48 protein-coding genes, 2 tRNA genes and 2 rRNA genes (2 of these 52 cut by a window edge) are annotated in these 57,671 nt (G+C 33.0%); 22 read left to right on the top strand and 30 right to left on the bottom strand.

The features are described from left to right. Together ACZ2G2_RS08860 and ACZ2G2_RS08855 are read right to left on the bottom strand one after the other, a co-directional pair. Window positions 1-1,443: the 5' portion of a T9SS type A sorting domain-containing protein gene (locus ACZ2G2_RS08860; protein WP_470391855.1), read on the bottom strand. Its footprint begins 717 nt before the window's first position; only the first 1,443 of its 2,160 coding nucleotides appear in the window; its start codon is at window positions 1,441-1,443; its stop codon lies beyond the left edge, outside the window. Between the two features lie 168 nt (window positions 1,444-1,611). Then, window positions 1,612-2,193 carry an NUDIX hydrolase gene (locus ACZ2G2_RS08855; protein WP_101203769.1) on the bottom strand — a complete coding sequence of 194 codons (582 nt, stop codon included), beginning with the start codon at window positions 2,191-2,193 and terminating at the stop codon, window positions 1,612-1,614. A gap of 120 nt (window positions 2,194-2,313) precedes the next feature. Here ACZ2G2_RS08855 and pyrE point away from each other — a divergent pair, with 120 nt between their 5' ends. Continuing rightward, window positions 2,314-2,958: an orotate phosphoribosyltransferase gene (gene pyrE / locus ACZ2G2_RS08850; RefSeq protein ID WP_470391854.1), complete on the top strand. Its 645-nt coding sequence runs from the start codon at window positions 2,314-2,316 to the stop codon at window positions 2,956-2,958. Window positions 2,959-3,024: 66 nt separating this feature from the next. Continuing rightward, window positions 3,025-3,432: an orotate phosphoribosyltransferase gene (locus ACZ2G2_RS08845; protein ID WP_090841520.1), complete on the top strand. Its 408-nt coding sequence runs from the start codon at window positions 3,025-3,027 to the stop codon at window positions 3,430-3,432. On the opposite strand, the gene ACZ2G2_RS08840 is transcribed toward ACZ2G2_RS08845, so the two are convergent. After that, window positions 3,416-4,141 carry a biotin--[acetyl-CoA-carboxylase] ligase gene (locus ACZ2G2_RS08840; protein WP_470391853.1) on the bottom strand — a complete coding sequence of 242 codons (726 nt, stop codon included), beginning with the start codon at window positions 4,139-4,141 and terminating at the stop codon, window positions 3,416-3,418. The genes ACZ2G2_RS08845 and ACZ2G2_RS08840 overlap by 17 nt on opposite strands. A gap of 95 nt (window positions 4,142-4,236) precedes the next feature. Here ACZ2G2_RS08840 and rsfS point away from each other — a divergent pair, with 95 nt between their 5' ends. The 6 genes from rsfS to ACZ2G2_RS08810 all read left to right on the top strand — a co-directional run bounded on the left by rsfS (window position 4,237) and on the right by ACZ2G2_RS08810 (window position 9,041). Beyond that, the gene (gene rsfS, locus ACZ2G2_RS08835; protein ID WP_090841523.1) at window positions 4,237-4,608 is read left to right on the top strand and encodes a ribosome silencing factor; all 372 of its coding nucleotides are present in this window, start codon (window positions 4,237-4,239) and stop codon (window positions 4,606-4,608) included. 9 nt (window positions 4,609-4,617) lie between these two features. After that, a complete protein-coding gene (gene ftsH, locus ACZ2G2_RS08830) occupies window positions 4,618-6,582 on the top strand; it encodes an ATP-dependent zinc metalloprotease FtsH (RefSeq protein WP_090841525.1) in 1,965 nt (654 codons plus the stop codon). Window positions 6,583-6,692: 110 nt separating this feature from the next. After that, entirely contained in the window at window positions 6,693-7,301 is a 609-nt protein-coding gene (locus ACZ2G2_RS08825) for an LUD domain-containing protein (RefSeq protein ID WP_090841527.1), read from the top strand. Between the two features lie 4 nt (window positions 7,302-7,305). After that, a complete protein-coding gene (locus ACZ2G2_RS08820; protein ID WP_090841528.1) occupies window positions 7,306-8,130 on the top strand; it encodes a phosphatidate cytidylyltransferase in 825 nt (274 codons plus the stop codon). After that, window positions 8,120-8,770 carry a phosphatidylserine decarboxylase family protein gene (locus ACZ2G2_RS08815; protein WP_090841531.1) on the top strand — a complete coding sequence of 217 codons (651 nt, stop codon included), beginning with the start codon at window positions 8,120-8,122 and terminating at the stop codon, window positions 8,768-8,770. The genes ACZ2G2_RS08820 and ACZ2G2_RS08815 overlap by 11 nt, the downstream gene beginning before the upstream one ends. 4 nt (window positions 8,771-8,774) lie before the next feature. Further along, window positions 8,775-9,041, top strand: coding sequence for an acyl-CoA-binding protein (locus ACZ2G2_RS08810; RefSeq protein ID WP_090841533.1), 267 nt, complete (start codon window positions 8,775-8,777; stop codon window positions 9,039-9,041). Window positions 9,042-9,260: 219 nt separating this feature from the next. On the opposite strand, the gene pafA is transcribed toward ACZ2G2_RS08810, so the two are convergent. Further along, window positions 9,261-10,916 carry an alkaline phosphatase PafA gene (gene pafA, locus ACZ2G2_RS08805; protein WP_470391852.1) on the bottom strand — a complete coding sequence of 552 codons (1,656 nt, stop codon included), beginning with the start codon at window positions 10,914-10,916 and terminating at the stop codon, window positions 9,261-9,263. 110 nt (window positions 10,917-11,026) lie between these two features. Between pafA and ACZ2G2_RS08800 the strand changes: the two genes are divergently transcribed. After that, a complete protein-coding gene (locus tag ACZ2G2_RS08800; protein ID WP_090841537.1) occupies window positions 11,027-11,767 on the top strand; it encodes an MlaE family ABC transporter permease in 741 nt (246 codons plus the stop codon). Next, window positions 11,764-12,531: an ABC transporter ATP-binding protein gene (locus ACZ2G2_RS08795; RefSeq protein WP_281847950.1), complete on the top strand. Its 768-nt coding sequence runs from the start codon at window positions 11,764-11,766 to the stop codon at window positions 12,529-12,531. The genes ACZ2G2_RS08800 and ACZ2G2_RS08795 overlap by 4 nt, the downstream gene beginning before the upstream one ends. A 131-nt stretch (window positions 12,532-12,662) precedes the next feature. Here the strand turns inward: ACZ2G2_RS08795 and ACZ2G2_RS08790 are convergent, their stop codons facing one another. Genes ACZ2G2_RS08790 through ACZ2G2_RS08780 form a run of 3 tightly spaced genes read right to left on the bottom strand, consistent with a single transcriptional unit; the run spans window position 12,663 to window position 15,860 of the window. After that, window positions 12,663-14,141: a DUF389 domain-containing protein gene (locus ACZ2G2_RS08790; protein ID WP_470391851.1), complete on the bottom strand. Its 1,479-nt coding sequence runs from the start codon at window positions 14,139-14,141 to the stop codon at window positions 12,663-12,665. Between the two features lie 9 nt (window positions 14,142-14,150). Beyond that, window positions 14,151-15,233 carry a mannose-1-phosphate guanylyltransferase gene (locus ACZ2G2_RS08785; RefSeq protein WP_470391850.1) on the bottom strand — a complete coding sequence of 361 codons (1,083 nt, stop codon included), beginning with the start codon at window positions 15,231-15,233 and terminating at the stop codon, window positions 14,151-14,153. A 27-nt stretch (window positions 15,234-15,260) separates the two neighbouring features. Further along, window positions 15,261-15,860 carry a SprT-like domain-containing protein gene (locus ACZ2G2_RS08780; protein ID WP_470391849.1) on the bottom strand — a complete coding sequence of 200 codons (600 nt, stop codon included), beginning with the start codon at window positions 15,858-15,860 and terminating at the stop codon, window positions 15,261-15,263. A gap of 182 nt (window positions 15,861-16,042) precedes the next feature. Here ACZ2G2_RS08780 and ACZ2G2_RS08775 point away from each other — a divergent pair, with 182 nt between their 5' ends. The 5 genes from ACZ2G2_RS08775 (at window position 16,043) to ACZ2G2_RS08755 (ending at window position 20,235) form a co-directional block, all read left to right on the top strand. Next, window positions 16,043-16,555 carry a CIA30 family protein gene (locus ACZ2G2_RS08775; RefSeq protein ID WP_470391848.1) on the top strand — a complete coding sequence of 171 codons (513 nt, stop codon included), beginning with the start codon at window positions 16,043-16,045 and terminating at the stop codon, window positions 16,553-16,555. Window positions 16,556-16,679: 124 nt separating this feature from the next. Beyond that, window positions 16,680-17,609 carry a hypothetical protein gene (locus ACZ2G2_RS08770; RefSeq protein WP_470391847.1) on the top strand — a complete coding sequence of 310 codons (930 nt, stop codon included), beginning with the start codon at window positions 16,680-16,682 and terminating at the stop codon, window positions 17,607-17,609. Between the two features lie 109 nt (window positions 17,610-17,718). After that, window positions 17,719-18,381 carry a 3,4-dihydroxy-2-butanone-4-phosphate synthase gene (ribB, locus tag ACZ2G2_RS08765; protein WP_470391846.1) on the top strand — a complete coding sequence of 221 codons (663 nt, stop codon included), beginning with the start codon at window positions 17,719-17,721 and terminating at the stop codon, window positions 18,379-18,381. Further along, window positions 18,382-18,957, top strand: a complete 576-nt coding sequence (locus tag ACZ2G2_RS08760) for a Crp/Fnr family transcriptional regulator (protein WP_470391845.1) — start codon at window positions 18,382-18,384, stop codon at window positions 18,955-18,957. 1,053 nt (window positions 18,958-20,010) lie between these two features. Further along, on the top strand, window positions 20,011-20,235 hold the full coding sequence (locus ACZ2G2_RS08755; protein WP_470391844.1) for a hypothetical protein: 225 nt from the start codon (window positions 20,011-20,013) through the stop codon (window positions 20,233-20,235). A gap of 76 nt (window positions 20,236-20,311) precedes the next feature. Here the strand turns inward: ACZ2G2_RS08755 and argS are convergent, their stop codons facing one another. Further along, the gene (argS, locus tag ACZ2G2_RS08750; RefSeq protein WP_470391843.1) at window positions 20,312-22,096 is read right to left on the bottom strand and encodes an arginine--tRNA ligase; all 1,785 of its coding nucleotides are present in this window, start codon (window positions 22,094-22,096) and stop codon (window positions 20,312-20,314) included. A 353-nt stretch (window positions 22,097-22,449) separates the two neighbouring features. On the opposite strand from argS, the gene ACZ2G2_RS08745 reads away from it, so the two are divergent. Continuing rightward, window positions 22,450-24,513, top strand: a complete 2,064-nt coding sequence (locus ACZ2G2_RS08745) for a tetratricopeptide repeat-containing sensor histidine kinase (RefSeq protein ID WP_470391842.1) — start codon at window positions 22,450-22,452, stop codon at window positions 24,511-24,513. Window position 24,514: 1 nt separating this feature from the next. Here the strand turns inward: ACZ2G2_RS08745 and ctlX are convergent, their stop codons facing one another. After that, complete coding sequence (ctlX, locus tag ACZ2G2_RS08740) at window positions 24,515-25,447, bottom strand: citrulline utilization hydrolase CtlX (RefSeq protein WP_090841554.1); 933 nt, start codon at window positions 25,445-25,447, stop codon at window positions 24,515-24,517. 86 nt (window positions 25,448-25,533) lie between these two features. Between ctlX and ACZ2G2_RS08735 the strand changes: the two genes are divergently transcribed. Then, a complete protein-coding gene (locus ACZ2G2_RS08735) occupies window positions 25,534-26,031 on the top strand; it encodes a hypothetical protein (RefSeq protein WP_470391841.1) in 498 nt (165 codons plus the stop codon). Between the two features lie 257 nt (window positions 26,032-26,288). Beyond that, window positions 26,289-26,726 carry a hypothetical protein gene (locus ACZ2G2_RS08730; protein ID WP_272023869.1) on the top strand — a complete coding sequence of 146 codons (438 nt, stop codon included), beginning with the start codon at window positions 26,289-26,291 and terminating at the stop codon, window positions 26,724-26,726. A gap of 60 nt (window positions 26,727-26,786) precedes the next feature. Here ACZ2G2_RS08730 and ACZ2G2_RS08725 read toward each other — a convergent pair whose 3' ends face one another. The 7 genes from ACZ2G2_RS08725 to porU all read right to left on the bottom strand — a co-directional run bounded on the left by ACZ2G2_RS08725 (window position 26,787) and on the right by porU (window position 36,936). Beyond that, window positions 26,787-27,473 (bottom strand): SDR family NAD(P)-dependent oxidoreductase, encoded by a 687-nt coding sequence (locus tag ACZ2G2_RS08725; RefSeq protein ID WP_282068820.1) that lies wholly within the window; start codon window positions 27,471-27,473, stop codon window positions 26,787-26,789. Continuing rightward, the gene (locus tag ACZ2G2_RS08720) at window positions 27,463-28,422 is read right to left on the bottom strand and encodes a M28 family peptidase (RefSeq protein WP_281847959.1); all 960 of its coding nucleotides are present in this window, start codon (window positions 28,420-28,422) and stop codon (window positions 27,463-27,465) included. Before ACZ2G2_RS08720 ends, ACZ2G2_RS08725 begins: the two co-directional genes overlap by 11 nt. Window positions 28,423-28,516: 94 nt before the next feature. Further along, window positions 28,517-30,142 (bottom strand): pyruvate dehydrogenase complex dihydrolipoamide acetyltransferase, encoded by a 1,626-nt coding sequence (locus ACZ2G2_RS08715; protein ID WP_282068823.1) that lies wholly within the window; start codon window positions 30,140-30,142, stop codon window positions 28,517-28,519. Between the two features lie 3 nt (window positions 30,143-30,145). Next, window positions 30,146-31,147, bottom strand: coding sequence for a pyruvate dehydrogenase (acetyl-transferring) E1 component subunit alpha (gene pdhA / locus ACZ2G2_RS08710; protein WP_090841566.1), 1,002 nt, complete (start codon window positions 31,145-31,147; stop codon window positions 30,146-30,148). Between the two features lie 100 nt (window positions 31,148-31,247). Then, window positions 31,248-31,730 carry a cytidine deaminase gene (cdd, locus tag ACZ2G2_RS08705; protein ID WP_090841568.1) on the bottom strand — a complete coding sequence of 161 codons (483 nt, stop codon included), beginning with the start codon at window positions 31,728-31,730 and terminating at the stop codon, window positions 31,248-31,250. A gap of 82 nt (window positions 31,731-31,812) precedes the next feature. Beyond that, window positions 31,813-33,012, bottom strand: coding sequence for a type IX secretion system outer membrane channel protein PorV (gene porV, locus ACZ2G2_RS08700; RefSeq protein WP_090841570.1), 1,200 nt, complete (start codon window positions 33,010-33,012; stop codon window positions 31,813-31,815). A gap of 33 nt (window positions 33,013-33,045) precedes the next feature. Beyond that, the gene (gene porU / locus ACZ2G2_RS08695) at window positions 33,046-36,936 is read right to left on the bottom strand and encodes a type IX secretion system sortase PorU (protein ID WP_470391840.1); all 3,891 of its coding nucleotides are present in this window, start codon (window positions 36,934-36,936) and stop codon (window positions 33,046-33,048) included. Between the two features lie 275 nt (window positions 36,937-37,211). Here porU and gldJ point away from each other — a divergent pair, with 275 nt between their 5' ends. Then, window positions 37,212-38,888: a gliding motility lipoprotein GldJ gene (gldJ, locus tag ACZ2G2_RS08690; RefSeq protein ID WP_470391839.1), complete on the top strand. Its 1,677-nt coding sequence runs from the start codon at window positions 37,212-37,214 to the stop codon at window positions 38,886-38,888. Window positions 38,889-38,957: 69 nt separating this feature from the next. Then, window positions 38,958-40,235, top strand: coding sequence for a UDP-N-acetylmuramoyl-tripeptide--D-alanyl-D-alanine ligase (locus ACZ2G2_RS08685; RefSeq protein ID WP_470391838.1), 1,278 nt, complete (start codon window positions 38,958-38,960; stop codon window positions 40,233-40,235). Window positions 40,236-40,272: 37 nt separating this feature from the next. Here the strand turns inward: ACZ2G2_RS08685 and ACZ2G2_RS08680 are convergent. Together ACZ2G2_RS08680 and ACZ2G2_RS08675 are read right to left on the bottom strand one after the other, a co-directional pair. Continuing rightward, window positions 40,273-40,347 (bottom strand) — tRNA-Val (locus ACZ2G2_RS08680). Between the two features lie 108 nt (window positions 40,348-40,455). Continuing rightward, window positions 40,456-40,530: transfer RNA gene (locus ACZ2G2_RS08675), tRNA-Val, on the bottom strand. Between the two features lie 168 nt (window positions 40,531-40,698). Here ACZ2G2_RS08675 and ACZ2G2_RS08670 point away from each other — a divergent pair. Next, the gene (locus ACZ2G2_RS08670) at window positions 40,699-42,399 is read left to right on the top strand and encodes a hypothetical protein (protein WP_470391837.1); all 1,701 of its coding nucleotides are present in this window, start codon (window positions 40,699-40,701) and stop codon (window positions 42,397-42,399) included. A gap of 3 nt (window positions 42,400-42,402) precedes the next feature. Here the strand turns inward: ACZ2G2_RS08670 and ACZ2G2_RS08665 are convergent, their stop codons facing one another. From ACZ2G2_RS08665 to ACZ2G2_RS08625, 9 genes are all read right to left on the bottom strand, one after another. After that, complete coding sequence (locus ACZ2G2_RS08665) at window positions 42,403-44,889, bottom strand: Hsp70 family protein (RefSeq protein WP_470391836.1); 2,487 nt, start codon at window positions 44,887-44,889, stop codon at window positions 42,403-42,405. A 6-nt stretch (window positions 44,890-44,895) separates the two neighbouring features. Further along, on the bottom strand, window positions 44,896-45,189 hold the full coding sequence (locus ACZ2G2_RS08660) for a hypothetical protein (protein WP_470391835.1): 294 nt from the start codon (window positions 45,187-45,189) through the stop codon (window positions 44,896-44,898). A 45-nt stretch (window positions 45,190-45,234) separates the two neighbouring features. Continuing rightward, window positions 45,235-46,452 (bottom strand): bifunctional folylpolyglutamate synthase/dihydrofolate synthase, encoded by a 1,218-nt coding sequence (locus ACZ2G2_RS08655; protein WP_470391834.1) that lies wholly within the window; start codon window positions 46,450-46,452, stop codon window positions 45,235-45,237. Further along, complete coding sequence (locus tag ACZ2G2_RS08650) at window positions 46,452-47,333, bottom strand: energy transducer TonB (protein ID WP_470391833.1); 882 nt, start codon at window positions 47,331-47,333, stop codon at window positions 46,452-46,454. Before ACZ2G2_RS08650 ends, ACZ2G2_RS08655 begins: the two co-directional genes overlap by 1 nt. A gap of 1 nt (window position 47,334) precedes the next feature. Further along, window positions 47,335-47,727 carry an ExbD/TolR family protein gene (locus ACZ2G2_RS08645; RefSeq protein WP_090841587.1) on the bottom strand — a complete coding sequence of 131 codons (393 nt, stop codon included), beginning with the start codon at window positions 47,725-47,727 and terminating at the stop codon, window positions 47,335-47,337. Between the two features lies 1 nt (window position 47,728). Next, the gene (locus ACZ2G2_RS08640) at window positions 47,729-48,430 is read right to left on the bottom strand and encodes a MotA/TolQ/ExbB proton channel family protein (protein ID WP_090841589.1); all 702 of its coding nucleotides are present in this window, start codon (window positions 48,428-48,430) and stop codon (window positions 47,729-47,731) included. 51 nt (window positions 48,431-48,481) lie between these two features. Further along, complete coding sequence (nhaD, locus tag ACZ2G2_RS08635; RefSeq protein WP_090841591.1) at window positions 48,482-49,876, bottom strand: sodium:proton antiporter NhaD; 1,395 nt, start codon at window positions 49,874-49,876, stop codon at window positions 48,482-48,484. Window position 49,877: 1 nt separating this feature from the next. Continuing rightward, on the bottom strand, window positions 49,878-51,104 hold the full coding sequence (locus ACZ2G2_RS08630) for a Glu/Leu/Phe/Val dehydrogenase dimerization domain-containing protein (protein ID WP_470391832.1): 1,227 nt from the start codon (window positions 51,102-51,104) through the stop codon (window positions 49,878-49,880). 221 nt (window positions 51,105-51,325) lie between these two features. Beyond that, window positions 51,326-52,393, bottom strand: a complete 1,068-nt coding sequence (locus tag ACZ2G2_RS08625; protein ID WP_470391831.1) for an anhydro-N-acetylmuramic acid kinase — start codon at window positions 52,391-52,393, stop codon at window positions 51,326-51,328. A 93-nt stretch (window positions 52,394-52,486) separates the two neighbouring features. On the opposite strand from ACZ2G2_RS08625, the gene ACZ2G2_RS08620 reads away from it, so the two are divergent. Then, window positions 52,487-53,629: an acyl-CoA dehydrogenase gene (locus ACZ2G2_RS08620; protein ID WP_090841597.1), complete on the top strand. Its 1,143-nt coding sequence runs from the start codon at window positions 52,487-52,489 to the stop codon at window positions 53,627-53,629. 56 nt (window positions 53,630-53,685) lie between these two features. On the opposite strand, the gene ACZ2G2_RS08615 is transcribed toward ACZ2G2_RS08620, so the two are convergent. From ACZ2G2_RS08615 to ACZ2G2_RS08605, 3 genes are all read right to left on the bottom strand, one after another. Then, window positions 53,686-56,121: a helix-turn-helix domain-containing protein gene (locus ACZ2G2_RS08615; protein WP_470391830.1), complete on the bottom strand. Its 2,436-nt coding sequence runs from the start codon at window positions 56,119-56,121 to the stop codon at window positions 53,686-53,688. A gap of 514 nt (window positions 56,122-56,635) precedes the next feature. Then, window positions 56,636-56,742: ribosomal RNA gene (gene rrf / locus ACZ2G2_RS08610) — 5S ribosomal RNA — on the bottom strand. A gap of 101 nt (window positions 56,743-56,843) precedes the next feature. Further along, window positions 56,844-57,671: ribosomal RNA gene (locus ACZ2G2_RS08605) — 23S ribosomal RNA — on the bottom strand; it runs 1,993 nt beyond the window's last position.

Here is a 57,671-nt window from a genome sequence, read left to right as displayed (position 1 = left end):
ATCGCATAATGTTCCTCCATTGTAATCAGCAGAAAATAATTCAGCTTGAATCTGGAAGTTTCCTAACCCTAAACTCCAAGCAACTCCTCCTGCAGGGTAAGTATAAGGTACTACGTTTTCAATAATAACAAGTGTTTCGTTAGTATCTAAGTTAGTAGCAGTTAATCTTACGCTTTCAGATCCTCCGTCAACAATTGCATCAACATAAAAATCTTCAGGTAAATCAGCAATATTATAAACACCACCTTGTGCTATAGTAACATTATCTGTTGTATTAGAAAAAGCAAATTCGCTAATAGTTCCACAAGGCTCTTCACAATTAATTGTAAATGTAACACAAGAGCTATCACACTCTGCACCACCAGCATTGTTAGCAGCATAAATACTAGAACATACTTTAAAAGTACCACAGCCATGTGCCCATGAAGCAGTTGTTGCTCCTGGATAAGTATATGGTGTTGCATTTTCAGTTTTAGTATAAACGTCTCCTGTATCTAAGTTTGTTAAAGTAAAATAAGCACTTTCAACATTTCCTGACGTTAATAAGTTGATGTTAAAATCTGCAGGTAAGTTATCAAGATCATAACTAGCACCATCTACTATAGATACAGCAGCATCAGAAAAGTTAGAAAATTCAAATCCATCTACTTCTCCACAAATCGTGTTGTTTATTGTAAAATAAATTACATTTTCGTCACAAGCAGCACCCTGGCAGTAATTAGTAGCAAAGATTTTACTTGTAATTTTAAAATTACCAGTTCCATAACTCCAAGCAGCGTTTCCTCCTGGTGCAGTATATGGTAAATAGTTTTCACCAACATTAAAAACTTGACCTGTAGTTAAGTTTTCAACTTTAAGACTAGCACTTTCAGACTGACCGTTTACTATTAAATCAGCATAAAAATTATTAGGTAAAGTATCTAACTCGTAAACCCCGTGGTCTACAACCGTTACAGTATCCGTTCCATTAGATAATTCTAATCCAGAAATATCTCCACATGGATTAGAACATGTAATAGTAAAACGGATTGTTTCGCTATCACAGTAAGAACTACAACTGCTATACTTATAAATTTTTGATTTTACTTCAAAGTTACCACAACCTAAGTTCCATGCTCCGTTTCCTCCTGGAAATGTATATGGCGCATAGTTTTCGTTAATGTTGTAACATTGTCCAGTGTCTAGGTTTCTAACATAGTATCTAGCACTGTTAGAATATCCATTTACTTGTAAATCAATATAAAAATCACTTGGAAGATCTCCAATGTAATATGATTGATTATTAGAAATGGCTGTCGAAGAGCTTCCATTAGAAAACTCAAAACCAGCAATTGAACCACAATACGTGTCTTCAAAAGCAAAAGTTTGAACCGAAAAAGCTAAGGCTACCAAAATAAATAGCGCCCTAAAATTTAAAGTTTGATTGTGTAATTTTTTATACATACTTGAGGGTTTTAGATTATTTACATTTACAACTGCAAATCTAACCAACAAAGTTTTCCTACAAGAAAATAATAGCCAAACCGTTTAATATTGTCTTTAAAAAGTTAAAGCGTTTGATTATACGGATTAAAAGCACTAAGAAGAATTTTAACTAAAATAATTTGGTGATTAAAATAGTAGCTTAATATTGGCGTAAGAATTGTTCAAAGCTTTACCCCAATCCTTCTCTCCTAGCCACTTTACCTCGGTAATACCCTCATTAAGTTGCGGATATAAATTACCAGAAAACGAAGACTGCATTTCATACCAATATGTAATTTTAAGTTTCGTCTTACCATTTCTTTTAAATATATGATAAGTAATTGGCAGTGGTTTTACTATTTTAAGACCAGAAACTCCTGTTTCCTCAGCAACTTCTCTAATCGCTGTTTCTTCAATAGTTTCGTTTTTTTCTGTTTTACCTTTTGGCAAATCCCATTTATCATTACGGTAGATAAATAATATGTCCCCGTCATCATTAAAAACTTTACCACCACCTGCTATAACATTAGGCAGTTTTTTCTTGAATGTTTTTAAAAGCTTATCCTCATTATGACCTATTAAACGTACAGAAGCAACAGATTTTTTAGCCAAAGTCTTAAGGACTAAATCTATATCTGCATCTTTAAGCAAAAAGTTTTTAAAATCAGTTTCCTTTTCAACTTTTGTAGTTAAATAGATAGGTTTGTCGTTTACAAAAATGCGTTGCATAAATATGGGAGACTAGTATTATTTAGGTAAAAATATTAAATTTAATGACAATGACACTTTCTCTCAATTTATTTTAAAATTAATTTTAAGTAAAATTAAATAAAACTGTATTTTTGCCATATGATTTTCAACAAACAAACAGCCAGACAAACCGCAAAAGTTTTATTACAAATTAATGCGATCAAACTTCAACCTAGCGCACCATTTACTTGGGCATCTGGTTGGAAATCTCCCATTTACTGTGATAATCGCGTCGTATTATCTTATCCTCCAGTACGTAATTATATTAGAGAGGAAATGAGTAAATTTATAGAAGAACATTATGGTAAACCCGATGTTATTGCGGGTGTAGCAACTGGTGCCATAGGTATCGGGATGTTAGTTGCAGAATATTTAGGCTTACCGTTTATTTATGTCCGTCCTGAAGCAAAAGATCATGGAAGAAAAAACCAAATAGAAGGTCATATAGAAAGTGGTCAAAATGTAGTGGTCGTTGAGGATTTAATAAGTACAGGAAAAAGTAGCCTTAATGCAGTAAAAGCATTAAAGGAGGCTAATGTTAATGTAAAAGGAATGGTTGCTATTTTCTCTTACGGATTTGACGTTGCAAAAGAAAACTTTGAAACTGAAAACATCACACTACACACATTAAGTAATTACGAAAACCTATTAACGGAAGCTGCTTCTAGTAATTATATTTCTGATAAAGAAATTGAAACTTTAAGTCTTTGGAATGCCAATCCAAGTGTTTGGAACGCTAATTGATACTATACAATAGTTGCACTATTATTTAGTACAATACAATTTTAATAAAATAAAGACCATTATATAATGAAATTACAAAGCCCAAAAGCAACCTTAGATAAATCTACAGAAGACACGTTTAATTTTTTAAGCGATGTAAAAAACTTTGAAACCTTAATGCCAGAAAACATAAGCAAGTTTGAAGTATTAGGAGAAGACAAATTTTTGTTTGCATTAAAAGGAATGCCAGAAATAGTCTTAAAAAAGAAAGAAATGACACCTAATAGCAGAATAGTACTTGGCGCTGCGGGAGGTAAATTAGACTTTTCTTTAATTGCAGATATTACTGAAATTGAAGCTAACAAAAGTGAAGTACAACTAACTTTTGAAGGCGAATTTAATGCAATGATGGCTATGATGATTAAAGGTCCTATCAATAAATTTATCGAAACTTTAGCTACTAATATGCCTAAAGCAATTAATACAATAGCTTAATAGTTTTTAAATCAAAGGTTTCTAGAATTTGGTCCTCGACCATTACTTTTAATAAACCTTCTTTAGAAACCCCTTTTATAATACCAGAAAACAAACCTTCAGCTTTTTCAAATGTTGAAGGTTTTTCTTTTCTAAATAAATACTCTTCGTAAGTTTCTTGAATTGCAAACGTATCATTTTCAATAAAAGCCATTTCTGTTTTTAATTGATTAAGTATCAACTGTAGTATTTCATCTAAATCATAATATACACCAGTAATACTTTTTAAGGAGCTCGCTTGAGGTAAATTATCATATTTTATTTGGTTGACATTTAAACCAACACCAACTATTGAAGACTCAATACGGTTTTGTTTTATGACATTTTCAATTAACACACCACAAATTTTCTTATTTGCTGACAAAATGTCGTTTGGCCACTTTATACTTAATTTAGGAATATTTAAGCGCTCTAATACTTTTACAATAGCTAAAGACACCACCATACTAATCTTAAATTGATCTTCAAAACGCACAGCACCAAACTGCTTATACACACTAAAGGTAAGGTTTTGGAACGGTTGTGATTGCCACGACGTCCCCATTTGACCACGCCCTTTAGTTTGGTCGTTAGTAACAACTGTAGTAAAATCTTTGACCGGAGTTTCTAAACTTAGATTGCGAAGAAACCTATTTGTAGAATCGGTGGCATTAAGTTTGATTATACGCATATTTAATATTTATCTTCGTATTATAAAATCTTATGATTTTTTTAGAGTATAAAGAACTTAAAAATAATAACTTTGCACAAATTTAAATATAATTAATGTCGAAAGAACAACCAAACATAGATGCCCTAATTTCAACAATAGTTGAAGGTATTGAGGATGTAAAAGGAAAAGAAATAAATATTCTTGATTTAAGAGAAATTGAAAATACTGTTTGTGACTACTTTGTAATTTGCGAAGGGACTTCAAACACACAAGTAAACGCTATTGTTAGCGCAATCCAGAAAAAAGTAAGTAAAGCACTTAAAGACAAACCTTGGCATATTGAAGGTGAAGACAATGCTGAGTGGGTACTTATGGATTATGTTAACGTTGTGGTACATGTTTTCCAGAAACAAATTAGAGAATATTACGATATAGAGAGTCTTTGGGGAGATGCCAAAGTAACTGTTATCGAAACAAACTATTAAAATCAATACATGGCTGATAAAAATAAAAAAGTAGCACCAAAAAAACCTAAATTTAATCCGTATTGGATTTATGGAGGTATTATTATTTTCTTCATAGCACTTCAGGTATTTGGTAGTAGCGCAGACACTACAAGCAAAACATCTCCTGCTCAATTTTTCGAATATTTAAGATCTGGTGATGTAGAAAAAGTAGATATCATAAACGAAACTACTGCAAAAGTTTACCTAAGAAAAGAAGCCGAAGCCAAAGAAGAACATAAAAAGTCTAAGCCAACGTCTATTTTTCCAACAACAGCTAAACTTCCAAATTATTCATTTCAATTTGGTGACTTAGCTTTATTTCAAGAATCTATAAAAGAGATCAACTCGGAAATAGGAAAAGACAAAGCTGCCGAATTAACTTTTAGCATAGACAGTAACCCTTGGGGAGAATTACTATTTAGCCTTTTACCATTTATATTATTAATTGGTGTTTGGGTATTTATAATGCGTCGCATGTCCTCTGGAGGAGGTGGTGGAGCTGGTGGACAGATATTTAATATCGGAAAATCAAAAGCGAAACTTTTTGACGAAAATTCTGAAGTTAAAACAACCTTTAAAGATGTTGCTGGTTTAGAAGGAGCAAAAGAAGAAGTACAAGAGATTGTAGATTTCTTAAAAAATCCTGAAAAGTATACTAACTTAGGTGGAAAAATTCCAAAGGGAGCCTTACTAGTAGGACCTCCAGGAACAGGTAAAACGTTATTAGCAAAAGCAGTAGCTGGAGAAGCTAAAGTTCCTTTCTTTTCTCTATCAGGATCTGACTTTGTAGAAATGTTTGTTGGTGTTGGAGCTTCTCGTGTTAGAGACTTATTTAAGCAAGCTAAAGAGAAATCACCTGCTATTATTTTTATTGATGAAATTGATGCCATAGGACGTGCCAGAGGTAAAAATGCAATGTCAGGTAGTAATGACGAGCGTGAAAACACGTTAAACCAATTACTAACAGAAATGGATGGTTTTGGAACCAATACAAACGTTATTGTATTAGCTGCAACCAACAGAGCAGATATATTAGATAATGCATTAATGCGTGCTGGACGTTTTGATAGACAAATACATGTTGATCTTCCAAACTTAACAGAACGTAAAGCAATATTTGAAGTACACCTTAAGCCACTTAAAAAGGTAGCAGGACTAGATGTTGAATTTTTATCAAAACAAACACCTGGTTTTTCTGGTGCAGATATCGCAAACTTATGTAATGAAGCTGCTTTAATTGCTGCAAGACATGATAAGAAAGCTGTTGAAAAGCAAGACTTTTTAGATGCTGTTGATCGTATTGTTGGTGGTTTAGAAAAGCGTAGTAACTTATTCTCTGTTGAAGAGAAAAAGACAATCGCTTATCACGAAGCTGGGCACGCTACAGTAAGCTGGTTTTTAGAACATGCTGATCCATTAGTAAAAGTTACTATTGTACCAAGAGGTCGTAGTTTAGGAGCTGCATGGTACTTACCACAAGAAGCATTTATAACTAGAACAAGTAAGTTTTTAGATGAGATCTGTGTAACAATGGGTGGACGTGCTGCAGAAAAAATAATCTTTAATGAAATCTCTACCGGAGCATTAAGTGATCTTGAAAATGTAACTAAAAAAGCAAAAGCTATGGTTATGATTTATGGTCTTAATGAAAAAGTAGGAAACATTACTTACTATGATCCAGCTGGAGAAAGTGGTTTTGTTAAACCTTACAGTGAAAAAACATCTGAATTAATAGATAATGAAATCAAAAACATAGTTGAAACTGAGTTCCAACGTGCTTTAGACTTATTAGAATCTAAAAAAGATGTATTAAAACTTTTGGCGGAAAGACTAATTGAAAGAGAAGTTATTTTTAAAGATGATTTAGAAGAAATTTTAGGTAAACGTCCGTTTGCTGAAATAGATAGAAAACCATCTGAGAAAATTCAAATAGAAACAAAGGAAGAAGAATAATATCATTTTATCATAATATATTTAAAAATCTTAGATTATCGCATCAGATAGTCTAAGATTTTTTATATTTGATTATCCCATAAAGGAATTTTGATTATAGCAACGCGCGAATGAGTCTGTTTAGGAAACTTTTTAGTTCTAAATCTCAGAAGAAAAAGGAAGAGTTAAAGTCTGAAGAAAGAGGCAGATATATGCCTACCCAAGACATTCCTATTGACGAAAGTTTTACAATTAACTTCAAAAAAAACGGTGGAAAATTCCTGTATTGTGATTCTCTAGACGAAGTGTTTGAAAACTTAAACAACATTATTCTAGAAAATAACTGGGAAGACGACGCTGCATTTTTCTACGATACCAATTTAAAGGACAGATTTAAATCTTCGCAACTTAAAACAGATAGCAGCCTATCAAATTGCACCTATTTTATTACCACTTGCGAAAACTTAATAGCCAACGATGGCTCATTATTAGTTTGCTCTAACCAATTAGCAGAGAAAAAGCTTAACGAATTTCCTAACAACGTAATTGTATTTGCGACAACAAGTCAAATTGTTTCAAACATAGGAGAAGGTCTACGTGAAATTAAAAATAAAAACACCACGAAGATACCCACCAACATTACGACTATCAAGCATTTTAAAATGCAAGAGGAAAAAGACTTTTTATCTTACGGAAGCAGTGCAAAAAACCTATATTTGTTGCTTTTAGAAGACCTTTAGTTTTATGAACGAAACCCTTACCAGAGCACTTTCAGGATTCTTATACGTAAGTTTGCTAGTAGCCTCACTGTTAAACCAACACGCTTTTATTGTGTTGTTTTTTGTGTTTGGCTTTATTTGCTTAATGGAGTTTTGTAAACTTATTCAACTAAAAAGCATTTTTCCTTATATCATATTTACAGTACTCTATTTTATATTTGGATATTGGCAACTTGTAATGAGTTCTGACAAAGGACTAGACGAGACCACACAAATTCTGCAAGTCATAACACTATTTGTGCAATTGCTTTTAATTAAGGATTTATTTTCAGAAAAGACAATACCCTTATTTAGTTCTAAAAGATTTATAATCACTACGTTTTACCTATCAAGCGGATTCGTGTTTTTAGTACTAATAGCAAACCATAATGGCCAGTTTACACCGGTTTATATATTAGGATCGTTTATATTAGTATGGGTCAATGATACCTTTGCGTATTTAGTAGGTAAGAATTTTGGTAAGCAAAAGCTATTCCCAAGTATTTCACCTAAAAAAACAGTAGAAGGCTTTTTGGGTGGTTTATTTTTTGCCTGTATTGCCAGCTATTTTATTTATATCTTTACAGACCACACATTAACCTTTACGCATTGGTTAATTTTAAGTGTTATAATAAGCGTTTTTGGCACACTTGGAGACTTAATAGAATCTAAGTTTAAGCGTCAAGCAAAAGTTAAAGACAGTGGTGTTATTATGCCTGGACATGGTGGTCTAATGGATCGCTTTGACAGCATGATATTTGCAGCTCCTTTTATTTATTTATTTCTAAGAATTTTAAATTATGTTTCATAAAGAAGGTTTTAAAATAATTGCAATTACTTTTTTACTGGTGGCTCTTTTTGCAGTGGTGGTAGATAAGTTTGTGTCGCTACAATGGTTACAATACCTGTTGTTTTTCACATTGTTTGTATTCTTATTTTTGATACTACAATTTTTTAGAAACCCAAAAAGAACCACACTTTTAAATGACAACACAGTTGTATCTCCTGTAGATGGTAAAGTTGTTGTGATAGAAGAAGTATTTGAACCTGAATTTTTTAAAGAGAAACGCTTACAAGTAAGTGTTTTTATGTCCCCAATAAATGTACACGTTACACGTTATCCTATTGGCGGACAAGTGGCCTACAGTAAATATCATCCTGGAAAATACCTAGTAGCTTGGCACCCTAAAGCTAGTACAGAAAACGAACGCACAACAGTTGTAGTAGACAACCCTACTTACGGTAAGGTTTTATACAGGCAAATTGCAGGAGCATTAGCTAAACGTATTGTAAATTATGCTAAACAAGGGGACGCTGCAACGCAAGGTGAAGACTCAGGATTTATCAAATTTGGTTCGAGAGTAGATTTATTTTTACCTTTGGACACTAAGATTAAGGTAAACTTAAACCAAAAAGTTAAAGGTGGTGAAAGTATTATTGCCGAAATGTAAGCATATGACTACCGAAGAGTTAAATACTATTTTTGAAGATGCTGTAGAGCGTATTAACGCGCATACAGAACCTTTTCCCGCAGATTTCCTACTACGTTTGTATGCTTATTATAAAAAGGCAACAAACAATTACGAAAGCCCAAGCAGTAAAAAGCGCATAATAAATGCGTTTAAAGCGAATGCCTTATTTCAAATTAAAGACATTACAACAGACCAAGCCAAAGAAACTTATATTGAGCTGGTTGACAATTACTTCCTTTATAGAAAATAAAAGAAAACACCACTCCCCCTTTTACTTAGAACAACATTAAACAACAGATCACTTTGCTTTATAGTAAAGTCATAAATACGCACCTTTTTACTAGGCGCTAGGTATTACCTCTTTTTACTTAATGTTACATTAAACAACAATGCCATACTTTTAATAAAGTATGGCATTGTTGTTTATAATCTTATTTTACTAAAACAGACTTATATAGTCTTCTAAAGACTAGTTTTCTAAAACAAATTCTAAAGGTTTACCAGACGCTCCATTTGGGAAACTAATCCCTAATAAAGCAGACATTGTAGGTGCTATATCAGGAATAGTAGTATGTTGTAAAGTACTTCCTGTATTGATTCCTTTTCCAAAAAATAATAATGGTACGTGAGTGTCATAATTTAAAGCAGATCCATGAGTAGACCCTGTTTTGCTGTAACTAATAACTGCTGGATCTAAAACGTATAATACATCTCCTGAGCGTTTTTGATTAAACCCATTTTGAAGTAAATGCTCTACTCCTCTCGAAAACTCAGCATTTGTCATACTACTAGCAGTATATGCTTTATACACTTGCGGGTAACCAATAATTACATCCACTAAAGCTTGTTGTACTTCTATTAGGTTTAAACCATAACCTTTGATAACCTCACGATCTAAAAAGACTTGATTATTACTTATGTTTTTAATAAACGATTCTGCTTTATAATTGGAAATGATTGTCTCGTTTAACGTCTTTTTAAAAGCATCATTATTAAAGTATCCTGATGGCACTTTTACAGACTCTAAATAAGATGGCACCTCAACAGCACCATGATCAGAAGATAAAAACAATGTATAATTACCTTTACCAACTTTAGCATCCAAAGCATTTAGTAAACGTTCGATCTCCTTATCTAATCTAATATAAGTGTCTTCCACTTCTTTACTATTAACACCAAAATTATGACCAACATAATCCGTACTAGAAAAACTAACCGTTAACACATCTGTAATATTATCCTGTCCCAACATCTCGCCATCTAAGGCTGCAATTGCAAAGTCTGCAACAATACTATTTCCGTAAGGTGTTGCTTTAATAATATCATAACCTCTATTGGTTTTACTCAATGCTTTTAAATCATAAGGAAACGTTGCAGTTTCTTTTCCTTTAAAACCACCTTCAAAAATATTTAAATCACTCCCACTTTCTGTGTAAGTATTGATGTCATATAATGTATTCCATTCCTTTAAATAACTTTCAGCAGCACCTGTATCATTAAAAGCTTTAACCCAACTAGGTAAAGTTTCTAGGTAATAAGTACTAGTAATAAAACGCCCTTCATCTGCACCATGAAACCAATATGCCGCATTAGCAGTATGACCGGCTGGCAAAATAGCACCTCTATCTTTTACAGAAATACCTATTGTTTTTCCTCGCATTTGCGTAAACAATCTATTTTCATCTGCAAATGATGTTGTTTTTAATCTGTGCGGAGACATTTGTCCTGCTTTATTTGTAGTCCCTACAGATTGTACTGTTGTATCACCTGCACAATACACATAACTATCCGAGACTTTGTCGTACCAATTATTAGAAATTATACCGTGTGTTTTTGGTGTCGTACCAGAAAATATTGAAGCATGTCCGGGTCCTGTATATGTCGGCACATAGTTAAAATGATTGTTTTTACAGTTAAAACCTTGTGACATTAAACGTCTAAATCCACCCTCTCCATACTTATTATAAAATCTAGTTAAATAATCGTATCTCATCTGATCTACAACTACACCTACAACCAGTTTAGGTTGTGTATTTAATGTTGCAACATTAGGTTTAATAACGCTTTTTTGTGACTGACAACTTAACAGAAAACATATCACAAATACTGATAGTATCGCTCTCATTTTGGATAATTTAATTTTAGAGGTCAAAAATACAGATTTTAAAACATCTAATTTGAAATTAAGGTTAAATACCTACTAGAATTTTATATTTTAGCAGTAACAAATAAAACATGAATTACCTACACTATATTGGGACGTACTTTTTAATGGTTGTCGAGATGTTTCGCAAGCCTACAAAGTGGTCTGTAATGAAAAAATTAATACTAAAAGATGTTGACGATTTAATTATCGGCTCCATTGGTATTGTCGCATTTATCTCCTTTTTTGTAGGTGGTGTTGTTACAATACAAACAGCATTAAATATTGACAGTCCTTGGATACCGAAAAACTTAGTTGGTTTTGCTACCAGACAATCTATTATTCTAGAATTCGCACCTACTTTTATGTCTATAATTATGGCAGGAAAAGTAGGGTCTTTTATCACATCTAGTATCGGAACCATGCGTGTTACAGAACAAATTGACGCACTAGAAGTTATGGGAATAAACAGTTTAAACTACTTAGTGTTTCCTAAATTTATAGCACTAACACTATACCCATTTGTTATTTCAATTTCTATGTTTTTAGGAATTATGGGAGGATTAGCTGCTTGTGTTTATGGCGGTTACGCAACAATGCCTGATTATATAGAAGGTATCCAATTAGACTTTAAGCCATTTCATATGGCGTACGCATTTATCAAAACACTAATTTTTGCTTTTATCTTAGCAACGGTACCATCCTATCATGGTTATTATATGAAAGGTGGTGCGTTAGAAGTTGGTAAAGCTAGTACGACATCTTTTGTATGGACTAGTGTAATGATTATCCTTTTAAATTATATATTAACTCAACTCCTACTAAGTCAATGATAGAAGTGAAAAATTTACACAAATCGTTTGGAGACGCTCATATTTTAAAAGGAGTAACAACTACTTTTGAAAAAGGTAAAACCAACTTAATTATTGGACAAAGTGGTTCTGGTAAAACCGTTTTTTTAAAGTGCCTCTTGGGGCTTTTTGATTACGAACAAGGAAGTATTGCTTATGATGGTAAAGTATTTACGCAATTAAGCGAAGACGAAAAAAGAAACATGCGAGCAGATATAGGTATGGTTTTTCAAGGAAGCGCCTTGTTTGACTCTATGACTATTGCAGAGAATGTTATGTTTCCGCTTAAAATGTTTACAAAACAAAGTAAAAGCGAAATGGAAGACCGTGTCAACTTTGTGTTGAAACGTGTTAACCTAGAAGATGCACACCACAAAAAGCCAAGTGAAGCGTCTGGAGGTATGCAAAAACGTGTTGCTATTGCACGCGCTATTGTAAACAAACCTAAATACTTGTTTTGTGACGAACCTAACTCTGGACTGGACCCTAAAACATCTATAGTTATTGATAATCTGATTAAAGAAATAACGGAAGAATACCAAATTACAACCGTAATCAACTCACATGACATGAACTCTGTTATGCAAATTGGAGAGAAAATTGTATTTCTAAAAAATGGTTTAAAAGAATGGGAAGGTTCTCGCTACGACATCTTTAAGACAGATAACGAAGCAGTAACTGACTTTGTTTACTCTTCAGAACTATTCAAAAAAGTACGTCAAATGTACTTGGAAGAACGCGGTTAATAAACATTACATCACTTAGATTAAGTATCACTATCATTCAGAAGAAAGACTAATTGAATACAATATTGTATTAACAAATACTTCTCTTTGATCTGAATGGTAGCGTATATAATTATTGTATCTCCTAAAATTTAGTTTGTTTGTTTAACAACTAACGTATCTAATTTTAGTTTTAATTTTAACCAACGGTATAGTTTATCTTTTTCTTTAGAGACTTGAGCAGCGTTCGTTAAACTATCATTCCACTTTACCTGAAATACAGCTAACGTATCTATACTTTTAAAGTTAGAATTTACAACGCTTGCATAAGATAGCGACTCGATATTTTCGTAGTTAATATTAACCTCTTTAGATAATTCTTCAAACGGAACATAACCTTGTTCTAATTTAGACAACTCTCTAACTTTATCTTCTAAAAATGTGATTTTCTGTTGCTGACTCATTAAGTCTAAAGAGTCTCTTGTGCGCAACTCTTCCATATATTCTAAGTTATTAATCTGTCTATTTTTAGTCTGATTAATTAATAATTTAGAATTTTTTAAATATGTATATTCTTGTAATCTGTTTTCTAAGAAGTGTTTCATATCGTCAGAAATCACATCTGTACCAAAAGTAGTCAGCTCTATATTAGACTCTCCAGTAGGTGAGTAATTAGGCGTTGCGTATTTCTGAATATAACTAGCGTTTGGTAACGACTTTAGCTCCATGCTAATAAAGTCTTTAGCATCCACTTTAAACTGACTTTCTCTAAGTACACTTAAAAAGGTAAACATAGCTGGTATCATAACAATAATAGCGACTAATGATGCAATTCTAGCGGTACGTTTACGCTTTGCAGAATTAGCATATTTAAGCATTGGAAAACGCAATATCTTAAGTACTAAAAAGGTCGCTAATGCGATAAATATGGTATTAATAGTAAACAAATACATGGCTTGGCCAAAGTAGGTCCAATTGCCTTTTGCTAAACCATATCCGGCTGTACACAAGGGTGGCATTAATGCTGTAGCAATTGCAACTCCAAAAATAACAGATGCTATTGTTCCCTTTTTAGTTCGGGCAATAATTAAAGCTAATCCCCCAAAAAAGGCAATTAGTACATCTCGAATATCTGGTTGTACACGACCTAAAAGCTCTGAAGTGTCCTCGCTTAAAGGAAAAAATCTAAAAAACAAAAAGGCTGTTAACAAACTAAGCACAATCATAATTGCTAAGTTGATTAACGAGCGTTTAAGCGTATCAATATCGTTAATAGCAATAGATAACCCAACACCAAGTATTGGCCCCATTAATGGAGAAATTAACATGGCACCAATTACAACCGCAGTACTATTGGCATTTAACCCAATGGATGCCACAAATATAGAGCATATTAAAATCCATGCAGTTGCCCCTTTAAAAGGAATATCTGCCTTTATGGCTTCAATAGTAGCATCTCTATCCGTATCTTCTCTAAAATCAAGTAGCTCTTGCATAAAGGTTTTAATACTCTTAAATAACCCTTGTGCATCTTTTTTAACAGCTGCTTTTTTTTGATCTACTGCTTCTTGTTGTTTCTCCTCATCAGAGAAATCAAATTTATTTTCCTTTGGCGTATTGTTTTCTTCCATAGTTAAATCCTATCCGTAATGCTCTCCGTACTTGTCTTTTACTTTTTGGAGTACTGATTTAATATCTTGTTCTTTTGACTTCGGAAAGATAAGTAAAACTTCGTCTTTATCCACAATAATATAATCTTTCAACCCATCCACTACCACTACCTTATCGGTCTTAGTACGGATCATATTTCCAGAGGCATCTTCCGTTAATGTTTTGGCATTAACTACCGCATTATTGTTTTCGTCTTTATCTAATTTATCATATAAACTTCCCCAAGTCCCTAAATCATTCCAATCAAAAGTTGCTGGAATAACGTAGACGTTTGTTGAAGATTCCATAATAGCATAATCTACAGAGATGTTTTCAGCTTTAGCGTAATTATCTCTAATAAAATCGTCTTCAAACTCGGTATTATAAGTCGGTAATCCTGTTTTAAACAACTCATATAATCCTGGTTGCTTTTCTTGAAAGGCTTTAATGACACTAGAAACAGACCACATAAATATCCCTGCATTCCATAAAAAATTACCTTTTGCTATAAATTGCTTAGCAGTATTATAATCTGGTTTTTCTCTGAATTGAATAACGTCACTTATTTTTTCTTCTGATGCTTCTCCACATTCGATATAACCATATCCTGTATTTGGAAATGTAGGTGTAATTCCTAAGGTCATTAATGCATCATTAGTCTCACAATATTCAAACGCCTGTTTTACGTTGGTTGTAAATGCGTCTTCATCTTCTATCCAATGGTCACTTGGCGCAACAATCATGACAGCATCAGGGTTTTCCTTTTGTATTTTTAAGCTAGCATACAAAATACAAGGCGCTGTGTTACGCATAGCTGGCTCTAAAACTACTTGACGTTGATTAACTTCTGGAAGTTGCTCTAACACCAAATCGTTATATTTTTCGTTAGTTAAAATAAAAATATTCTCTTTAGGAATAAGTGTCCTTAATCTGCTAAACGTTTTTTGGATTAGTGTATCTCCAGTTCCAAGCATGTCATGAAACTGCTTCGGAAACTCTTCCGTGCTAACTGGCCAAAAACGTGAACCTACTCCTCCTGCCATTAATATGGCGTAATAATTTTTATTTTGCATGTCCTTCTTGTTGTATTAAGCCTTTACTTAATCGTTAATAATATCTACCTCAGCATTGGCATTAAACAGGTAGGTTTTACCCGTTTTTACCTCAACACACTCATGACGAGTCCGTCGTTTTGCTCCTTTTTTAAATACACGTCCATTGTGTATCTTAAAAGTCTGATGTAAAGGTACTTCAAATATAAAGCTTTTATTATTTGGTGCGTCCAATTGCTTTAAAGCTAAGGCCAGTTGCACATCTGTGTCGCTAGACGCTTTTGGATTTTTAAAATGTTTTGCCAGTGCTGGTAAAATAGCATCAGGAAACACTTCTGGATTTATAAATGGTAACATTAAATGCTGAAACGTCTGCTTCCACTCCAAACCATGAGGTTTAATTTGGCGTCCAAATTTAGAAAATGCTTCTAAATGTGCAATTTCATGAATTAATGTAATTAAAAAACGGTATTTATTTAAGCTACCATTAACCGTAATTTGATGCTTTCCATTTGGTAATCTGCGATAATCTCCATGTCTTGTTTTACGTTCCTTTTTAACCAATACAATTAAATTATCATGTTCCAAAAGTTGTAACACTCTAGATAAAGACGCTTCCGGTATGTAATGAGAAATGGTGTATTGCATTGGCACAAAAATAGTAGATTTTGATGAGATTATTAGACAGTTTTACACTTAGATTTCTTAACTTAAATAAATCTTTTTTATCACTTCAATTTATAATCTATTAACAAGACTTTAAAACAAATGCTGCTTTGATTGTTGTATCTTTAGATATGAAACAATTACTACTTCTAACTCTACTATTTATGATAACAACTACAGGATTAACCATAGATTTTGGACAAGATAAAGCTGGAGACACTTGGCGCATTGTTAATGATGGTGTTATGGGAGGACTCTCCAAATCAGAAATCCAACTTACAAACAACAGTATCCGATTTACGGGCGCTGTAAGTCTAAAAAACAATGGTGGATTTGCAAGTATGCGTACATTGATTACTAAAGGTGCATTAAGCGCTTGCAAAACAATGACTATGCGCTATAAAAGTAGCAGTACAGATCGGACGTTTGGATTGTCTTTAAAAAATAGTCAACAGTATTACATCCCGTATTACAAACATACGTTTTCGCCAAAAACAACTGAATGGGAAACACTAACAGTTAATTTATCAGACTTCAAGCATTATCGTATCAGCGAAGTTATTGGAAACGACATGCCAATTACTGCATTAGATGACATTTATAATATGGCATTAATTATTAGCGATAAAAAAGCAGGCGACTTTGATATTGAAATTGACTATATCAAGTTTGAATAAGCTTAGCCTAACACCAAACGCTAGTTTGCGTGTTAGTTTTTAATGGATTACCTTTCTACATAGCAAACAGTTACACAAGTAAAGTAGTACACTAAAATGCTAATAACCAATACTATATTTTAAGATGAATAAAATTGTAGCAGTAATCATTCTTTTTTTAGGATTGACCTCTTGTAAAGAAAACACAACTCCTAAAACAAAAACTACAAATAAAAACGCTGACTATATAGAACTTATAGCTCTTGATTATCAATTATACAAACCAACACAAAAAGCAAAAGCTGTACTGATTCTTTTTGGTGGTTTCCCAGAAAACGCAGAAGACATAAAAAAAGAATTCAAAATACTTGAACTTGCCAAACTACATAATATTGCTGTTATATTTTCTAACTATAATAGAAAATTATGGCTAGAAACACAAGAAAAACACAAACTAGCCGCACAATTACAAAAAATTATAGCAGACAATCAATTACCTACAGATGCCATTTATATTGGTGGATTTTCTAGTGGCGGCGTAGTAAGTTTATTGTTAAGCGATTTTATTGTCAGTTTAAAACAATATTATATAGACCCAAAAGGCGTTTTTATTGTCGATTCCCCAATAGATTTAGCAGCATTATATACCTCGTCAGAAAAAAACGTCAAACGTACTGCTCACGTTATCTCTAACGAAGAAAGCATCTGGATCCTAGAGACATTAACTAACGCTTTTGGACATCCAGACGAACACCTTGATAATTACGAAAAAAATGCAGTTTACACCTCTAGAAGCAACTACACTGGCAATGTCAAACATTTAAAAAACAAAAAAATCAGATTATACACAGAGCCTGACACACTATGGTGGAAAACCAACCGAAAGGCAGATTATGATCAAATGAATGCGTATTACATTAAAAAATTCTCTCAACGTTTAAAAGAACAACAATTTAAAAACGTGGAATATATCCCAACAACCAATAAAGGCTACCGAGAAAACGGAGACAGACATCCCCATAGTTGGTCTATTATTGATACAAAAGATTTAGTAGATTGGATATTAGAAGACTAAACATTTAAATAAAAACTACCCTAAAATGACCTCATTATTTGACATACATCAAATAATTTGATGAAATACAACTCTAATTTTGCATTTAAATTAATACCAAATATTTAAAATGATACTTACAGAATTAGAGTTAACAGAAACAATAGATCATACTAGTCAAGAACGAGTGAAAAATGCAATAAAGCATCTTCAAAAAGGGAAAGGACTTATTTTAACAGATGATAAAGACAGAGAAAATGAAGGTGATTTAATTTTCTCTGCACAGCACATGACTAAAAATGACATGGCATTAATGATCAGAAAATGTAGTGGCATTGTTTGCCTATGTCTAACTAACACAAAAGCAGACCAACTTAATCTGCCCTATATGGTAAAAGAAAACACTAGCAGTTTCCAAACTCCTTTTACTATTTCCATCGAAGCAAAAAAAGGTGTTACTACAGGAGTATCGGCAAGCGACAGACTAAAAACCATCCAAATGGCTTGCGCTAGTAATGCTACAAGTGATGACTTAGCAAAACCTGGTCACATTTTCCCTTTAAGAGCTAAAGACAATGGAGTATTAGAAAGAAAAGGCCATACCGAAGGAAGTATAGATTTAATGAAGCTAGCAGGCTTAAAACCGGAAGCAGTACTTTGTGAGTTAATGAACGATGATGGAACAATGGCTAAAACGGATACAATTACAACATTTGCTAAAGAGCACAATTTGGTTGTTCTATCAATACAAGATATTATCCATTATCGTAAATTTGTAAGAGACTACAACTAGATGACAAACTATATAGAACTCACAAATTTCATAAAAAAGAATATTGATATTGAAGATAAGGATTTACAAGTCGTACTGTCTTATTTTAAAATGATCAAAAAAAGCAAGAATGACATTTTACTTTCTAATGGAAAAAACAGTCAAGTTAGTTATTTTGTAAATAAAGGCTGCCTAAGGTTGTTTTACATAGACGAAGAAGGAAAAGATATCACTCGCTATATTGCTTTCGAGAATCAATTTGCTACAGAATTGGTCAGCTTTATAACTAATGAACCCGCACAAGAAACCATTCAAGTTATTGAAAAAAGTGAATTACTATATATCACTCATGATAATTTTAGGCATCTCATGACAATTATTCCCAAATGGAAAGATTTTTACAGCATCTATTTGGAAAAAGCTTACGTTAATAATTCAAAAAGATTAATCTCTTTTACCACCCTAGATGCTGCTGAACGCTACAAACAATTATTTAAAATAAATCCAAATATTGTTAAACGCCTACCAAACAAAATAGTAGCCTCGTATATTAATATATCACAAGAAACTTTAAGTCGAATAAAATCTAAAATTTAATTCCCTCTCCTCAGGTACTAACTTGATTAAGTCATCTAACTAATAAATGTCACTTTACAATACCATAAACTTCAACACCGCTACTTTACTAAAGATATCGTTTGACAATACGTATATTGATATTCTTGACATGCACAATGGATAGAATACTACTATTGTGTATTACCATGAATTAGAATCTTTTAAAAATTTAGAAACTCGTTATAACGGTTTTGGATTGCCTTTATATTATAAACTAAAAACGATCCATCCTGATATTTTTAATAAAAAAAAATTATCAACCACTAAAAGACAAAGAAGATAGTTTTGCGGAATACGTAACCGATTATATTTCTTTTTTTATTGGTTTAGATTTTTATAGTGAAAAAATTATTATTGGAACTAACTACACAGTAATAGAAATAGAACCTTGGGAGAAAGCCCCAATTAAAGCAGCGATCGATTATATTTTAAATGAATATTTCTCTGCTGCGAATTAAACGCAACTTTTAAGATCAGGTTGTGTTTCTTATAAAAAACCACTATTTACTTTATTTAAGAATAGTTCTCGACACTATATGCTCATGCCTCGTAAATTACTAGAAACGACGATATGTGATAACTCATTTTTGCTGTACATCCAAAGCACTTAAGCATTACATATATAAAAACACCATGAGTCGTCACCCAGCATCAGTTCGAGTGTTTGTTTCTGGAGTGATAACGGAAAAAACAAATGTATCGAGAACCTCATGCTATTTTAAACCGCTTCGTGTTTAAGACAAACCACCTAACTTTAACTAAAGAGTGGCACATAATAAGTTAATTTTCGCTTAAGCAAAATTTAACTAAAAAAACTATCATAAAAGATAAAACAAGAAACAAATCCATTATGCTGAATTTATTAGCTTACCTTACAAATATACTTACCTACAAGAATTACAAAAATTAGAGTTCTAAATACAGTTAATAATGAAAGTCAAATTTCATAAACTTTATTACTACTGTCATAAAACTATAATTAAAGACTTTCTATCATGTCTAGATTAATTATTAACATAAATTTCGAAAAAAATGAAAAAACTAAAAAATGTAATTGTAATTGGATTAGTTGCAATAATGATGTCTAGTTGCGCTACGGTATTTGGAGGAAAAATTACTGCTTCTCAAAAAACAAAACCTCAAGCAGGAGAGCAGCAGCGAGAAATTAGGGTTGGAGCATTAATTGCTGATATTTTACTTTTCTTTCCTGGAGTAATTGTTGACTTTGCTACTGGTGCAATTTACAAACCAAGATAATAGGCTTACAACACACAACAAAAAAAACGCTTTCAAATAATTGAAAGCGTTTTTTTAATATAATAAAGTTTTAATCTTACATACGTTCTGGCACTGCCACACCTAATAAGCTAAAAGCGTTTTTTATAGTATTTGCTACTGCTTGAGATAATTGTACTCTAAAAACAATTTCATTTTGTGTATTTGCCCCAAGTATAGACACATTTTGATAAAAACTATTAAAAGCTTTTACCAAATCATAAGTGTAATTAGCTATTAATGCAGGACTATGGTTAGTGGCTGCTTGCTGGATAACTTCCGGAAACAATTGTAATTGCTTAATTAACTCACGCTCTTTATCTTCAAGAACCACTTGATCCGCGCTTAAAGTTACTGTAGCGTCTACTCCAGCCTTACGCAAGATAGATTGAATTCTAGCATACGTGTACTGAATAAAAGGTCCTGTATTACCCTGAAAATCGATTGAATCCTTTGGATCAAACAAAATACGTTTTTTAGGATCTACTTTTAAAATGTAATATTTTAAAGCCCCTAAACCAATAGTTTTATACAAGTCTGTTTTTTCTTGATCTGTATAACCTTCTAATTTACCTAAATCTTCAGATATAGTTTGTGCTGTGTCTGCCATTTCGACTATTAAATCGTCTGCATCAACAACAGTCCCTTCTCTACTCTTCATTTTACCAGATGGTAAATCTACCATACCGTAACTTAAATGAAATAGATTTTTAGCCCAATCAAAACCAAGTTTTTTAATAATTAAAAACAATACTTGAAAGTGATATTCTTGCTCGTTACCAACCGTATAAACCATACCTCCAACATCTGGATAATCTTTAACACGTTGGATAGCTGTTCCAATATCTTGTGTCATGTATACAGCTGTACCGTCAGAACGCAACACAATTTTCTCGTCTAAACCATCAGCTGTTAAATCGCACCAAACTGATCCGTCTTCTTTTTTAAAGAACACACCTGATTTTAAGCCTTCAGCAACAAACTCTTTACCTAAAAGGTAAGTCTCACTTTCATAATATAAATTATCAAAATCAACACCAAGGTTTTTATAAGTTTCATCAAAGCCTTTATACACCCAGCCGTTCATGGTTTCCCACAAAGTAACTACGTCTTTATCTCCTGCCTCCCATTTTTGAAGCATCTGTTGTGCTGACACTAAAATAGGCGCTTCTTTTTTAGCGTCATCTTCGGTTTTACCCTCAGCCATTAAAGCCGCAATTTCTTTTTTATATTCTTGATCAAACTTAACGTAGTAATTACCTACTAATTTGTCGCCTTTTAACCCTGTAGATTCAGGAGTTTCTGCATTACCAAAACGTTGCCAAGCCAACATACTTTTACAAATATGTATTCCTCTATCGTTAATAATTTGTGTTTTATATACTTTTTTACCCGAAGCCTTAATTATTTCGGCCACACTATACCCTAATAAATTGTTTCGGATATGTCCAAGGTGTAATGGCTTGTTTGTATTTGGTGATGAATACTCCACCATAACGGCTTTATTTTCCGCGGAAGCGTTAACAAAACCAAACGTCTCTTGATCCTTAATACTATTAAAATAGTTTACAAAATATGAGGCCTGAATTTCAAGATTTAAAAAGCCTTTTACAACATTAAACCCTTCGACTTCAGTCACATTTTCTAACAAATAGTTACCAATAGCCTCTCCTATTTGCACAGGATTACCCTTTACCACCCTTAACATAGGAAACACGACAACGGTAATATCTCCTGCAAACTCTTTACGAGTTGCTTGAAACTCTACCGACTGTAAGTCTGCACTATAAATTGAATTTACTGCTTGTTTTACGTGTTGCTCTAAGGTATGCTGAAGGCTCATTTGATGTATTTTTTGAAAGCGCAAATATAGCATTTATTGCGTGAAAACGACAGTTTTTATCGTGCTTATTAGCCCCGTTTGTAATAACTTAAAAATAAAAATATATGTTTTTAAACTCCTAAATAAAGCGAGTGATTTACGTAAAAAAACTAAAATCTACCGTTAGTCTAATTTATAGGTAGTACCGCTTAAAAATTATGATATCAGCATATTAATAGTCATTTTTATGGCGAGAAGAAAAATCCCTCCACTTTTCTTCTATAAATTTAACTAACTATTTAAGTCATTATAATTGTATAATATGGGCTGCTTTTTAGCTACTTATATTATAATGCGTAATGCTGTACCTTTAAATGAAGAGACTGATTGTCCTTATTTTCCTACTGAATACTGCTTTTAGCTTTTCGCAAGACGATGAACTAGAGAGTTTGACTATTCAGTTGGCTTATCAAGATCCAGACTCCACTAAAGTTAATACTTCCATTAACATTATAAAACTACTTTTTAAATCTAAAAAGTATACTAAAGCTTTAAAATTTGTACAACAAAGCGAAAAATTAGCTAAAGATTTAGGCTATAATAAAGGCCTTGCCGAAATTATATTTTTAAAAGCTAAAATACATAATCAAGAAGGTAATATCCCGAAAGCTATAACCGGTTTTAAAGCTGCTAAAGCATTGTTTCAATCCATGAACGATACCATTGCAGTAGCTAAAGTAGATAGTAATTTAGGCGTTTTAGAAATTGAGAAAGGAAATTATCAAGATGGTTTAACCTACGCTTTATCCGCTATAAAGGAATTAGAAAAAAGGAATTTATACGAAGAACTGTCACAAAATTACGAGAGTCTTGCAAAAGCATACCATACATCCGGAGACTTAGAAAAAGCCATTACTTTTAATTTAAAAAAATTACAAGTAGATAATAAAGACAATAACATTAATGGTTTAATTGCTACTAATAAAGATCTAGGCGATATTTATACTGCAAAAGAAGATTACAGTCAAGCTATAAGTTATTACGAAAGTGCTTTAGGTTATGCAGGAACTAAAAATGAAAATTTTAGAGCTAAAATATTACCGTACTTAGGTAATGCTTACCTAAAAGACAAAGACTACAAAATGGCTTCTAGGTATTTGTTAGAATCCATTAACCTTAATAGACGTTTTGATAATCAAGAAGAAGTACTTGTATCTTTAAATAGTTTAGGAGAATTAAATTTACATCAAAAACGTTTAAAGACTGCAGAACACCAGCTAATCGAAGCTGCCAATTTAAGTCGAATTATAAATAATGATGAGCAATTACTGCGTAATTATCAGCTTATGAAAGTTTTAGATTCTACTAACGGAAAGTTTGATAATGCCTTTGTTTGGCAAAGTGAGTATTACCATCTAAAAGAAAAAATAGACTCTGAAAAAACAAAGAATAATGCTCTAAAAGTAATTGATTCTACGGGAGATTTAACATCTACCCGAGCTTCAAACATACTGCCAATTACACAAAACGAGAACCAAGTAAGCAAACAAAAGTACGACAAGTTTAAATTGATTTTTTATGCTTTACTAGCTGCTTTTGCTGTAGTACTGACCTCTTTTGTATTGTTTTATGTAAAACGAAACAATAGATTAAAATATACTAGAGAGCTAGAAGCAAAAAATAAAAAGATAGAATTACAAAACGAAGCTATTTTAGAACAGAGCAAAAACCTTGAGAATATTAACAAAGTAAAAGATAAGCTGTTCTCTATCGTTTCTCATGATTTAAAAGATTCGTTAACCTCTACAAAAGGGTTTATAGATTTGTTAAAAGACGGACAATTAACGCAAGAAGAGTTTCAAAGCTATTTACCTGAATTAAGTGAAAGCGCCAACAATGCCTCTTTACTATTATTTAATTTATTAAACTGGTCTAAGTCGCAAATGCAGTCTTTAGATCCAAAACCTTCCTTATTTGATATTAAGGAGGTTTTTACTGAAAAAACAAAGCTAATGGACCAGAAGTTTGAATCCAAAGGCATTAGATTAGTAGATAACACATTACGCGATTTTGTATACGCAGATCGAAGTATGATTGAAATAGTAATACAAAATTTACTGGCTAATGCTGTAAAATTTACTAATCGTGGAGATACTATATCTATAACCAATCAGATAAGTAATGGTCGTGCTATACTTAGCGTTGCTGATACAGGTGTTGGTATAAATAAAGAAGATTTAGATAAGCTATTTGTAAGCAACACATTTACCACAAGAGGTACTGAAAAAGAAAAAGGAACCGGTTTAGGACTTACTATTTGTAGAGAATTAGTAGAACTAAACAAGGGTAATATTTGGGTAGAAAGTGATAAAAATATAGGGAGCACTTTTTATGTAGAACTCCCTAAAAGCAAGGTTGAAAACCCAGGTGATACTTGAACTAGACCTTCGGTAGAAATACCTCAGCCATCATACATCTCGCACTACCACCACCACAAGTCTCTATAGTTTCTAGACTACTTGATAAAATAGGACAATGTGCTTCTATCTCTGCCTTTTGTGTCGCAGTTAAACTATCATGAGCAGCTTGGCTCATTACTAAATACAACGCATCATCTTTACCTCTTAATTGCAGCATGTTTCCAGCAAACTGATTCATTTGTTGCTCTGTTATTGCAATTACTTGTTTACCCGTTTGCTTTAAATGAGACACCACGTTTTTACGTTCTTTTTTATCATCAATAGTATCTAAACAAATCACTGCAAAGGTTTCTGCCAAACACATCATTACATTAGTATGATAAATAGCTAAACGTTCTCCTTCTACCGTTTGGTTTGCAGTAAATACAACTGGTGTATATTCAAAATCTTCGCAAAATTCAATAAACAATTCTTCATCCGCTCTTGGAGACAATGCGCAATACGCAATACTATTGGCTCTATCCAATAATAAACTTCCGGTACCCTCTAAATACACGCCTTGCTCTTCTGCAGAAGTATAATCTGTTATATTATTAATTTTAAATCCTTCTTCTTCTAATTTAATAAATACATCTTCTCGTCTTTCTTTTCTCCTATTTTCTGCAAACATTGGATACATAGCAACGTCACCATTTTCATGAAAACTAACCCAGTTATTTGGAAATATCGAATCCGGAGTATCTACATTAATATCATCACTAATTACAACAACATTTACACCAACTGCTTTTAACTTTTCTACAAAGGCATCAAATTCTTCTTGCGCTTTTGTATTAATTTCTGCGTTTTTTATGGCAAGTGTTTCTTGAAAATAATTGTTTACTGCCGTTTGCTCGTTCATCCTAAAGTTTACCGGACGAATCATTAATATGCTGTTTGTTGTTTGTTTCATTTTGATATTTTTCACAAAAGTAAATTAATTTAAAATGAAATGCATTTAAAAAAATAAGTAAATTGGTTTCTTAAAATCAACGTATCATGGAATTTGTGCAACAGTATTTACAAAGCGAGCGCTTATTAGGTTTAAGCGCGGGAATCATAGGTTTATTATCTATAATTACTGGTGTCTATTTTTATGCCAACAAGCCGCAATTTAAAGTCTTTGCAATAGCAATGTTAGTTTTAGGTTTGATAGAAGCTGGCGTATTTATTACGGGTTATTTCTTGGTAAATAATCAGAAAACCGTAGATCAAAAAGTAGCACAATACCAAGATAATAAAGACAGCTACTTACAGTCTGATTTAGTTATGGTTAATAAAAACCTAAACGCCTTTTTCACGCTTAAACTGATATATGCTGTAGCCTTTATAACCTTAGCTATAGTATTATCTAAAGTCGCTCTTAAACCGCTCTATTTTGGCATATTTACAGCGGTGATGATTCACTTAGCAGTCGCTATTGTAATTGATACGTTTGGAGAACGCTATACCAAACTATATAAAGCTAATATTGAAAACGCACAACACGTTTTATAATATCAAATCTTAATACCTCTACAGATCTAGGCTAAATTTAAAATACCACAAATAAGCGCATCTATCAAAATGATAGTTTTCGATAACAAAAACTTCGTTATTACGTAGTAAAAAACCTATTAAATATTAATACTTTAGATAAAGTGTTAAAAAATTAAGATAAAGTTACGTGTAAATTTGCGTAATTAATAAATAATTAGTTTCTTGTTGCTGATTAAAAAATAGCATCCCTTAAGATTAACTGATTAATAGCAACTATGAGATTTTCCCTTATTCTCTTGTTTCTGCTTTCCCTAAGCACGATTCAAGCACAACAAAACAACGACCAAAGCACAACTTCTGACGACTATCTGCAAGTAACACGCTACCGTCTTGATCCTGAGGATTTGGATATAGATAAAGAAGTAGACACCGAAAAAGTATATATAAAAATTTATTACAACAAGACAGCAAGTGTGTCAGACGATTATAAGTTTTTTAAACCAAAAGCTAACGAAATATTATTTTTCTACGGAATTAACAAAAACAACAATCAAAGCGAGATGTTTTTTAAAGTAGACGATAGCCTAAAACCTATTTACCAAAAAAAGAATTTTGAACAATTAATGCAAGTCATTAAAGTATTAGAATACAACATCTTTTCTGAAGACAAATTTTCTAGTGCGGAAGCATACGCGGCACTTGAGCGTGTATAAATATTAACTAGTCTGCTATATATGCGGTTGATTTATTTTAATAAATCAACCGCATTTTTTTTATGGTGTAGAGTTAGAGACCTGTAACATCTTACCGTTGTAAAACTTATGTCCTGTTAAAGCAAAATCTGCCATATAATCTGCCATTTGTTTAGCTGAGTTTGGCGCTTGGTATCCCGGAAAAGCTTCTTCTAACATTTCGGTTTGAACCGCACCTAAAGCCAACACGTTAAATGACGGTCCACTCTCTTTATATTCTTCAGCCAACAACTCTGTAAGCGTTATTACGGCACCTTTACTAGAACTGTAAGCAGATAGTCCTGCAAATTTCATACTTCCCTGTACACCGCCCATAGAACTTACAGACAGAACATGCCCATCTTTAGGCATAAACGGAAGTACAGTCCTTGTCATTTCTGCAACACCAAACACATTGGTTTTGTAAACATGCTCAAAATCCGCCATTGTGGTTTCTGCAAATGGTTTATTTACAATAGTACCTGCATTATTAATTAACACATCTACTTGTTTCCATTCCTCTTTAATAAATGTTTCTACTTTTTTGTAATCGTCTGGATTACCTAAATCAAAAGCAAAAGACGTAATGTTTTCAAAATGAAGATTATTTACAGGTTGTGCATTTCTAGATAAAGCCAAAACATTGTGACCTTGATTGGCAAAAATATGTACCAGTTCAAAACCAATACCACGACTTGTACCTGTTATTATAATATTTTTAGTTTTCATTTAACTTAATTTCTTTAGTTGATGCATTTGTTATTTGTTCAATAACTGGTGCTAAATTGTTTATTAAAGTCGTCATAAAAGGGTAATCTAATTGATCAACCTCATCATCCACATGGTGATAAAAGTCAAAATTACTTAAATCGCAAGAAGACACAGTATGTGATGGCACCTTAAATGCCTCATAAAAAGGGTAATTATCCGAACGTTTAAACAAACTATATTTTGCTGCAACATCAGAAAAACCAACCATTTTTGTACCTGCGTACCCATTCATTGTTTCTGCTAAATTAGATTTATCAAAACCAGTAATAAATGCTTGGTAGTCTCTATCTTTAAAAGGCACACCAATCATTTCTAAATTTATCATAGTATATAAATCCAAATTAGCGTCTTTTAATCGGTTTGCTAAATGCTTAGATCCTAACAATCCTTTTTCCTCTGCCGAAAATGTTACAAATAAAAGACTTCTCTTATTTGATTTTTTAGCTCCAAAATATTTAGCTAAAGCTAGTACACCACTTGTTCCTGCTGCATTATCATTTGCACCATTTGCAATACTATCATTTGCGACCGTTTTACTTTGTCCAATATGATCATAATGGGCACCAATTAATATAAACTCGTTTTTTAAATCGGCGTCATTTCCTTCTAAATAACCAACAACATTAAAAGCGTCTAAATCGCCAACTTTAAAATTATCACGATAAGTCTCAAAATAAGGCGTTGCTCCGTAGGATTTCAATTTATCTTCTACGTACGTTGCTGCATCAGCAATACCTTTACTACCAACATCTCTTCCTTTTAGATCATCAGATGCCAAATAAGACACAATACTTTTTACCTCTTGTGCTGTTATTGTATAATCAATAGGTTTTACCACCTCGTTTACTTTTGTTTTACACGACGTAAAAACAGCAAATACAGCTACTAATAAAATTATTTTTTTCATTTTAATGGGTTTGTGTTTAAAGATAAAAAAATCCCAAATCAATTATATTGAAATGGGATTTTATATGATTTTAATTTCCGCTAAAGCGAAACTATTATACTAACATTGTTACTGGATTTTCAATATACCCTTTTAATGTTTGAAGGAATTGAGAACCTGTAGCTCCATCCACTGTTCTGTGGTCACAAGCTAAAGTTAACTTCATTGTATTACCTGCTACTACCTGTCCGTTTTTAACTACTGGTTTTGCAACAATTGCACCAACAGATAAAATTGCAGAGTTAGGCTGGTTTATAATTGACGTAAAGCTTTCAATACCAAACATCCCTAGGTTAGAAATAGTAAAAGTACTGCCTTCCATCTCATCTAAAGATAATTTTTTCTTTCTAGCACGACCTGCAAAATCTCTAACTGCTGCTCCAATTTGAGGTAAAGACTGCTCATTAGCAAACTTTACAACTGGCACTAACAATCCGTCCTCCACAGCAACCGCTACACCAATGTGCACATGGTTGTTTAATCTCATTTTATCATCAAACCATTGCGAGTTAACTTGCGGGTGTTGACGTAATGCTAAAGCACATGCTTTAACAATCATATCATTAAACGAAATTTTAGTATCTGGAATAGAGTTATACTGCACTCTAAACGCCATAGCATTATCCATATCAAACTCCACATTTAAATAATAATGAGGTGCTGTAAATTTAGATTTAGCTAAGTTTTTAGCAATTGCTTTACGCATTTGCGAATTTGGTTTCTCATCAAAATCTTCTTGACCTGAAGCTACAAATTTAGCTACTGGAGCAGATGATTGTGCTACCGCTGCAGATGGTGTAAAGTTTTCGATATCGCGTTTAACAATACGTCCATTTTCACCTGATCCTTTAACTTGAGATAAATTGATCCCTTTTTCTTCGGCCATTTTTTTAGCCAAAGGAGATACAAATATACGTCCCGATGCAGTTGTTGTAGTTTCTGTTTGCGCCGGAGCTGCTTTAGGTGCCTCTTTTTTAGGCGCTTCTACTTTAGCTTCCTTTTTTGGCGCTTCTTCTTTTTTAGATGAAGTACTTCCGTTGGCATCAAAGCTTTTTGCTATACCAGATACATCAGTTCCTTTAGGACCAATAATTGCTAATAACGAATCTACTTTAGCCGAATCTCCTTCTTCTAATCCTATGTATAATAAGTTTCCAGATTGAAAAGATTCAAACTCCATCGTCGCTTTATCAGTTTCGATTTCTGCAAGAATATCTCCTTCTTCTACCTCATCTCCTACTTTTTTCAACCAAGTAGCAACAGTCCCTTCTTCCATGGTATCACTTAACCTTGGCATCGTTACTACTGTTACTCCTTCTGGTAAATCACTTGAGCTATCTGAACTAGCATCATCATCAGCAGTGTCTTCTGTGCTTGCTACAGCAGCATCCGCAGACGCTTCTTTTTCAGCACTTCCGTTTAACGCTTCTGAGATATCTTCACCTTCTTCACCAATAATAGCTAAAAGCTGATCTACTTTAGTTGTTTCTCCTTCTTGAACACCAATATATAAAAGTGTTCCTTCATGGAAAGATTCAAACTCCATTGTTGCTTTATCTGTTTCGATTTCTGCAAGAATATCGCCTTCTTCTATTTTATCTCCTACTTTTTTTAACCAAGCTGCGACAGTCCCTTCTTCCATGGTGTCACTTAAACGTGGCATGTTGATAATTTCTGCCATAGCTTATTTAATTTTGTGGTCTATAAATGGATAATTTTCTTGATCGTATACAACGTCGTACATCACATTTTTATCTGGATATGGCGACTCTTCTGCAAACTTTTCACACTCTGCAACTTTTGCTTTAACACGCTTATCAATAACTTTTATTTCTTCTTCAGTAGCATAATTCTTTTCAAGAAGTACTTCTTTTACTTGCGTAATAGGGTCTAATTTCTTGTATTCTGCTACTTCGTCTTTTGTTCTATAATGTTGTGCATCAGACATAGAGTGTCCTCTATAACGGTAAGTTTTAACCTCTAAAAACGTTGGTCCATCACCACGACGTGCACGTTGTATTGCTTCGTCAAAAGCCTCAGCAACTTTTATAGGATTCATTCCGTCTACTGGTCCACAAGGCATCTCGTAACCTAAACCTAACTTCCAGATATCTGTGTGGTTAGCTGTACGTGCTACAGACGTACCCATTGCATATCCGTTGTTTTCACAAACAAATACTACTGGTAAATTCCAAAGCATTGCTAAGTTAAACGTTTCATGTAAAGATCCTTGACGCGCTGCACCATCACCAAAACAACAAATGGTAACGCCATCTACACCATGAAACTTATCTCCAAAAGCAATACCTGCTCCTAAAGGAATTTGTCCACCAACAATACCGTGTCCACCATAAAAACGGTGCTCTTTAGAAAATATATGCATAGAACCACCTAAACCTTGAGAGGTTCCAGTTGCTTTACCAAATAATTCTGCCATAACACGTTTAGGATCTACACCCATACCAATTGGTTGCACGTGATTACGGTAAGCTGTAATCATTTTATCCTTGGTTAAATCCATTGCGTGTAATGCTCCAGCTAAAACAGCTTCTTGACCATTATACAAGTGAAGAAAACCTCTAACTTTTTGTTGAATGTAAACAGCTGCTAGCTTGTCCTCAAACTTTCTCCAAAACAGCATGTCTTCATACCATTTTATATACGTTTCTTTTGTTACTTTTTGCATTGGTGACGTTTGTATTTTTTTTTATCGAATAACAAAAGTAACACTTTAGTTATTAACGAAAAAACTGAAAATCGTTATTTTTATTACGAAAACGATATAGTTATAGTGCTGATTTATCAAAAAGGAGCGGTAACAGGTTTCCTAACGAATTTGAACGTACCACTTTACCGGTCTCGCCCATAAAATACAATTCGATTGGCAACTCTTGTTTTACTTCATACTCTGCAATAGCTTGTCTGCAAGCCCCGCAAGGTGGTATTGGCTTTAATGTTGGATTGATTTGAGACCCTGCAATTATAGCCATTCTTAAAAATTTAGCATCTGGATATTTTGCACCTGCATAATAAATAGCTGTACGCTCTGCACATAATCCTGAGGGATACGATGCGTTTTCTTGATTACTTCCGGTAACAACCTCTCCATTGTCTAATAATAATGCTGCTCCAACATTAAATTTAGAGTACGGCGCATATGCTTTATCTCGCGCTTCTGATGCCTGACTCATTAACGATTGAATATCTTCAGACAAATCTTTAATACTATCAAAAACCTGTAGTGTAGTTTCTATTTTTACTTCCTTCATAATTTAAATATACGTAACTATTTTAGACAAAAAAACTATTGTTTTCACAATAGTTTTTTTGTCTTTTAATCTTTAAAATGTTTTAGTACTCATTATACGTTCCGGCTCCTAAGTTAAATGTTAGAGAAAAACGTAATGTGCTTTCTAATGGGCTCTGTACTTGAGAAGCTGAAAATAAATATGATAAATCAACATTTATAACATTGTATTTAAAACCTGCACCTAAAGCAAAAAACTTACGTGCTCCTTTTGTTTCGTGTTCATTAAAATAACCAGCTCTAAAAGCAAATGAATCTTGGTAAGTATACTCTGCACCTAACGCATAGGTAAACTCTTGTAACTCTTCTTTAAATCCTCCTGGAGCATCTCCAAACGATTGAAATACACCTGATAAAAATGGCACATCTGGATCTTGACCAGAAACAATATAAGTTGGCTCGTCCGCATCTTGCACACCATCATCATCTGTATCATCAAAACCTAATAATGGTGGTGTTGGCACTAATAATTTAGAAAACTCAGCTGTAACACCTACTGTGTTATATTGGTCTAGTATAAAATCAAACCCTAAACCTAATCTAAGATTTGTTGGTTGGAAATTTTCCTGACCAGCCTCGTCATATTTAAATTTAGGTCCTAAGTTTTGTATGGCAAATCCACCTCTCCAACGACCATTAAAATCGTTGTAAGCTTGTTCTTCACTTTGATAATAACCAGAAATATCTACACCAAAAGTACTTGCGGCTTTTGTATCGTTATCACCAATATTTAATTTCAAATCCGATTGTAAGTAACGCATAGCAACAGACATCCCGAATTGATCACTTAATCTTAAAGCATAAGATACGTCTACAGTAAACTCGTTAGGTCTTTGGACTAACGCTTCTGAAAATTCGTCTTGAACAAACTCTATATCTCCTAAAGAAAAATACTTAAAACTTGCTGCAAAAGCACTATTATCGTTAAGTCTATTAAAATATGTTACGTTTCCTAAAAAAATATCATTAACCAACTTACTTAAGTACGGCGTGTAACTAATTGCAACTCCAGATTTATTTTCTGAGAACACATATTTAGAAGCATTCCATTGCTGAGAAAATGCATCTGGCGACGTTGCCACACCCATATCTCCCATTGCTGCTGCTCTAGCATCTGGCGCTATTAACAAAAATGGCACACCAGTAGTTATAACTCTACTATCATTAGGGTTTGTAATTGTCGTCTGAGACAATCCTTTAAGGGACAAAAAGAAAGCTATTGTTATTAGAATTTTATTTTTCATGTATCAGTATTAGTTAACAAATATAATTTTTTATTAGAGGATTACAAGTTTCTCTATTTTTTCTACGGATTTATTTGTGCTTTGTGAATGTACTTTTAATTTATAAATATACGTTCCTTTTCCTATTTTATCTCCAAAGTCATCACGTCCATCCCAAACAATATCTCTTGATGTTGATTTTACAGATTTACCTCCTGCTAAGGCTGTTTGCCCATTTAAAGTCCTTACTAACTTTCCTGAAACAGTAAAAATCTGAACAGAAATATCTAAAACCTCAGAACTATTATGGCTAAACCAAAACTCTGTATAATTAACAAATGGATTTGGGTAATTTAGTACGTTATTAATTACTAAACTTTCATTTTCATTAAATACTATAAATTGGATTTCGGCTGTAGCCGAATTATTATAAACATCCCAAGCCTTTAAAGACAAAGTATGTAAACCCGGCTCTAAATTCCTAAAAGGAAAACTTAATGACCCTTTTGTATAATCATCCACTTCTGTAAGATAATAATCATTAAGCACATACGGATTGACTTCGTCCCCATCTAATAAAGCAACAATATCATGTCCGATACCACTTGCTGTGTTGATACCATTTCCGTCTTCAAACTTAGCTAATAATAGTGGTGACTCATTAGTTATACCTCCAGACACAAATGCTTCGTCGTTCATATATAACTGTATTGTCGGTCCAATATTGTCTTCTGCAGCATCCGGATTAATCCCTCCTATTTTTAGTGTTTCTAAACTTGCACCTGTTTTGTCTTCTAAAGAGTTTTCTTGGGTAGAATAAAAACTAACCTTACCTGTTCCTACAGGTATTCCAATATCTTTAGGAACTACAAAATCGAATTCAAACTGACCGTTAGTCACTGTTGCTTGTCCTCTAAATACAATTGCTCCTAGTGTTTTGTAATCTAACTTTATTAAGCCACTAGAGCCCGTAACGTTATCGTTTGCTAAAGTTTGACGATCAATTTCTTTATCGTAAATAGTAGTGGTTACAATACCATTATAACTAGACAAAAGGTTGCCATTAACATCTGTTACCTCTCCTGCTAATTTTGCATAACCCAAAGCCTGAAGCACGTCAGTATCCTCCGTAATTGGCACATCATTAATTTTTGTTAATCGGATATTGGGCTGAGCAAAAGTTAAAGTCAATGCAGGGTCACCAATAAAAAACGCTAAACTTTTTTGAGCATCTGAAAAACTTGGATCGTTTTTAGCCAATCTTAATGCTTCCGCTACTGTTGGATATTCGTAATCTGAAAATGTATCATTTGTACTGTATGAGAATAAATACTCTTTCAGGATTTTATTAAATTCCTTTCCTACATTAACAAAAATCTGTCTAGTTGTAGTCACTAATGCGATAGAACCCGCATCTTTATTCCAGTAAATAAATTCGCCTGCAGTTTCCCTTAACGGATTATCAAATCTAGTAAACTCACATGTAACCGTAACAAACAAATTTAATTTACATTCGTTATTCAACGCTTCGGCATCATCTTTTTGAAAAATACGCTCGTCCGCTAAACCATCTTCTCCACCATGACCAAAATAGTTAACCATTATGGCACCTTTTTCAATTGCATTAGTCAACGCTTCTGTTACACCAGGATAACGATCGCCTCCTGCTGATGCTTGTTGTTGGTAGGCGTCTGAATGAATTTTAGTCACATTTATAAACGGTTTAAAGGCTGTTACCTCGTCTCCAATCTCGTCTGTTGTTTCTTGTAATGTTGCTTCCCATTCTTCATCCACATCATCAGACACGACAACAAAATTATTTCGCCAACTACCTAATGCACCTTTAGAATAATAAACCTCAATTTTATCTACCATTTCCTTTGCACGCTGTGGCGAATCTGCTAAAATCCTACCAACTGCAATATCTAATTTATTGGCATTATTAAAGATATCTAAAACCCCTTCGTTTAAATCAGAATAAGCATAATAATCGTCTGAGATAAAAGAACTAGATAAATTGAAACTACTGTAAGCATGCCAAGACGGAAAATTATAAGTATTTGAAGAAATTCGTCCTTTATAATCAAATGAAGAATCTCCAAAAAGACACAAATACTTAACTTTGTTTTGAGGTATACTTGCGTTGTCATATACATATTTAACAAAGTTTCTGACGCCAGTAATATCAGGATTACCAGAGGAAAACTCAGTATAAATATCTTCCAAAACAACCACTTTTACATTTAGATTTTTCTTGTCTCTATTTATTTGAGCTAAACGTTCTGCTTGAGATAAGTGAGAACGCGTAGTTAACATTAAGTAATCAACATCTTGAAAAACACCTTGGTTATTTAAAAATATGGTTCCTTTTAAGTTTTGATTATTAACACTACTATTTTGTGACAAACTAGGCTCTAAATAATCTTGAGAGCTTACCGTAACAAAAGTTTTTAAGTCACCCATGGGCGCATTAAAACTTAACGTATTATCTGCAGCGGTATTAGCTATAGTAGTAACGTCATAAATATTAGTGACGTCCCAAACCTCTTGAACTTCAGATGCATTTGACAACACATAAATAGCAACACCAGTACTTTGCGTAGATAGGTTGTTTTTAAAATGAAATTGATTACCATTAAAAGTAAGCGCTCGCGTTGCCTCTACAGACACGTAATCTAAATACCCTTCTGCACTAGGATTACCTTGATTGTCATAAACTAAATCTACATCAATAACATCGCTTGCTACTGTTGTTGATTGCGTCAAAGTACCACCGGTAACATAAACACCATTGGTAGGATTTATACCCGATAAAGACAAAGTCCCTAACGTGTTATTATTAACAGACACAACAAAATTACTTGGATTTGATGATGTTGTAGCGGTTACCGCTTTTACAACAATAGATTCCGACACATCTAAATTAGGAAACTCGAAACTAAACGTTTGCGCATTCTCGACACTAAAGCGCTCTCCAAACCAGCGTCTACCAACGTAAATAATATTTTCTTCATCAATTTCATGAAACTGATACTCTTGAAACGTGTTAAAAGTTGCTGTTGGAATTCCGGTTGGTTGATTAAAATTTTGAATACGCTTACCAGAACCAGCACTTATATTAATATAATAGACCGTTGTATCAGCATATGGATTTACATTAGTATTAATATAAGATAAATCTACATCTGCAGAAGGACCTTGCGCATAAAACAGAATATAATCTTGATCATCAAAAACACCATCTTCTTCACCAATAATTTTTATAGCATTCTCAGTTGGATCAAATGGATAGTTCGCATTATTTGCAAAAGGCATCATCTTACCTCCGTTACCAAATATTTTAATAGTTCTTGGATCAAAACTATTAGCATTAATTCCCATCTGACTTAAAAAATTCTTAGATATTTTATGCACGCCAGATGCGGTTACTTCAAACTTATACCAATCGCCATTAGCCAAAGCGGAATTAGTGATAAATTGACTAGCACTACTTCTATTAACAGATCCCGATCCCATGTTGTAATCCACATTAAAAGACAACACTTTTTTATAACCATTACCTTCCTTTACGATAGGACTAGCTGTTAATACTGCATAATTACTATTTCTAGACGTCCCGTTATTTAAAGTTACCTCAATAGCATCTGGAATAGACTTAAGATCCAAATCATACATCTGATTTATTGGCATTGGCGCATACACCACATCTTTAACTACTAAAGAGTTTTGATTTACAAATCCATTAACTTTCCATTGTTGTACGTATTGAATACCGTTAGATAAATCAAAAGAAAAGTTTTTTGCAGGAGAAAAAGTTGGCACCGTTATACTATAACTATCTGCCGTATATTTTTGAGAAGATTCCCATGTAATAGCAATACTTTTTTCTTGAGAAAATGATGGCATGCAGTACAAGGCAACCAATAGTAATAAAATCTTTTTCATTGAAATGATAACGTCTAATATTTAATGATATTACTTAAATCTTAATTATTTCTTAAAACAAATCAAAATTACGATAATAAAATTAAAAAAACATCGTTATATTGTTTCGAAACGCAAGACAAGCGACCAAATTTTAAATCGTTGTAGCGTAAAAAAATAGGATAAAACGCAATTTAGTTTACTCAAAAAACATAATTTAACTTGTTTTGTTGGGTTTAATTCTTATATTGCGTCTCCAAAAAATAACAGTATTTAGATTACTTAAATGTATTAATATGAGAAAAATAATTGTATCAAGGTTGTTATTAACAGTAGCGGTTTCGCTAACCTTGGTTGGTTGTAAAAGATCCGGAGGTGGCTCTAACACTTCAAGAGCAACGGGATGGCAGATTAATTCTAAAGATGGTGGTTTTCAATATAACACCAAATTTAAAGAGCAAGAAACTGCTCCAGGATTAGTATTTGTTGAAGGTGGAACATTTACAATGGGACGAGTACAAGACGATGTTATGCATGATTGGAATAATACTCCAAATCAACAACATGTGCAATCTTTTTACATGGATGAAACAGAGGTAACTAACAAAATGTACCTTGAATATTTAGACTGGATTAAAAGAACCTACCCGCCAGAAGAAGAAAATTTTAGAGCAATCTATAATGGTGTTTTACCAGATACTTTAGTTTGGAGAAACCGTTTAGGTTACAACGAAGTAATGACAGAAAACTATTTACGTCACCCTGGATATGGAGAATATCCTGTGGTTGGAGTTAGTTGGATGCAAGCTGTAGAATTTGCTAATTGGAGAACAGATCGTGTAAACGAAATGTACTTACAAAAAGATGGTTACCTAAAACAAGGTAGTAATTTAGAAGCAACAGCAGATGCAAACTTTAGTACTGATACTTACATTAACGCACCAACTCAAACATTTGGTGGTAATGAAGACATTATAAAAGGTGGAAAAATGAAACCACAAACTAATGCTGCAGGAGACGAAATTAACGTTTTTGCAACAAGAGAAACTGGTTTAATTTCGCCAAAATACAGACTACCGACAGAAGCTGAATGGGAATACGCAGCTTTAGGTTTATCTGAAATTAGAAGTTATAACGTTTATAGAGGACGTAAAAAATATCCATGGGATGGTCAATACACTAGATCTGGAAAACGTAAAATTAAAGGTGACCAACTAGCCAACTTCAAACAAGGAAAAGGAGATTACGGTGGAATTGCTGGATGGTCAGATGATGGTGCAGATATTACACAAGTTGTTAAATATTACGACCCAAACGATTATGGTCTTTATGATATGGCTGGTAACGTTGCAGAATGGGTTGCTGATGTTTACAGACCAATAGTTGATGATGAGTTTAACGACTTTAACTACTATAGAGGAAACGTGTATACTAAAAATGCAATAAATGATGACGGAACTGTAAAAATTGTAACTACAGACGAAATTGTTTTTGATACATTACCTAACGGAAAAGTAATACCAAGAGATTTACCAGGGTCTATCGCAACACAACCTGTTGATGAAGAAGAAACTTATTTAAGAACTAACTTTGATAGAAGTGATAACCGTAACTTTAGAGATGGTGATACACAATCTTCTCGTTATTATGCTGATAGATTTGGTGATGATGAAGGTGATGGTTCTGAGGATGCAAATACACGTAAAATGTATAACGCACCAAAGCACAATATTGAAATGGATTCTTCTGGAAACATGATAAGAGAATATGATAAATCTAATAAACGTACATCGTTAATTAATGACGAAGTAAGAGTTTACAAAGGTGGATCTTGGAAAGATAGAGAATACTGGTTAGACCCAGCACAAAGACGCTATTACCCACAAAATATGGCAACAGACTATATTGGTTTTAGATGTGCAATGTCTAGAGTAGGATCTAAATCTAAAAATCAAAAGAAAACAAAAAACTAAACTAATTTAATTAGTTATTATATTTAAAAGTCCTAACAATTGTTAGGACTTTTTTTATACTTTTATTTTATGAAAATAGACGACTTACACCAACTTTTTCTAGACTGCAGTGCAGTAAGCACAGACACTAGAAAAGTTAATGATAACAATATGTTTTTTGCTTTAAGTGGCGAAAATTTTAATGGTAATAAATTTGCTCAAGACGCTTTAGATAAAGGAGCAAAATATGCGATTATAGACGATCCAGATTTCAAAGCATCAGATAACACCATTTTAGTAGAAAACAGTCTTAAAACGCTTCAAGAATTAGCGACATACCACAGGACTTACTTAGGAACCAAAATTATATCCTTAACAGGAAGTAATGGAAAAACAACAACAAAAGAATTAATAAATACAGTATTATCCAAAAAGTATAACACTACAGCAACCATAGGCAACTTAAACAACCATATTGGCGTACCTCTAACCCTTTTGTCAATGACAAAGGATACAGACATTGGGATTGTAGAAATGGGTGCTAACCACAAAAAAGAAATTGCTTTTTTATGCGATATCGCAAAACCTGACTTTGGCTATATTACTAACTTTGGGAAAGCGCACCTTGAAGGATTTGGAGGCGTTGAAGGCGTTATTGAAGGTAAAAGTGAGCTGTATCACTATTTGACTCAAAATGACAAGCACGTCTTTTTAAATGCAGACGACAGTATTCAAATAGAAAAGCTAAATACTTATGTTAAAAAGTTCGGCTTTAGCCAAACCAATCCAGAATATTTTAAAATAGAATTTCTAGATGCCAATCCATTTGTATCTTATAAATCAGAAGCTATTACAATACAATCTAATTTAATTGGTGCTTATAATTTTACAAACCTTTGCGCCGCAACTATAATTGGTAAATACTTTAATATTGACTTATTAGATATTAAAGATGCTATTGAAAGGTATACACCAAACAATAACCGTTCTCAGATTATTAAAAGAGATAACACAACCATAATAATGGATGCTTATAATGCTAATCCTTCAAGTATGGAAGTTGCCTTACAAAACCTAAGCAAACAAGATGCAGAAAACAAAACTGCTATTTTAGGAGATATGTTTGAACTAGGCACATCTGCTAAGTCAGAACATCAAAACATTGCAGATTTAGCAACAAGCTTAGCTATTGACACTATAATTTTAGTCGGAGAAAATTTTTATAAAGCAGAAATTAAAAGTCCAATAGTAAAACAATATAAAACTTTTGAAAGCTTTAAAGACAATTACACACCCATCATAGATAGCTATGTATTAATAAAAGGCTCTAGAGGAATGGCGCTAGAGCGTGTTCTAGAACTGATATAAATAAAAAAATCCGAAACAAATGTTTCGGATTTTTTTGTGGGCGACAAGGGATTCGAACCCCTGACCCCTTGGGTGTAAACCAAGTGCTCTGAACCAACTGAGCTAGTCGCCCTAATAATAGGTCTGCAAATATATATTAGTTTAAGTTTAAATCAAAATTTAAACGCTTAAATAATATAGAGTAATAAAAAATCCAAAACATTTGTTTCGGATTTTTTAGTGGGCGACAAGGGATTCGAACCCCTGACCCCTTGGGTGTAAACCAAGTGCTCTGAACCAACTGAGCTAGTCGCCCTAATTATTAGGTGTGCAAATATACATTAGTTTTTGACATCTCAAAACCTTTTATTCAAAAAAAAACGCATTTTCTTTGAATTAAAAATTAACTCATTAATATATAGTCATTAACAAAACAATAAATTTAAAATAAATTGATATTTTTGATTTTAAATACGCCCCAAATTTGAATTACATATCATTAATAGATGAATTAGGTATAGATATTGACACAATAACTACGCTTGACGACACCAAAATTATAAGACTAAAAAAGCAACTAAAGGCAAAAGCGGTCTTAGATAACAAAAGTAATTTAGGAGAATTAGCGTCTATTATTGATCAACTAAAAGATGAGACGACTAGAAAGCACCATATTTTTATAGAAAAACACAAATGGCTTAAACAAGTTATTACTGGAGATTACAGCAATATTCCACAAAACTCAATTTCTATACATCACGAATCGATAGCTGATAATGAAAGTTTAAAATATTTTTTATCACCTTACCTAAAAGAACATGTCAAACCGTTTTTATCGGAAACGCTAACCAAAGGAAAGTATATTTTATTACTCAATTTTGTAAAAAGCAACATTCTATTTACGGAAGAAATTGAACAACTTATTATTAGTCTTTTTAGTTCTAAACTAAATTATGCTAAAGTATATATAGAATCTGGTAAACTTAAAGAGAAGCATTACCCTGTCGGTTTTATAACAAATAGAAATTTTGTAAAATGTCTAAGTCAATATCCAAACTCTTTTGATGACGAGGTTAATGAGTTAAACTCAGTTATTATTGACACTTACAATTCTAAACGAAAACAAGTAACCGACGATAGTTTTGTTTTTGCTGCAAAAACAATGGTTGCTTTTGGCGAGTTGGATATCTCTAACTATATGCTTAAAGACATCCTTACCGCTAATGCTGCAATAGCAAGTCCATACGCACATAATAGTGCTAGAAAAACCTCCAAGTCTAAATCTGGTACAGGTGTTGGAATCTGGAGTGTCATTGTATTTTTAATTTTAATAGTTAGAATTGGAGTTAAAGTGTTTAATAACGATAATAGTTCTACTAATTATTATGACCAATATGATAGGATAAGTGTACCTAATACCAATTATCAAAAAGAAAACATATTAGAAAGAATAAAAGAGATACAAAAAAAACGCGAAGCCGAAGAAAATCAAACAGTATATAATACAGAACAAGAAGTAGAAGAAACAATACTAGAAACAACAGAAAGCAATACAATAACAGAAGGCAAAACACCTAAAACCGTTACGTTACCAGATTATAACAGTAAGCATAAATCCAAAGATCACGTGCGGTTTATTTACAGCTTAAAACTGAAAACTAACCGTAAAACAAAAACCAAATCCTCTATTAAAGCAACACCTTTAAATCCCTTTACAAATCCCTATCCAAAAACCTTTAACACGATACACTCTTATAAAAACAATACAATCAGCACTTACAGTCTTATTAAGAATAACAGTCGAAAAGATTTAATTGTATTTAGATTAACTAATGGTATTGATCAATCTATTATAATTCCAAAAAGAGAATGGCGCTATTTAAATATTACAAAAGGTGATTCTATATTATTTTACACAGGACATCAATTTGTTGCGGACCGCTTCTCTCATTTTAAAGAAAGCGCAGAACTATCTAGATTATACAAAATCGAAACATTAAGCAATAACAGCGAAATCAACATCCTACCACAAACAATAAAAGTTAATTTTAATAAAGATTTTAAAACTAACGTAACAACAATAGATAGCACGCTAACCGATAATATCAAAACTGACAAAATAAATTTAGAACCCTTAAGCATTGATAACATCTATGCTAGATGGTACAGAAACAAATACAATTAATTATTAACGCAATCCTGTTTTACTATCATCCTTAAACTGCTTTTGCTTGTCTTTTTCTCTATCTGGTAATAAAGCAAACAACGCATACACAACATGTTTTAACGATTTGTAATCTTGACGCTCCAAAGCCTCATCTCCTTGTTTGATAAGTTTTTGAGCCTTTTTTGTGTCTGTAAATTCAGAATTATATCTAATTCCGAAGAAATAACCAATAAAATTTTCGTCACTAGACTGCACAATAGCATTATGCAATACATCTAGTTCCTTAATTTTTGCTCTAATTAAATATTTATCTCCTGAGTTAATAACTTCCTTTTCATTTGCTATTACTTTAAGATATTTAGGTCGATATTTTCCGTTTTCTTCTTTATTAACTTGCCACTCTAAACCTTCTTTAGAATTGTTATACTCTTCAATCTCTAAAGCAATAACTTTGTTTCTTGTTAGGGTATCAAAAGTCTGAATCAACTTTCGTTTTTTATCATCTAATTGGTATTTCTGATCAGAAACATCGTCCTCATCAAGCAATGTGGTTTCAATTTGTATTTCAATTAACCCAACACGTAACTGTTCTAATTTACGAGAATATTCAAAATTCTCATCTTCAACTTGCTCTGTTATCAAATGCTCTACATCAGACAAAACAGCGTTAATTTCCATATTAATTTTACTAATACTTATCGCACGCTCAGACTCGCTAAAAACATTTTTAAATTCCTGATCACAAGACTGCAAATAGACATTTATTTTTAAATCTCTAGACTCTGTAATTTCTAATTCAATTTCAATATCGGTCCCTTTAATCAAATCATCTTCCAAATCTTTTCCAGAAAACTCAATATAACCAATACTTAAACCTGAACTAGGCAACCCTTTAGACAGACCTTCTACTATATTAATAATTAGATTAGATTCTGATCCTTTTAGAATTGATTTAGATGCTGTTTTATATATTTTTTTCTTTAAAGGTAAAATACTTCCTTTTCTAAAAATTTGTTCTAATCGTGTTGTTGACGCATCAATATCATCAATTTCCATACAAATATCTATAGGTAATGGTTGTCCTAAAACATTATAACTACCTTGATTAATAGCAACTGTATTTATTGTTTTTAAAGCATTTAAATCTTTATCTAAAACCTGAATCTTAAATCTATTTAATTGTCCTTTTAAAAGGGGTACAAACTCAGAAAACCCATTATTCAATACTGTTTTTATACCAGAATCATAACCACCATCATTTCGTGTAATTCGATAATTTATAGCTGCCCCTTCTACTTTACAAGTAATTAACTCTTCTAAATCTCTTGTATTCTGTTCATAGAAAATCTGAGTATCAACAGTACTAACCTCCTCTTCTTCTATCGTTTCTTCAGCAACGATACTTGTAGGCTTTGAACCTGCAAAATAAGCAGCGCCATCTACTACTGCTGACGTCGGATCGATACTGGAGTCTACTAAAATCCCTGTTTCCTCTATAATTCTTTGTTTTATTAAAGGCACGTAAGTGCTCCCTCCTATTAAAATCAAACGTTCAATTTGCGAATTGATTAATTGATTTTGAGAGATTACCTTTTTAATAAATGTAATAGTCTGTTCTACTTTAGGCGCTATAACAGCTTCAAACTGACTCCTAGTAATAACAATTTGATCGTATAAGTTAAAATCGTTTATATCTATATCCAATTCGATTTCTGTTTCAGGATATACAGATAATTCCTTTTTTGCCTCTTCTGCTTTCTTTAGTAACTCAAAATACAAGCCTTTATATTTACTTGCTTTTGATTTTATGTCTTTCCAAAGGTTAGTAATATTGGCTTTTGCTTCAATCTGAGGAACAATAATTTGTTCTACTATTAAATTATCAAAATCAGCTCCTCCTAAAAAGTTATCGCCTTCATTATCTATAACTTTTAACTCTCTATCATTAACCTCTACTAAAGCTACATCAAAAGTACCGCCACCAAAATCGTAAACAATCCAATGTTTTGAGGACTCGATATCTAAATTAGATTGATTAGCAAAAGCCAAACAAGCCGCAATAGGTTCTTGCAATAAGACTACCTCTTTAAAGCCGGCTAAATACCCTGCTTTTTTTGTTGCATTAGATTGAATAGTATCAAAAGACGCAGGGATTGTAATGACTGCAGCGTTTAATTGATCACCATCAGACACAAAGTTTTTAAGTTCTTTTAAAATCAAAGACGACAATTCTATTGGAGACACCTCTTTATCTATAGAAGGAATAAAATAGGTTTCTTGCGTTCCCATTTTACGTTTAAAAAGCATGCACACGTTCTCTGCATCCTTTTCTAGGTAATCCAAAGCTTTATCTCCAATAATGGTCCTATTGCCTCTAAAAGCGACACAAGAAGGTAGCGTTTGTTTTAAACCTAATGGGTTATTGTATATTTTAACTGCACCACTGTTGTAATTAGCAATCAAACTATTAGTGGTCCCTAAATCTATTGCAATATTAATGGTCTTCATGGAGGCTTATTCTACTATTATAATTCCTTTTTGCACTAAAGTATTTTCATCATTTATCTTTTGATAAACAATAGGCTTTAGCACTTTTACAATTTTCATCTGTTCGTTAAAATCGCCAGTAATATTAGCTTCGACATCAGTCATTTCATTACGATACGTCTGACCTATAGGATTTATAATATGATAACCTAAAGCTTCAAACTCGTGATTAATTCTATCAATATTTCTATTAAAAAAGGTCAAATTATCTTTGTTACTTTTTAGTTGAATAGAAAACACTTGATTGATAATTTCTAACATTTTATAGTGAATTAAATGAAAGTGTAAGATACAATTAATTGGAAATTAAACCACCTCGGCAACCACAAAAGTACTACCTCCAATATAAATTACATCTTCATCCGAAGCTGCGTTTAAAGCTTCTTTATAAGCTATATCAACTGAAGCAAAAGCATTACCATAAAATCCTTTAGAAACAAAGATGTCCCTTAAAAAGTGTTGGTCCAAACCTCTTGGCACATCTGGTTTGCAGAAGTAATATGTTGCCCCTTTTGGTAATAAAGGCAGTATTGATGACACATCTTTATCATTAACGACACCAAATACTATATGGAGTTTATTATACTGTTCTTGTAGTAATTGTTGCATGGCTAAAGTTAAGCCCTCTTTATTATGTGCAGTATCACATATAACTTTAGGACTAGCATTTAAGATCTGCCAACGCCCTTTTAAGCCCGTGTTTTTAACCGAATTGAGTAATCCTGTTTCGATATTATTATCAGAAACCACAAATCCTTTTAACCTCAATTGTTGGATCGTTTCTAAAACACCTTTAATATTCTTAGTTTGATAACTGCCTTTTAAATCTGTTACAAAAGCTTCATTATTAGCTTGATCTGCAAAATGTATTGGACTATTATTCTTTTCAGCGAAAGCGGTAAAAACAGCTTGAGTTTCTGTTTGCATTTCACTAATCACAACCGGAATATTAGGTTTGATTATCCCAGCTTTTTCTGAAGCTATTAAACCTAAAGTATTGCCCAAAAACTGAACATGGTCTAAACCTATATTAGTAATTAAAGACACTTCTGGAGTAATAATATTTGTAGAATCTAATCGACCTCCTAGACCAACTTCGATTACTGCAATATCTACTTTTTGTTTAGCAAAATAATCAAAAGCCAAACCAACAGTCATTTCAAAAAACGATAGGTTATTAGCTTCTAGAAAGGCTTTATTTTGTTTTATAAAACCAATAACAAAAGCTTTACTTACTTCTTTACCATTGATTTTAACACGCTCTCTAAAGTCCTTTAAATGCGGAGAAGTGTATAATCCAACGTTGTAACCGGCTTCCTGTAAAATAGAAGCTAGCATATGACTGCTAGATCCTTTTCCATTAGTCCCTGCTACATGTATAGATTTAAATTTGTCTTGTGGGTTTTTAAGATGCTTAGCTAAATTTAAAGTATTAGTTAAGTCTTTTTTAAAAGCGGTCTGACCTTGTTTTTGATACATTGGAAGTTGAGAAAACATCCAATTTACAGTGCCTAAATAAGTCATTAATTAGACTTGAAATTTATGCTAACATAACCTGTTTGAGTAATTATAGCTTTAGAATCTGAATTAAACTTGAAAGACATTGCTGTTTTTTCAGCAGCTTCAAATAAACAACCATCACCTGTAGTTCCTTGTTGTCCAGCTTTTGCACTTACGACCTCCCCTGACCGGTTTACTTTAATTTCTACAACTACTAAACCATATTCATTATTACAATCAGGTTTAAAAGACTTGTTACCAAGCACACCTCTTCCGTTTAATCCATAACCAATACCATCTCCTGTTCCCTTTCCGGTACCATTGCCATTACCGTCTCCAAATCGGCTTGGCCCATAAGCGTTACCAGTACCTAACCCATTTCCAGGACCATCATTATTGGACTCGGATGCACTTTCAGAATTACTAATACCGTTAATTAACGCGTCATTAGCTTTTCTAATATCATCTTGTCTCTTTTTTTCTGCTGCTTCTGCTGCCGCTTTTGCAGCCTTAGCTGCTTTTTCTTGTGCTAATTTATCAGCCTTAGCTTTTTCCTTAGCATCATTTTCTTTTTTAGCTTGCTCCTGCTGTTTTTTAATTAAAACAGCCTCTTCATCCTCTTGTGTTAACACATTTTCTTGAGATGTTGGCGTCGCAGCTGCTTGTTGCTGTTCTTCTACTTGAGGTTCAGCTTCTTCTGGTTTAGTTTCAGTAGGTGCTGCTGCTTGCGCTGGCGCACCACCTCCACCTCCAGAAGAACCTCCAAAGTTAATAGCCACACCGTATTCTTCCGGTGGGTCCATATAATTTTGACCAACCACAAATAGTAGCAATACCAATATCAACATTATTAATGCTGTAATTTTTGCTGAATTCTGTTCGTGTTTGGTTTTTAAATATTTCATCTTATTGTGCTTTTACTGCCAATGTAGATTTAATCTTATTTCTGTTTGCAATATCCATTATAAAAACAACATGTTGCATTTCTACACTTTCGTCAGATCTTATAGTAATTGTTGGTGACTCCACGTTACCAACCTTTGCTAAAACTTCTGCTTCCAATTGCTCTTTAGACACTTGCTTCATATCTACATAGTACTTGACATTTTTGTCTACACTTACAGATACATTTTTTGTCTGTGTTGTTTTACTAGTCGATTTAGGTAATAATAAATCAATAGCTTCCGCAGACACTAACGTTGATGCAATCATAAAAAAGATAAGCAGCAGAAACACGATGTCCGTCATAGACGACATGTTAAATTCTGGTGTTACTTTATTTCTTCCTCTTAATCGCATATTAGCTAGGTTCGTTTAATAAATCTAAAAATTCAAGTGAGTTTGCTTCCATTTGATACACAACCTTATCAGTCTTAACAACTAAATGGTTATATGCTATGTAGGCAACAATACCAACAATTAAACCACCAACGGTAGTTGTCATTGCGGTATATAATCCGTCTGCTAACGTTTTAATATCAATTGATCCTCCGGAATTTGCAATTTCAAAGATTGATAAAATCATACCAATTACAGTTCCAAGGAAACCAATCATTGGTGCTGCCCCAGATATAGTTGCTAGTACACTAACATTTTTTTCTAAACTATAAATTTCTAAACGTCCAGCATTTTCAATAGCGGTATTAATATCATCCAACGGTTTTCCAATTCTAGAAACCCCTTTGCTTATTAATCTTGATACTGGAGAATCTACAGAAGTACATAAATTTTGAGCCGATTCAATTTTACCATTAGAAACAAAATCTTTAATTTGATTCATAAAATTAGCATCAACTTTAGATGCTTCCTTTATAGCAAACAAGCGCTCAAAATAAATATAAATCGCCATGATTAATAATACAAAAAGAAGTGCAATAATAATTATTCCCGCAGTTCCTCCCGTAGTAACAAGCTCTATTATTGACAATGTTTTTTCAACCGGTTCTCCCTCTAATAATGGATCTACCGCTTGAGCAGTCTCTTGAATTAATGTGCTGATCATATTATAATTTTAGATACGTCTATAACGTTAAATATTTGTATTGAGTATATATTAAAATAAAGTTCTTGTCCAGAAGAATACTAAAGTACCTGCTAAAAACCCTGCTAAAGCTAACCAAGAGATTTTTTTGAAATACCAGAAAAAATCAATTTTCTCCATTCCCATTGCAACAACACCTGCTGCAGACCCAATGATTAACATACTTCCTCCTGTACCAGCAGAATATGCTATAAAGTGCCAAAGCTCGTTATCTAAAGGCTCTGAAAACATCCCTAAACTTGCTGCTACTAATGGTACATTATCAATTACTGCAGATCCAATACCTAATAATATAATTACTAAATCAGATACACCTTCATGATGTAATTCTGTACCTAACATTGGTGTGCTTTCTTGTAATGTCGATGCAAATCCAAATAAAATACCTAAAGATTCTAAAGCTGCAACAGCCATTAAAATACCTAAGAAAAACAAGATACTTGGCAACTCAATCTTCGATAACGAAGCATGTACTGGACTGTGGTGTGCGTGTGCATCACTTTCTTCTGAGTCATGGTTAGATAAACTAAATTTAGCAGAACTATAAATTTCAGCAAAAATAGCAACTACACCTAACGCTAACATCATACCAACATAAGGAGGTAAATGTGTTACTGTTTTAAAAATTGGAACAAATACAATTGCACCTAACCCTAAATATAACATAGTAGCACTAAATCTACTTTTCGGTTTTTCTTCAACAGCTTCCTCAGTTTCTAAATTACCTTTAAATGCAGGTAAGAATGACGCGATAAAAGTAGGAACCAACATACATATTAATGATGGTAATAATAAGTACCCAATTAAATGACCTGTCGTTACTTTTTTACCAATCCAAAGCATTGTTGTTGTTACATCTCCAATTGGAGACCATGCCCCACCAGCATTGGCAGCAATAATAATTAAACCTGCAAACCAGATACGTACATTTCTATCCTTTACAATTTTTTGTAAAATAGAAATCAAAACAATCGTTGCTGTTAAATTATCAATAATAGCAGAAAGTATAAACGCTAAGAAAGCAAAAATCCATAAAATTTTAGATTTCTTCTTAGTTTTAATAAAGCTTTTTATAGTTGAAAAACCATCAAAATAATCAATGATCTCAACAATAGTCATCGCTCCTAAAAGAAAGACTAAAATCTCAGATGTCTTTCCTAAATGGTGTAATAAGGTTTCTTCCATTAAGTGCATTTTGCTCTCATGTTCTAAACCTGCATAACCTTCTACTAATCCATGATTAGCAGAGTCAAACCACTGTGTAAAAGAGTCTAATCCTAATGATATTAATGCCCAACTTATAGCCATCATGACTAAAGCAGGTATTAATTTATCAATTTTTATATTATGCTCTAATGTTATAGCTAAGTAACCTATAACGAATACTAAAATAATTACTGTTTCCATATTATATTAATTGTTTTAATGCTATTTCAAAAGCTGTTTTACTTATCTCTTTTTTAGAATCACTTTTTGCGTGTACATTTTCAATTGCCTTTCTAATAATATCTGACGTATCATTAAAAATAGCCTCATCCGTCATTTGCACTTTACGTTCCATAAAGTAAGCAAATACACGCGCCATACCACAGTTTGAAATAAAATCTGGTATTAAACTAACACGTTCATCTGTCTGTTCCATAATTGATCCAAAGAAAATTTCTTTATCCGCAAACGGTACATTTGCACCACAAGAAACAACCTCTAAACCAGTAGTAATCATTTGATCAATTTGATCTTGTGTAATTAATCTTGATGCTGCACAAGGCGCAAAAATTTCAGTCTCCAAAGACCAAATACGATCATTCATTTCTGCAAAAGGAATCATATTAGCAGTTGCTAATGTATTTCCGTTTTTAGTTAAGAAAAAGTCTTTTATTTCTTCAAAAGAAAAACCGTCTTCATTTATAACTCCTCCAGAAATATCAATAATACCAACTACTTTAGCACCCATTTGTGCTAAATAATAGGCTGCTGCAGAACCAACATTTCCAAAACCTTGAACAACTGCACGCTTCCCTTTTACACTTCCTCCGTAAATATCATAATAATGTCTTACAGCTTCTGCAACACCATAACCTGTGATCATGTCTGCTACAGTATATTTTTTTGCTACATCTGGAGAAAAATTAGTGTTTTCTAAAACCTTTATTACTCCTTGACGTAATTGTCCTATACGGTTAATTTTATCAGCTTCGGTTGGTTTAAAATGACCATTAAAAACACCTTCTTGCGGGTGCCACACACCTGATGCTTCTGTAATTGGAATTACTTCATGGATCTCGTCAACATTTAAATCTCCTCCAGTACCATAGTAACTTTTTAATAATGGAGACACTGCCTTGTACCAACGCTCTAAAACCCCACGTTTTCTTGGGTCTTTAGGATCAAAGTTAATACCCGATTTTGCACCACCAATAGCTGGTCCTGATACTGTAAATTTAACCTCCATTGTTTTAGCTAAAGACAAAACTTCGTTCATGTCTAAACCTTTTCTCATTCGGGTTCCTCCACCTGCTGCTCCTCCTCTTAAAGAGTTTATTACTGTCCAACCCTCTGCTTCTGTTTCAGCGTCTTTCCAGTTAAATATAATTTCAGGTTCTTTATTTTCGTAAATTTTTAATAAGTCTTTCATTCTTGATTTTTGATTTCAACTTTAATATTATTCTCTCCGGATTAACATTTAAAGTAGCTAAAGTTGATTCATCTTATGAAGTATTAAGTTAATTAGTGGAACAAATATAAAAAAACAAAAAATGGCTTTTAATAGTAAAGTCATTTTTATTATAATAAATTATTGTTAACAATTATTAAATAGTGTTTTACTACAATAATTGGTAATTCTAGCAACCTATTTTAGGCAGAAAAATAGATCATACCTGAGGAATGGTCTTTAGTTGCACCTGTTACCGATTTTAAACAGTTTACCTCTCCTCTCAACTTCAAAACACCTAAAAAGCCAAAAATTAGCGCTTCTTTAAACTCGATAATTTTAGTTGAAGGAATTACTAATTGATTTGAAGTTAATTTTTGGATTTCTTCTATTAAAAATAAATTAAAAACACCGCCTCCTGTTATTAAAACCGAAGCATTGGAGGTTGCGTTTATAATTTGAGTAATCTGAAAAGCAATATGCTTGACGTATGTGTGTAAAACACCTTCAGTATTTAAATTATAACTATTAATCAAAGGAAACACTTCCTTCTCAACCCACTCCAAACCTAAAGATTTTGGAGGTTGCTGATTATAAAAAGCCAACCGGTTTAAGGACTCAAATAATTCTAAATTAAAATTACCTTTCTTTGCTATTCTACCTTCATCGTCATAGTTAAAGCCTAAGCTTTCTACATATTTATTTAAAACAATATTGACAGGACAAATATCAAATGCAATTCTTTTTGAATTAATTTCAGAAGAAATATTAGCAAATCCTCCTAAATTAATACACCAATCATAGTCCGAAAACAATAAGCGATCTCCAATAGGCACTAACGGTGCACCTTGTCCACCTAAAGCAACATCCTCCACTCTAAAATCACAAACCAATGTTTGATTAATTAATGAAGCTAATTTTGGTAGATTTCCTATTTGCTTAGTAATACCTTGATCAGGTTGGTGTAATGCAGTGTGCCCATGAGAACAAACAGCATCAATATTTTCAATCTTATTCTTACTAATAAATTGATTTATAACTGTCGACAAATACATTGTATAATCTTCATCTAAAGTAATTAACTCGGATGCAGTTAATAGGGTTAAATTCTTTAGTATTTTAAACCATTTATCAGAATATGATATCGTTTCTGCAACAACAATTTTAAAGGTCCAATCAGCATCTTTACTAAAAGTAATATATGCCAAATCAATACCGTCTAAGGACGTGCCAGACATAACTCCAATCACATTATAACTATGGTTTATCATATCAGGTAAAAATAACTATAACGATTGAAAATATGCTAATAAAAACTTATCTTTGTATCCAAATTTTATTAAATCAACAATCTTACATAAATTATGGATTTTAGCCTTACTGAAGAGCATATAATGATTCGCGATGCCGCTCGCGATTTTGCACAAACAGAATTATTACCCGGTGTTATCGAACGTGATAATGCACAAACGTTTCCTGATGAGTTAGTAAAAAAAATGGGAGCGCTCGGTTTTATGGGAATTATGGTAGACCCAAAATATGGAGGAAGTGGTATGGATGCGATTTCTTACGTATTAATTATGGAAGAATTATCTAAGATTGATGCTTCAGCCTCTGTAATGGTTTCTGTAAACAACTCTTTAGTATGTTATGGGCTTGAAACTTATGGTACAGAAGAGCAAAAACAAAAATACTTAACTAAACTTGCTTCGGGAGAATCTATTGGTGCTTTTTGTTTAAGCGAACCTGAAGCTGGTAGTGATGCAACATCACAAAAAACCACAGCTATAGATAAAGGTGACCATTATGTTATTAATGGTACAAAAAACTGGATTACTAATGGTGGTCGTAGTGATGTATATTTAGTTATAGCACAAACAGACAGAGATAAAGCACATAAAGGTATTAATGCTTTTATAGTAGAAAAAGGAACACCAGGATTTGATATAGGTCCTAAAGAAGATAAATTAGGAATTAGAGGTAGTGATACACATACACTACAATTTAATGATGTTAAAGTACCAAAAGAAAATAGAATTGGAGAAGACGGATTTGGTTTTAAATTTGCAATGAAAACTTTATCTGGTGGACGTATTGGTATTGCTGCGCAAGCTTTAGGTATTGCTGCAGGTGCTTATGAGTTAGCTTTAAAATATAGCAAAGAACGTAAAGCGTTTGGTACAGAAATTTGCAATCACCAAGCCATCGCGTTTAAACTAGCTGATATGTATACAGAAATTGAAGCTGCAAGAATGTTAGTAATGAAAGCTGCTTGGGATAAAGATCAAGGAAACAATTACGATATGTCTAGTGCAATGGCTAAACTATATGCTAGTAAAGTGGCTATGGAACAAACTGTTGAAGCTGTGCAAATACATGGTGGTAATGGTTTTGTAAAAGAATACCATGTGGAACGTATGATGCGTGATGCAAAAATCACACAGATATATGAAGGAACTTCAGAAATTCAAAAAATAGTAATTTCAAGAGGAGTTATTAAGGGATAATACCTGAATACATAAATATAAAAAAGGCTTTAAAATTAATTTTAAAGCCTTTTTTATTATTTAGAAATAGCATCTAAAACAAGTCTAATTTCTCCATAACTATACTTACTCGCTATTTTTGATTTCAAATCAGATAGGTTTTCAAAAGTCTGCTTAGGGATAATTTCTTTCAATTCTTTATAATGCTTTTCAGAGATTAGATCCGTTATTTTTACTTCTCCTGATGGGATAAAACTTGCTAAATGCCCAAAAATAGTATTCACGTTTAAGTCTCGTTCAAAAGCTATTTGATCTATCGATTTACCTGCTTTAAAAATTTGTAAAGAGGTTTCTTTTGTATCTCCCTTTTTACGTTTTGGTTTGGCTTCCTCAAAAATCGCTTTACCAGTAGACATCTCAATGTCATTCTCCTCGCAATAATCTCTTATTATTTTTATAATCTCATCACCATATTTGGAAACACGTGTTTTACCAAATCCATTGACATTTAATAATTCTGTTTGGTTAGTTGGCAATGTTTCACACATTTCATACAATGACTTTTGTGTGAATATTTGAAAATGAACCAAATCTTCTCGTTCGGCAATTGTATTTCTTAACGCTCTTAATAGTTCAAATAATTCCACATTAGTGGTGCCATCTATAACTGTCTTCCTTGGAGTTTTAGGTTTTTCCTTTGTAAGAAACACCGATTTAGCGCGTAATTCTAAAAATAATTTAATTGAAAACCCTGAATTCAAATTAGTAAAATACAACTGTTTAACCCCTATTAACTCCTCTAAAGCATCCAATTGTTTATTAAAATCAGAATCCAATGTTTTATTATCAGTGGTGAAATTAAAGGTTTTATAAATTTCAATTATATTAGTATCCAGTTGGTTTTTGTAATACGCTAATGCTTTTATAAATCTTGCTTGTATTTCATCACTAGTTTCTGGAGTAGTTGATCCTTCAGAAATCTCTAATAACTGAGCTCTAAAACCATTCGCTACTTTTAATAAAGAAGCGATGCAATCTTTTATACTAGTTAAAGGATCTTCTATATTACCCTGAAAACTTCCTCTATTTTTATAATAGATATCTAAAAGCCTATTAGTCGGATATAAAAATTGATAAAAGTCAAAAATATCAGAGATTAAACTTAATTGAAAATGCGTTTTAGACTGTTGAAGAATACTCTCGTCTGGTTGATTTTTCTCTGCTTCAAGATTAAAATTGATAACATTAGTATCACTTATAATTTGACTAGAATTAATCTTGCTTTTCAACACTAAACCTTCCAAAGATTTACATCTACTTAAAGCTACATAAGTCTGTCCATGTGCAAATGCACCTTCAGAATCTATGATTGCCTTTTCAAAAGTAAGACCTTGGCTCTTATGGATTGTTATTGACCAAGCCAAGCGCAAAGGAATCTGAGTGAAGGATCCAATTTTGTTTTCAGAAATAGCCTTAGTATCCTTATCAACCGCATAGTTTATATTTTCCCAAACCTCTGGTTTAGTTATTATATTAAATTCGTCATCTGGACATTTAACAACAACTTCGTCTTTATCCAATAATATAACCTTACCAATTTTACCATTAAAATAACGTTTATCCACAGAGCTATCATTTTTAACAAACATAACTTGTGATCCCACTTTAAGTAAAAGTGATTCCTTATTAGGATATGAAAACTCAGGAAACTTACCCTCTACTTTTGCTTTATATGTCTTAGATCTACCTTGTAGCTTCTCAAGTTTAGCCTTATTGGTGTATTCTGCCTTATTATTATGTGTGGTTAATGAAATATATCCCTCATCTTCGTTAGGTTCAAAATCTGGCTGATATCTTTTATTTAACTCATTTGCTGACTCAATAGAAAGCGAATTAGTTCTAATTTCGTTTAATATATTAATGAATAAAGGATTGTCCTGCCTATAAATATGCTTTAACTCAACCGAAATTGGGTTACATTGCTGATAGGCCAGGCTACTAAAAAAGAATGCATTATTATAAAAAGGTTTTAACAGATGCCATTCATTGTCTTTTACAACAGGAGATAATTGTTGTAAATCACCAATCATTAATACTTGAACGCCTCCAAATACCAAATTTTTATTTCTATAACGACGTAGTGTCTTATCAATACCATCAAGCACATCTGCTCTTACCATACTGATTTCGTCTATAATCAATAAGTCTAATGATTTAATAATATTGATTTTAGTTTTACCAAATTTCCTATTAAATCCACCACTAGAATTTAAATCATCCTTTGGCAATATAGGTCCGAATGGAAGTTGAAAAAAAGAATGGATTGTAACCCCTTTTGCATTAATAGCAGCAACACCTGTTGGAGCGACTATAACTATCCTTTTTAGGGAATTCATCTTTAATTTATGAAGAAAAGTAGTTTTACCTGTACCAGCTTTACCTGTTAGGAAAATATTTCTATTAGTATTATTGACAAAATTATTAGCTAAATCTAGTTCTTTATTCTCGCTCATTCTCTTATTTAATCATAATGTATCAAGATATATAAATACTATCTAAAACGAAAGTAAACTACCCAAATATTAAACTTACTCTCTTAAAGAATAATGACTCAAAATACGTTATACTAAGTTAAATATTAATAATCAATGAATACATTAAAGTTTATTATATAGTAAAATATATTAAATCAAAATTAAACAACATTTATAAGAAACACATATAGTCTTTGATCTACTTTAAAAATGAAGCTCAAGTCTAAACGTTTACTAATTTGAATATTATATTCCGACCTAGAGATTAATCCCTTTATTGAACCTTAGTTTATAAATTATAACTGTGCTATAGTCATTTATGCATTTTGCCTCTTTACTTATATACCTATTTACTTTACCCTATTTACTTTAGACTTTTAGCTATTTACTTCTGTCTTTTGCCTTTTGCCTTTTGGCACTCACTCCGCCCTTTCATTTATTTGAGTATAAAGCACAAAAAAACCCTTCATAAATAAATATGAAGGGTTCTCTAAAAAGGCGACGACCTACTCTCCCACAATGTAGTACCATCGGCGCAAATGGGCTTAACTTCTCTGTTCGGAATGGTAAGAGGTGAGCCCCATCGCTATAATCACCTTAAATCTTTCGGTGTATGTAGTAGTAACTACTTAACCGTATAAAATAACATATTGAAAAAATGATTCATGAAAATCTGTATTGAACTTTATAAAAAACAGGCGTACAATAAGCCTATGGGTTATTAGTATCACTCGGCTATGACATTACTGCCTTTACACCTATGACCTATCAACGTAGTCATCTCCTACGACCCTTTAAAGAAATCTCATCTTGTGGTGGGTTTCGCGCTTATATGCTTTCAGCGCTTATCCCTTCCCAACGTAGCTACTCTGCAATGCTCCTGGCGGAACAACAGATACACCAGAGGTTAGTCCAACTCGGTCCTCTCGTACTAGAGTCAGATCCACTCAAATTTCTAACGCCCACTGTAGATAGAGACCGAACTGTCTCACGACGTTCTGAACCCAGCTCGCGTGCCACTTTAATGGGCGAACAGCCCAACCCTTGGGACCTTCTCCAGCCCCAGGATGTGACGAGCCGACATCGAGGTGCCAAACCCCCCCGTCGATATGAGCTCTTGGGGGAGATCAGCCTGTTATCCCCGGCGTACCTTTTATCCTTTGAGCGATGGCCCTTCCATACGGAACCACCGGATCACTATGCTCTTGTTTCCAACCTGATCGACTTGTAGGTCTCTCAGTCAAGCACCCTTATGCCATTGCACTCTACGCACGATTACCAACCGTGCTGAGGGTACCTTTAGAAGCCTCCGTTACTCTTTTGGAGGCGACCACCCCAGTCAAACTACCCACCAAGCACTGTCCCTTCATTGAAGGTTAGACTCTAGACAAGCAAAGGGTGGTATTTCAACAATGACTCCACAACGCCTAGCGACGCCGCTTCAAAGTCTCCCACCTATCCTACACATTACTTATCCAAAACCAATACTAAGCTATAGTAAAGGTGCACGGGGTCTTTTCGTCCCACAG

It is taken from the genome of Olleya sp. KKT75, from assembly GCF_055635485.1.
This window is presented reverse-complemented; position numbering and strand designations above follow the sequence as displayed.

What these genes read in the sequence shown, in the direction of transcription:
- ACZ2G2_RS08855 (WP_101203769.1), bottom strand. Translation starts at nt 2,193, where the DNA reads ATGCAACGCATTTTTGTAAACGACAAACCTATCTATTTAACTACAAAA.
- pyrE (WP_470391854.1), top strand. Translation starts at nt 2,314, where the DNA reads ATGATTTTCAACAAACAAACAGCCAGACAAACCGCAAAAGTTTTATTA.
- ACZ2G2_RS08845 (WP_090841520.1), top strand. Translation starts at nt 3,025, where the DNA reads ATGAAATTACAAAGCCCAAAAGCAACCTTAGATAAATCTACAGAAGAC.
- ACZ2G2_RS08840 (WP_470391853.1), bottom strand. Translation starts at nt 4,141, where the DNA reads ATGCGTATAATCAAACTTAATGCCACCGATTCTACAAATAGGTTTCTT.
- rsfS (WP_090841523.1), top strand. Translation starts at nt 4,237, where the DNA reads ATGTCGAAAGAACAACCAAACATAGATGCCCTAATTTCAACAATAGTT.
- ftsH (WP_090841525.1), top strand. Translation starts at nt 4,618, where the DNA reads ATGGCTGATAAAAATAAAAAAGTAGCACCAAAAAAACCTAAATTTAAT.
- ACZ2G2_RS08825 (WP_090841527.1), top strand. Translation starts at nt 6,693, where the DNA reads ATGAGTCTGTTTAGGAAACTTTTTAGTTCTAAATCTCAGAAGAAAAAG.
- ACZ2G2_RS08820 (WP_090841528.1), top strand. Translation starts at nt 7,306, where the DNA reads ATGAACGAAACCCTTACCAGAGCACTTTCAGGATTCTTATACGTAAGT.
- ACZ2G2_RS08815 (WP_090841531.1), top strand. Translation starts at nt 8,120, where the DNA reads ATGTTTCATAAAGAAGGTTTTAAAATAATTGCAATTACTTTTTTACTG.
- ACZ2G2_RS08810 (WP_090841533.1), top strand. Translation starts at nt 8,775, where the DNA reads ATGACTACCGAAGAGTTAAATACTATTTTTGAAGATGCTGTAGAGCGT.
- pafA (WP_470391852.1), bottom strand. Translation starts at nt 10,916, where the DNA reads ATGAGAGCGATACTATCAGTATTTGTGATATGTTTTCTGTTAAGTTGT.
- ACZ2G2_RS08800 (WP_090841537.1), top strand. Translation starts at nt 11,027, where the DNA reads ATGAATTACCTACACTATATTGGGACGTACTTTTTAATGGTTGTCGAG.
- ACZ2G2_RS08795 (WP_281847950.1), top strand. Translation starts at nt 11,764, where the DNA reads ATGATAGAAGTGAAAAATTTACACAAATCGTTTGGAGACGCTCATATT.
- ACZ2G2_RS08790 (WP_470391851.1), bottom strand. Translation starts at nt 14,141, where the DNA reads ATGGAAGAAAACAATACGCCAAAGGAAAATAAATTTGATTTCTCTGAT.
- ACZ2G2_RS08785 (WP_470391850.1), bottom strand. Translation starts at nt 15,233, where the DNA reads ATGCAAAATAAAAATTATTACGCCATATTAATGGCAGGAGGAGTAGGT.
- ACZ2G2_RS08780 (WP_470391849.1), bottom strand. Translation starts at nt 15,860, where the DNA reads ATGCAATACACCATTTCTCATTACATACCGGAAGCGTCTTTATCTAGA.
- ACZ2G2_RS08775 (WP_470391848.1), top strand. Translation starts at nt 16,043, where the DNA reads ATGATAACAACTACAGGATTAACCATAGATTTTGGACAAGATAAAGCT.
- ACZ2G2_RS08770 (WP_470391847.1), top strand. Translation starts at nt 16,680, where the DNA reads ATGAATAAAATTGTAGCAGTAATCATTCTTTTTTTAGGATTGACCTCT.
- ribB (WP_470391846.1), top strand. Translation starts at nt 17,719, where the DNA reads ATGATACTTACAGAATTAGAGTTAACAGAAACAATAGATCATACTAGT.
- ACZ2G2_RS08760 (WP_470391845.1), top strand. Translation starts at nt 18,382, where the DNA reads ATGACAAACTATATAGAACTCACAAATTTCATAAAAAAGAATATTGAT.
- ACZ2G2_RS08755 (WP_470391844.1), top strand. Translation starts at nt 20,011, where the DNA reads ATGAAAAAACTAAAAAATGTAATTGTAATTGGATTAGTTGCAATAATG.
- argS (WP_470391843.1), bottom strand. Translation starts at nt 22,096, where the DNA reads ATGAGCCTTCAGCATACCTTAGAGCAACACGTAAAACAAGCAGTAAAT.
- ACZ2G2_RS08745 (WP_470391842.1), top strand. Translation starts at nt 22,450, where the DNA reads ATGAAGAGACTGATTGTCCTTATTTTCCTACTGAATACTGCTTTTAGC.
- ctlX (WP_090841554.1), bottom strand. Translation starts at nt 25,447, where the DNA reads ATGAAACAAACAACAAACAGCATATTAATGATTCGTCCGGTAAACTTT.
- ACZ2G2_RS08735 (WP_470391841.1), top strand. Translation starts at nt 25,534, where the DNA reads ATGGAATTTGTGCAACAGTATTTACAAAGCGAGCGCTTATTAGGTTTA.
- ACZ2G2_RS08730 (WP_272023869.1), top strand. Translation starts at nt 26,289, where the DNA reads ATGAGATTTTCCCTTATTCTCTTGTTTCTGCTTTCCCTAAGCACGATT.
- ACZ2G2_RS08725 (WP_282068820.1), bottom strand. Translation starts at nt 27,473, where the DNA reads ATGAAAACTAAAAATATTATAATAACAGGTACAAGTCGTGGTATTGGT.
- ACZ2G2_RS08720 (WP_281847959.1), bottom strand. Translation starts at nt 28,422, where the DNA reads ATGAAAAAAATAATTTTATTAGTAGCTGTATTTGCTGTTTTTACGTCG.
- ACZ2G2_RS08715 (WP_282068823.1), bottom strand. Translation starts at nt 30,142, where the DNA reads ATGGCAGAAATTATCAACATGCCACGTTTAAGTGACACCATGGAAGAA.
- pdhA (WP_090841566.1), bottom strand. Translation starts at nt 31,147, where the DNA reads ATGCAAAAAGTAACAAAAGAAACGTATATAAAATGGTATGAAGACATG.
- cdd (WP_090841568.1), bottom strand. Translation starts at nt 31,730, where the DNA reads ATGAAGGAAGTAAAAATAGAAACTACACTACAGGTTTTTGATAGTATT.
- porV (WP_090841570.1), bottom strand. Translation starts at nt 33,012, where the DNA reads ATGAAAAATAAAATTCTAATAACAATAGCTTTCTTTTTGTCCCTTAAA.
- porU (WP_470391840.1), bottom strand. Translation starts at nt 36,936, where the DNA reads ATGAAAAAGATTTTATTACTATTGGTTGCCTTGTACTGCATGCCATCA.
- gldJ (WP_470391839.1), top strand. Translation starts at nt 37,212, where the DNA reads ATGAGAAAAATAATTGTATCAAGGTTGTTATTAACAGTAGCGGTTTCG.
- ACZ2G2_RS08685 (WP_470391838.1), top strand. Translation starts at nt 38,958, where the DNA reads ATGAAAATAGACGACTTACACCAACTTTTTCTAGACTGCAGTGCAGTA.
- ACZ2G2_RS08665 (WP_470391836.1), bottom strand. Translation starts at nt 44,889, where the DNA reads ATGAAGACCATTAATATTGCAATAGATTTAGGGACCACTAATAGTTTG.
- ACZ2G2_RS08660 (WP_470391835.1), bottom strand. Translation starts at nt 45,189, where the DNA reads ATGTTAGAAATTATCAATCAAGTGTTTTCTATTCAACTAAAAAGTAAC.
- ACZ2G2_RS08655 (WP_470391834.1), bottom strand. Translation starts at nt 46,452, where the DNA reads ATGACTTATTTAGGCACTGTAAATTGGATGTTTTCTCAACTTCCAATG.
- ACZ2G2_RS08650 (WP_470391833.1), bottom strand. Translation starts at nt 47,333, where the DNA reads ATGAAATATTTAAAAACCAAACACGAACAGAATTCAGCAAAAATTACA.
- ACZ2G2_RS08645 (WP_090841587.1), bottom strand. Translation starts at nt 47,727, where the DNA reads ATGCGATTAAGAGGAAGAAATAAAGTAACACCAGAATTTAACATGTCG.
- ACZ2G2_RS08640 (WP_090841589.1), bottom strand. Translation starts at nt 48,430, where the DNA reads ATGATCAGCACATTAATTCAAGAGACTGCTCAAGCGGTAGATCCATTA.
- nhaD (WP_090841591.1), bottom strand. Translation starts at nt 49,876, where the DNA reads ATGGAAACAGTAATTATTTTAGTATTCGTTATAGGTTACTTAGCTATA.
- ACZ2G2_RS08630 (WP_470391832.1), bottom strand. Translation starts at nt 51,104, where the DNA reads ATGAAAGACTTATTAAAAATTTACGAAAATAAAGAACCTGAAATTATA.
- ACZ2G2_RS08625 (WP_470391831.1), bottom strand. Translation starts at nt 52,393, where the DNA reads ATGATAAACCATAGTTATAATGTGATTGGAGTTATGTCTGGCACGTCC.
- ACZ2G2_RS08620 (WP_090841597.1), top strand. Translation starts at nt 52,487, where the DNA reads ATGGATTTTAGCCTTACTGAAGAGCATATAATGATTCGCGATGCCGCT.
- ACZ2G2_RS08615 (WP_470391830.1), bottom strand. Translation starts at nt 56,121, where the DNA reads ATGAGCGAGAATAAAGAACTAGATTTAGCTAATAATTTTGTCAATAAT.